52 protein-coding genes (2 of these 52 cut by a window edge) are annotated in these 57,090 nt (G+C 70.1%); 26 read left to right on the top strand and 26 right to left on the bottom strand.

What is annotated here, in order from left to right; all coding sequences use genetic code 11:
* The 5 genes from KUA19_RS06170 to KUA19_RS06150 all read left to right on the top strand — a co-directional run.
* On the top strand, positions 1-330 hold the 3' portion of the coding sequence (locus KUA19_RS06170; RefSeq protein WP_217395112.1) for a DUF3152 domain-containing protein. Its footprint begins 450 nt before the window's first position; only the last 330 of its 780 coding nucleotides appear in the window; its start codon lies off the left edge, out of view; its stop codon occupies positions 328-330.
* 27 nt (positions 331-357) lie between these two features.
* Positions 358-1,911, top strand: a complete 1,554-nt coding sequence (gene guaA, locus KUA19_RS06165; protein ID WP_217395111.1) for a glutamine-hydrolyzing GMP synthase — start codon at positions 358-360, stop codon at positions 1,909-1,911.
* Positions 1,912-2,143: 232 nt separating this feature from the next.
* A complete protein-coding gene (locus KUA19_RS06160) occupies positions 2,144-3,109 on the top strand; it encodes an NUDIX domain-containing protein (protein WP_217395110.1) in 966 nt (321 codons plus the stop codon).
* A gap of 22 nt (positions 3,110-3,131) precedes the next feature.
* Positions 3,132-4,058, top strand: a complete 927-nt coding sequence (locus tag KUA19_RS06155; protein ID WP_217395109.1) for an NUDIX hydrolase — start codon at positions 3,132-3,134, stop codon at positions 4,056-4,058.
* 298 nt (positions 4,059-4,356) lie between these two features.
* Positions 4,357-5,250, top strand: coding sequence for a CDP-alcohol phosphatidyltransferase family protein (locus KUA19_RS06150; protein WP_254548683.1), 894 nt, complete (start codon positions 4,357-4,359; stop codon positions 5,248-5,250).
* A gap of 100 nt (positions 5,251-5,350) precedes the next feature.
* Here the strand turns inward: KUA19_RS06150 and KUA19_RS06145 are convergent, their stop codons facing one another.
* From KUA19_RS06145 to KUA19_RS06135, 3 genes are all read right to left on the bottom strand, one after another.
* Entirely contained in the window at positions 5,351-6,598 is a 1,248-nt protein-coding gene (locus KUA19_RS06145) for a phosphatidylserine decarboxylase (RefSeq protein ID WP_217395107.1), read from the bottom strand.
* A gap of 119 nt (positions 6,599-6,717) precedes the next feature.
* A complete protein-coding gene (locus KUA19_RS06140; protein WP_217395106.1) occupies positions 6,718-6,969 on the bottom strand; it encodes a hypothetical protein in 252 nt (83 codons plus the stop codon).
* Positions 6,966-8,300, bottom strand: a complete 1,335-nt coding sequence (locus KUA19_RS06135; RefSeq protein WP_217395105.1) for a PspC domain-containing protein — start codon at positions 8,298-8,300, stop codon at positions 6,966-6,968. Before KUA19_RS06135 ends, KUA19_RS06140 begins: the two co-directional genes overlap by 4 nt.
* Positions 8,301-8,446: 146 nt before the next feature.
* Between KUA19_RS06135 and KUA19_RS06130 the strand changes: the two genes are divergently transcribed.
* From KUA19_RS06130 to KUA19_RS06100, 7 genes are all read left to right on the top strand, one after another.
* On the top strand, positions 8,447-9,673 hold the full coding sequence (locus tag KUA19_RS06130) for an ATP-binding protein (protein ID WP_217395371.1): 1,227 nt from the start codon (positions 8,447-8,449) through the stop codon (positions 9,671-9,673).
* Between the two features lie 8 nt (positions 9,674-9,681).
* Positions 9,682-10,329 (top strand): response regulator, encoded by a 648-nt coding sequence (locus KUA19_RS06125; RefSeq protein WP_217395104.1) that lies wholly within the window; start codon positions 9,682-9,684, stop codon positions 10,327-10,329.
* 250 nt (positions 10,330-10,579) lie between these two features.
* Positions 10,580-12,208: a peptide ABC transporter substrate-binding protein gene (locus tag KUA19_RS06120; RefSeq protein ID WP_217395103.1), complete on the top strand. Its 1,629-nt coding sequence runs from the start codon at positions 10,580-10,582 to the stop codon at positions 12,206-12,208.
* Between the two features lie 96 nt (positions 12,209-12,304).
* Positions 12,305-13,339 carry an ABC transporter permease gene (locus tag KUA19_RS06115; protein WP_217395102.1) on the top strand — a complete coding sequence of 345 codons (1,035 nt, stop codon included), beginning with the start codon at positions 12,305-12,307 and terminating at the stop codon, positions 13,337-13,339.
* The gene (locus KUA19_RS06110; protein ID WP_254548681.1) at positions 13,332-14,324 is read left to right on the top strand and encodes an ABC transporter permease; all 993 of its coding nucleotides are present in this window, start codon (positions 13,332-13,334) and stop codon (positions 14,322-14,324) included. The genes KUA19_RS06115 and KUA19_RS06110 overlap by 8 nt, the downstream gene beginning before the upstream one ends.
* A gap of 4 nt (positions 14,325-14,328) precedes the next feature.
* Positions 14,329-15,363, top strand: coding sequence for an ABC transporter ATP-binding protein (locus tag KUA19_RS06105; RefSeq protein ID WP_217395101.1), 1,035 nt, complete (start codon positions 14,329-14,331; stop codon positions 15,361-15,363).
* Positions 15,356-16,366: an ABC transporter ATP-binding protein gene (locus KUA19_RS06100; protein WP_217395100.1), complete on the top strand. Its 1,011-nt coding sequence runs from the start codon at positions 15,356-15,358 to the stop codon at positions 16,364-16,366. The genes KUA19_RS06105 and KUA19_RS06100 overlap by 8 nt, the downstream gene beginning before the upstream one ends.
* A 335-nt stretch (positions 16,367-16,701) precedes the next feature.
* On the opposite strand, the gene KUA19_RS06095 is transcribed toward KUA19_RS06100, so the two are convergent.
* Both KUA19_RS06095 and KUA19_RS06090 read right to left on the bottom strand, forming a co-directional pair.
* Entirely contained in the window at positions 16,702-16,986 is a 285-nt protein-coding gene (locus KUA19_RS06095; protein ID WP_217395099.1) for a chorismate mutase, read from the bottom strand.
* Positions 16,987-17,218: 232 nt separating this feature from the next.
* The gene (locus KUA19_RS06090; RefSeq protein WP_217395098.1) at positions 17,219-19,066 is read right to left on the bottom strand and encodes a bifunctional metallophosphatase/5'-nucleotidase; all 1,848 of its coding nucleotides are present in this window, start codon (positions 19,064-19,066) and stop codon (positions 17,219-17,221) included.
* Between the two features lie 159 nt (positions 19,067-19,225).
* On the opposite strand from KUA19_RS06090, the gene pcrA reads away from it, so the two are divergent.
* Positions 19,226-21,610 (top strand): DNA helicase PcrA, encoded by a 2,385-nt coding sequence (gene pcrA, locus KUA19_RS06085; protein WP_217395097.1) that lies wholly within the window; start codon positions 19,226-19,228, stop codon positions 21,608-21,610.
* Positions 21,611-21,701: 91 nt separating this feature from the next.
* Here pcrA and KUA19_RS42455 read toward each other — a convergent pair whose 3' ends face one another.
* Both KUA19_RS42455 and KUA19_RS06075 read right to left on the bottom strand, forming a co-directional pair.
* A complete protein-coding gene (locus tag KUA19_RS42455; protein WP_308167353.1) occupies positions 21,702-22,487 on the bottom strand; it encodes a M23 family metallopeptidase in 786 nt (261 codons plus the stop codon).
* A 291-nt stretch (positions 22,488-22,778) separates the two neighbouring features.
* On the bottom strand, positions 22,779-23,489 hold the full coding sequence (locus KUA19_RS06075) for a M23 family metallopeptidase (RefSeq protein WP_308167352.1): 711 nt from the start codon (positions 23,487-23,489) through the stop codon (positions 22,779-22,781).
* A 324-nt stretch (positions 23,490-23,813) separates the two neighbouring features.
* On the opposite strand from KUA19_RS06075, the gene icmB reads away from it, so the two are divergent.
* The 4 genes from icmB (at position 23,814) to sucD (ending at position 27,443) form a co-directional block, all read left to right on the top strand.
* On the top strand, positions 23,814-24,221 hold the full coding sequence (icmB, locus tag KUA19_RS06070; RefSeq protein WP_217395096.1) for a coenzyme B12-dependent isobutyryl CoA mutase small subunit: 408 nt from the start codon (positions 23,814-23,816) through the stop codon (positions 24,219-24,221).
* 288 nt (positions 24,222-24,509) lie between these two features.
* On the top strand, positions 24,510-25,190 hold the full coding sequence (locus tag KUA19_RS06065) for a hypothetical protein (protein ID WP_217395095.1): 681 nt from the start codon (positions 24,510-24,512) through the stop codon (positions 25,188-25,190).
* Between the two features lie 178 nt (positions 25,191-25,368).
* Positions 25,369-26,547, top strand: a complete 1,179-nt coding sequence (sucC, locus tag KUA19_RS06060) for an ADP-forming succinate--CoA ligase subunit beta (protein WP_217395094.1) — start codon at positions 25,369-25,371, stop codon at positions 26,545-26,547.
* A gap of 8 nt (positions 26,548-26,555) precedes the next feature.
* Positions 26,556-27,443 (top strand): succinate--CoA ligase subunit alpha, encoded by an 888-nt coding sequence (gene sucD, locus KUA19_RS06055; RefSeq protein WP_217395093.1) that lies wholly within the window; start codon positions 26,556-26,558, stop codon positions 27,441-27,443.
* Between the two features lie 61 nt (positions 27,444-27,504).
* On the opposite strand, the gene KUA19_RS42450 is transcribed toward sucD, so the two are convergent.
* On the bottom strand, positions 27,505-27,864 hold the full coding sequence (locus tag KUA19_RS42450; protein ID WP_254548680.1) for a hypothetical protein: 360 nt from the start codon (positions 27,862-27,864) through the stop codon (positions 27,505-27,507).
* An 18-nt stretch (positions 27,865-27,882) separates the two neighbouring features.
* On the bottom strand, positions 27,883-28,218 hold the full coding sequence (locus tag KUA19_RS06045; protein ID WP_308167351.1) for a DUF4190 domain-containing protein: 336 nt from the start codon (positions 28,216-28,218) through the stop codon (positions 27,883-27,885).
* 184 nt (positions 28,219-28,402) lie between these two features.
* Here KUA19_RS06045 and KUA19_RS06035 point away from each other — a divergent pair, with 184 nt between their 5' ends.
* Positions 28,403-30,055, top strand: coding sequence for a cell division protein PerM (locus KUA19_RS06035; RefSeq protein ID WP_217395092.1), 1,653 nt, complete (start codon positions 28,403-28,405; stop codon positions 30,053-30,055).
* Between the two features lie 47 nt (positions 30,056-30,102).
* Here KUA19_RS06035 and KUA19_RS06030 read toward each other — a convergent pair whose 3' ends face one another.
* Together KUA19_RS06030 and KUA19_RS06025 are read right to left on the bottom strand one after the other, a co-directional pair.
* Positions 30,103-30,378: a CD225/dispanin family protein gene (locus KUA19_RS06030; RefSeq protein ID WP_302498565.1), complete on the bottom strand. Its 276-nt coding sequence runs from the start codon at positions 30,376-30,378 to the stop codon at positions 30,103-30,105.
* 132 nt (positions 30,379-30,510) lie between these two features.
* Entirely contained in the window at positions 30,511-31,407 is an 897-nt protein-coding gene (locus tag KUA19_RS06025) for a DUF4190 domain-containing protein (protein WP_217395090.1), read from the bottom strand.
* Between the two features lie 201 nt (positions 31,408-31,608).
* Between KUA19_RS06025 and purN the strand changes: the two genes are divergently transcribed.
* Both purN and purH read left to right on the top strand, forming a co-directional pair.
* Positions 31,609-32,214, top strand: coding sequence for a phosphoribosylglycinamide formyltransferase (gene purN / locus KUA19_RS06020; protein ID WP_217395089.1), 606 nt, complete (start codon positions 31,609-31,611; stop codon positions 32,212-32,214).
* On the top strand, positions 32,211-33,806 hold the full coding sequence (gene purH, locus KUA19_RS06015) for a bifunctional phosphoribosylaminoimidazolecarboxamide formyltransferase/IMP cyclohydrolase (RefSeq protein ID WP_217395088.1): 1,596 nt from the start codon (positions 32,211-32,213) through the stop codon (positions 33,804-33,806). The genes purN and purH overlap by 4 nt, the downstream gene beginning before the upstream one ends.
* 254 nt (positions 33,807-34,060) lie before the next feature.
* Here the strand turns inward: purH and KUA19_RS06010 are convergent, their stop codons facing one another.
* The 5 genes from KUA19_RS06010 to KUA19_RS05990 form a co-directional block, all read right to left on the bottom strand.
* On the bottom strand, positions 34,061-35,104 hold the full coding sequence (locus tag KUA19_RS06010; protein WP_217395087.1) for an ABC transporter ATP-binding protein: 1,044 nt from the start codon (positions 35,102-35,104) through the stop codon (positions 34,061-34,063).
* Complete coding sequence (locus KUA19_RS06005) at positions 35,088-36,116, bottom strand: ABC transporter ATP-binding protein (protein ID WP_217395086.1); 1,029 nt, start codon at positions 36,114-36,116, stop codon at positions 35,088-35,090. The genes KUA19_RS06010 and KUA19_RS06005 overlap by 17 nt, the downstream gene beginning before the upstream one ends.
* A 5-nt stretch (positions 36,117-36,121) precedes the next feature.
* Positions 36,122-37,099 (bottom strand): ABC transporter permease, encoded by a 978-nt coding sequence (locus KUA19_RS06000; RefSeq protein WP_217395085.1) that lies wholly within the window; start codon positions 37,097-37,099, stop codon positions 36,122-36,124.
* A 10-nt stretch (positions 37,100-37,109) separates the two neighbouring features.
* Positions 37,110-38,039 carry an ABC transporter permease gene (locus KUA19_RS05995; RefSeq protein ID WP_217395084.1) on the bottom strand — a complete coding sequence of 310 codons (930 nt, stop codon included), beginning with the start codon at positions 38,037-38,039 and terminating at the stop codon, positions 37,110-37,112.
* Between the two features lie 200 nt (positions 38,040-38,239).
* Positions 38,240-39,868, bottom strand: a complete 1,629-nt coding sequence (locus KUA19_RS05990) for a peptide ABC transporter substrate-binding protein (protein ID WP_217395083.1) — start codon at positions 39,866-39,868, stop codon at positions 38,240-38,242.
* Between the two features lie 626 nt (positions 39,869-40,494).
* On the opposite strand from KUA19_RS05990, the gene KUA19_RS05985 reads away from it, so the two are divergent.
* Entirely contained in the window at positions 40,495-41,358 is an 864-nt protein-coding gene (locus tag KUA19_RS05985; protein WP_217395082.1) for a bifunctional methylenetetrahydrofolate dehydrogenase/methenyltetrahydrofolate cyclohydrolase, read from the top strand.
* 125 nt (positions 41,359-41,483) lie between these two features.
* Complete coding sequence (gene mdh / locus KUA19_RS05980) at positions 41,484-42,434, top strand: malate dehydrogenase (protein WP_217395081.1); 951 nt, start codon at positions 41,484-41,486, stop codon at positions 42,432-42,434.
* A gap of 67 nt (positions 42,435-42,501) precedes the next feature.
* Here the strand turns inward: mdh and KUA19_RS05975 are convergent, their stop codons facing one another.
* Positions 42,502-43,152 (bottom strand): hypothetical protein, encoded by a 651-nt coding sequence (locus KUA19_RS05975; RefSeq protein ID WP_217395080.1) that lies wholly within the window; start codon positions 43,150-43,152, stop codon positions 42,502-42,504.
* Between the two features lie 144 nt (positions 43,153-43,296).
* On the opposite strand from KUA19_RS05975, the gene KUA19_RS05970 reads away from it, so the two are divergent.
* Positions 43,297-43,971, top strand: a complete 675-nt coding sequence (locus tag KUA19_RS05970) for a uracil-DNA glycosylase (RefSeq protein WP_254548678.1) — start codon at positions 43,297-43,299, stop codon at positions 43,969-43,971.
* A gap of 37 nt (positions 43,972-44,008) precedes the next feature.
* Here the strand turns inward: KUA19_RS05970 and KUA19_RS05965 are convergent, their stop codons facing one another.
* A complete protein-coding gene (locus tag KUA19_RS05965; RefSeq protein ID WP_217395078.1) occupies positions 44,009-45,994 on the bottom strand; it encodes an SPFH domain-containing protein in 1,986 nt (661 codons plus the stop codon).
* A 229-nt stretch (positions 45,995-46,223) separates the two neighbouring features.
* On the opposite strand from KUA19_RS05965, the gene KUA19_RS05960 reads away from it, so the two are divergent.
* Positions 46,224-47,441: an NADP-dependent isocitrate dehydrogenase gene (locus tag KUA19_RS05960; protein WP_217395077.1), complete on the top strand. Its 1,218-nt coding sequence runs from the start codon at positions 46,224-46,226 to the stop codon at positions 47,439-47,441.
* A gap of 453 nt (positions 47,442-47,894) precedes the next feature.
* On the opposite strand, the gene KUA19_RS05955 is transcribed toward KUA19_RS05960, so the two are convergent.
* From KUA19_RS05955 to KUA19_RS05930, 6 genes are all read right to left on the bottom strand, one after another.
* Complete coding sequence (locus KUA19_RS05955; protein ID WP_217395076.1) at positions 47,895-49,364, bottom strand: CysS/YqeB C-terminal domain-containing protein; 1,470 nt, start codon at positions 49,362-49,364, stop codon at positions 47,895-47,897.
* Entirely contained in the window at positions 49,361-50,194 is an 834-nt protein-coding gene (locus KUA19_RS05950) for an alpha/beta fold hydrolase (RefSeq protein WP_217395075.1), read from the bottom strand. Before KUA19_RS05950 ends, KUA19_RS05955 begins: the two co-directional genes overlap by 4 nt.
* A gap of 10 nt (positions 50,195-50,204) precedes the next feature.
* Positions 50,205-51,236 carry a galactose-1-phosphate uridylyltransferase gene (gene galT / locus KUA19_RS05945; protein WP_217395074.1) on the bottom strand — a complete coding sequence of 344 codons (1,032 nt, stop codon included), beginning with the start codon at positions 51,234-51,236 and terminating at the stop codon, positions 50,205-50,207.
* Between the two features lie 6 nt (positions 51,237-51,242).
* Complete coding sequence (locus KUA19_RS05940) at positions 51,243-52,001, bottom strand: DeoR/GlpR family DNA-binding transcription regulator (RefSeq protein WP_217395073.1); 759 nt, start codon at positions 51,999-52,001, stop codon at positions 51,243-51,245.
* Positions 52,002-52,083: 82 nt separating this feature from the next.
* Positions 52,084-53,115, bottom strand: coding sequence for a glycosyltransferase family 2 protein (locus tag KUA19_RS05935; protein WP_254548677.1), 1,032 nt, complete (start codon positions 53,113-53,115; stop codon positions 52,084-52,086).
* Complete coding sequence (locus tag KUA19_RS05930; RefSeq protein ID WP_217395072.1) at positions 53,112-54,113, bottom strand: sulfotransferase; 1,002 nt, start codon at positions 54,111-54,113, stop codon at positions 53,112-53,114. The genes KUA19_RS05935 and KUA19_RS05930 overlap by 4 nt, the downstream gene beginning before the upstream one ends.
* Positions 54,114-54,201: 88 nt before the next feature.
* Here KUA19_RS05930 and KUA19_RS05925 point away from each other — a divergent pair, with 88 nt between their 5' ends.
* Both KUA19_RS05925 and KUA19_RS05920 read left to right on the top strand, forming a co-directional pair.
* On the top strand, positions 54,202-55,011 hold the full coding sequence (locus KUA19_RS05925; RefSeq protein ID WP_308167350.1) for a WecB/TagA/CpsF family glycosyltransferase: 810 nt from the start codon (positions 54,202-54,204) through the stop codon (positions 55,009-55,011).
* Between the two features lie 318 nt (positions 55,012-55,329).
* Positions 55,330-55,569, top strand: coding sequence for a DUF397 domain-containing protein (locus KUA19_RS05920; protein ID WP_308167349.1), 240 nt, complete (start codon positions 55,330-55,332; stop codon positions 55,567-55,569).
* A 117-nt stretch (positions 55,570-55,686) separates the two neighbouring features.
* Here the strand turns inward: KUA19_RS05920 and KUA19_RS05915 are convergent, their stop codons facing one another.
* Together KUA19_RS05915 and KUA19_RS05910 are read right to left on the bottom strand one after the other, a co-directional pair.
* Complete coding sequence (locus KUA19_RS05915; RefSeq protein ID WP_217395070.1) at positions 55,687-56,631, bottom strand: glycoside hydrolase family 26 protein; 945 nt, start codon at positions 56,629-56,631, stop codon at positions 55,687-55,689.
* Positions 56,631-57,090, bottom strand: the 3' portion of a protein-coding gene (locus KUA19_RS05910) for a class I SAM-dependent methyltransferase (RefSeq protein WP_217395069.1). The gene runs 293 nt beyond the window's last position; the window shows 460 of its 753 coding nt (coding positions 294-753); its start codon lies off the right edge, out of view — the gene reads right to left on this strand; the stop codon is at positions 56,631-56,633. Before KUA19_RS05910 ends, KUA19_RS05915 begins: the two co-directional genes overlap by 1 nt.

Raw genomic sequence — 57,090 nt, 5'->3', positions numbered from 1 at the left:
TTCTACATCCGGCTGGCCACGCCCGACACGATCGACCGCATGTGCGGCAGCGCCGGGCTGGACACGGCGGGCATCTTCTCCTGCCGCTTCGGCAACAACGTCATGATCAACCTGTACCGCTGGACCAACGGCGCGACCGGGTTCACCGACCTGAACGTGTACCGCAACATGGTGGTCAACCATGAGACCGGTCACTATCTCGGCCATGATCACGTGTTCTGCCCCGGCGCGGGCAGGCCCGCACCCGTGATGCAGCAGCAGACCAAGTCGTTGCAGGGCTGCAAGGCCAATCCCTACCCGTACCCGGACGGGGTCCACTACGTGGGTTGACCTGGGCGCCACGTTAAGGTTGAGGTCATGACTACGCCGCGCCCCGTTCTGGTGGTTGACTTCGGAGCCCAGTACGCCCAGCTCATAGCCCGCCGGGTACGCGAGGCGCACGTCTATTCGGAGATCGTTCCGCATTCGATGTCCGTCGATGAGATGATGCGCCGGAACCCGGCCGCGATCATCCTGTCCGGCGGCCCGGCGAGCGTGTACGTGCCCGGCGCCCCGCAGGTCGACGCGACCCTGTTCGAGGCGGGCGTGCCGGTCTTCGGCATCTGCTACGGCTTCCAGGCGATGGCCGCGGCGCTGGGCGGCACGGTCAGCCACACCGGCCTGCGCGAGTTCGGCGGCACCGTGGTCGACGCCCAGCCGGACGCGGGCGTGCTGTTCGCGGGCCTGCCCGCGCGCCAGGACGTGTGGATGAGCCACGGCGACTGCGTGAGCGTCGCCCCGGCCGGATTCACCGTCACCGCCGGGTCGGCGGGCGCGCCGGTCGCCGCGTTCGAGGACACCTCGCGCGGCTTCGCCGGGGTGCAGTTCCACCCCGAGGTCGCGCACACGCCGTACGGTCAGCGTCTGCTGGAGCGGTTCCTGCACGACGTGGCCGGGATCGAGCCGACCTGGACCATGGGCAACATCATCGACGACCAGGTGGCCGCGATCCGCGCCCAGGTCGGCGACGCCGAGGTGATCTGCGGCCTGTCCGGCGGGGTCGACTCGGCGGTGGCCGCCGCGCTGGTGCACAAGGCGGTCGGCGACCAGCTGACCTGTGTCTTCGTCGACCACGGGCTGCTGCGCGCGGGCGAGGCCGAGCAGGTCGAGCGGGACTACGTGGCCGCCACCGGCATCAAGCTCAAGGTCGTCGACGCGGCTGACCGATTCCTGGGCGCGCTGGCCGGGGTCACCGACCCGGAGACCAAGCGCAAGATCATTGGCCGGGAGTTCATCCGGGTGTTCGAGGCGGCCGCGCGCGAGGTCGCGGCCGGCGGCGACGTGCGCTTCCTGGTGCAGGGCACGCTCTACCCGGACGTGGTCGAGTCCGGCGGCGGCACCGGCACGGCCAACATCAAGAGCCACCACAACGTCGGCGGCCTGCCCGACGACCTCAAGTTCGACCTGGTCGAGCCGCTGCGCACGCTGTTCAAGGACGAGGTGCGGGCGCTGGGCGCCAGCCTCGGCCTGCCCGAGGAGATGGTCTGGCGGCACCCGTTCCCGGGTCCGGGCCTGGCCATCCGCATCATCGGTGAGGTCAACCAGCACAACCTCGACATCCTGCGCGCCGCCGACCTGGTCGCCCGCCAGGAGCTGACCGCGTCAGGCCTGGATCGCGACGTGTGGCAGTTCCCGGTGGTGCTGCTGGCCGACGTGCGCTCGGTCGGCGTGCAGGGCGACGGCCGCACCTACGGCCACCCGGTCGTGCTGCGCCCGGTCTCCAGCGAGGACGCCATGACCGCCGACTGGTCCCGCCTGCCGTACGACCTGATCGCCCGCATCTCCACCCGCATCACCAACGAGGTTCCCGAGGTCAACCGCGTCGTGCTCGACGTGACGAGCAAGCCCCCGGGCACCATCGAGTGGGAATGAGTGAAAGCCGTGACGCCGACGTCGTTCGGCTCACGCGCTGATTGAGCCCCGGCCCCCGGCCGGGGCTCAACTCTTGGTGTGCGGTGTCTCAAGATCGCTGCTGGCGGCCGTTTTGCCGCCCTGAGCTGGGACGTCGAACCACAAAAACGATCAATGGCATTAATGGAACGCGAAGGTACTTATAAATCGGACATCTTGTCGTGATCTTCGCGGCGGGGGAGAATGATTTCTCGTGACCACCGCGCTCGAGGCATTGCGGCGGATCGCCGCATATGCCGTCATCACCAATGAGTCCGACCAGGTGCTTCTGGTTCGGGCATCCGAGCAGTCCGGCACCCCGGGCATCTGGTCCCTCCCCGGAGGGGCGGTGGACCACGGCGAGCACCCCAACGACACTGTTGTCAGGGAGACAGCCGCCGAGACCGGTCTGAGCGTCGCCGTAACCGGACTGCGTGATGTGCTCGCCGACATGCGGGCACTGCCGCACCGAGGCGTGACCATCCACACCGACCGCGTCATCTACGCCGCGCGGGTGCGCGGCGGAGCGCTGCGCGAGCGGATCGACCAGCCCACCGACCTGGTGTCCTGGCTCGACCTGGACGAGTGCGCGAAGCTGCCGCTGCGGCCGTTCACGGCGGCGGCGCTGGGGCTGTCCGCGCTCGCCGCCGACCAGATTCCCGACGAGGTGCCCGACTTCCCGTCGTTCCACGCCGTGCCCGGCGCCGACGGGCTGCACCGCGCGCAGCGCTTCGCGGCGTACGCGGTGGTCACCGACCGTCAGCAGCGCGTGCTGCTGACCCGCATCGCCCCCAACTACCCCGGCGCGGGCCTGTGGCACCTGCCCGGCGGCGGCACCGACTTCGGCGAGCAGCCCGGCACGGCGCTCATCCGCGAGCTGGTCGAGGAGACCGGCCAGCGCGGGCGCCTCGGCGAGCTGCTGGGCGTGGCCAGCCACCGCGACGCGGCGTCGCTGGGCCCGGAGGGCTACCCGATCGACTGGCACGGCGTGCGCGCCTTCTATCGGGTGCGCGTCGACCGGGCCACCCGGCCGAAGGTGTACGACCAGGGCGGCTCCACCGCCGAAGCGCGCTGGGTCACCCCCAACGAGCTGGGTGAACTGGGCCCCGACGACGTCACCGAGGTCACCGCGGAGGCACTGCGGGCTGCCGCGCTGCCCCGCATGCCCCGGCAGGTTTGAGCCGTCGCCTAGCCTGGCGGCCATGGAGAAACGGCGCAGGATCGGGGCGTACGGCATCGCCCGCGACGAGCAGGGCCGGCTGCTGCTGGTCCGCTCGTCGGCCAAGTCGAACCACCCCGGGCGGTGGTTCCTGCCCGGGGGCGGCCTGAACCACGGCGAGGACCCGGCCGCCGGGCTGGCGCGGGAGTTCCTCGAGGAGACCGGCCTGACCGTACGGATCACCGGCCTGCACGGCGTCTCGACCGACCTGGTCGACATGCCGTGGCGCGGCGTGCTGCTGCACCACGACCGGGTCGTCTACGACGTGGCGGTGACCGGCGGCGAGCTGACCGTCGAGACCGACGGCACCAGCGACCTGCCCGCCTGGGTGGAGCCGGCGCGCCTGGCCGAACTGCCGGTGATCCCGTTCGTGGCCCGCACGCTCGGGCTGGCCGAACCCGTCGCCGACACCCCGCCGCCCCCGGCCGTCGACGAGGCGGGCGAGTTGTCCGCGGACGGGCGGATGGTGCGGCAGACGAACCGGGTGATGCGCTTCGGGGCGTACGGCATCGTCACCGACCCGGCCGGTCGGGTGCTGCTGTCGCTGATCTCGCCCGGCTACCCCGGCGCGGGCCGCTGGCACCTGCCCGGCGGCGGCACCGACTTCGGTGAGCAGCCGCACGTCGGTCTGCTGCGCGAGATCTACGAGGAGACCGGTCAGACCGGTGCGGTGACCGAGCTGATCGAGGTGAGCTCGCACCACAACCCGAACGCGATCGGCCCCGAGGGCGTCCCGTTGGACTGGTACGTGGTCCGCGCGATCTTCCGGGTCACCGTCGCGGACCCGACTGTGCCGGTGGTCACCGAGGTGAGCGGCTCGACGTGCGACGCCGGTTGGTTCCACCCCGCCGAGCTGGGCGGTATCCCGCTCACGGACATGGCGACGAGAGAATTGCGTCATATGAGGTGAATTTGCCGGTCGGGTAGACTGGCCAGCGGACCGAGACAGAGCGCCCCCGGGATACTTCGTGGCCTAGGGGCCGATTTGCCCCTTCAGTGACCCAATGGGTGGAGATTTCGACCCGGCGGGTATCGCCAAGGCGCACACGTGTGTGCGATGGTGTAGGCCGCAAAAGCCGGACGGTCCGCTGAGGCGGCGGAAAGGAACCGTACCGGCCATGGAGGGACGACACGTGCCGAGAGCCTTATGGCGTCGGCGTCGCTTGACGGACAGTCCGCGACCAGCGGGCCGGCAATGGACCGGTCGCTTGCGCGCAGGCAGCTCCTTCGCCCGGCAGATGCTGCTGGTGCCGGTGGGTAGGCTGCGCAGGACTGAACACTCCGTTGCGACGAGCCCCAACCTGCCCGGACTGGACCCGGTCGAACTGCGCGCCATCGAGGCCGCAGCCGTCACCGAGACCGCCGAGCCGCCGACCCCGACGACGATCCCACTGCTGCCCGGCGAGCGCACGCTCGACCGGCGCATCAAGTTCGCCCTGGTGCAAGCATGCACGCTGAGCAGCCTGATGCTCGGCATGACCGCGATCTTCCTCGCGATCATGGGAGCCAAGCCGATGTACGGCGCGCTCTGCCTGCTCGCCTGCATCACCTTCGACGGCCTCGACGGGGCCCTGGCCCGCAAGTTCGGCGTGGCCAGCCCGTTCGGCGTCCAGATGGACTCACTGGGCGACATGACCTCGTTCGGCATCGCCGCTCCGGTGGTCATCTACTCCGCGCTCAAGGGCGCGGTGGCCACGCCGGTGCTCATCGCCGCCTGCGCGCTCGTCGCCTGCTGCGCGGCGATTCGCCTGGCCCGCTTCAACGTCTCGCCGAAGGACGGCCGGTTCTTCTGCGGCGTGCCGACCACGATGGCGGCGACCGTGCTGGCGATCACCGTGCTGCTGAAGTCGACGGGTGTGGGCAGCTCGCTGCCCGCCGGCGCGATGGTGTTCGGAGTGGTGCTGCTGGCGCTGGCGATGGTCTCCAGCTTCCCCTACGCCAAGCTCGCGAAGGTGGTCAAGCTGCCGCCGACGCTGTTCATCCTGCCGCTGGTCGGCCTCGTGTGGAACCCGCTGGTCACCTTCGGCCTGCTGGTCCTGGTGTACCGCGCCAGGGGCCGGCGGCTGTGGGCCCGCCAGCGCCGTACCGCCCCCGCGGCCTGAATCCGCCGATAGCAAGACGCGCCGCCCCGGTCCAGTGGACCGGGGCGGCGCTTTTCGTTCGGGGCGGCGCTTTTCGTTCGGGGCGGCGCTTTCGTTCGGGTCAGCGCAGACGGGCGATGACCGTGGCGGCGCCGGTCACCCGGTCACCCGGGGCGACCAAAGCCTCGGCGCGGTCGGCGGGCAGGTACACGTCGGTGCGGGAGCCGAAGCGGATCAGGCCGAACCGCTCGCCCTTGGCCAGCAGCGCGCCGATCGGGGCCCGCTGCACGATCCGACGCGCGATCAGGCCGGTGCGCTGGGCCACCACGACGCGGCTGCGGTCGGGCGTCTCCAGCACCGTGTACGCCGCCACGTTGTGCTCCGCCTCCGGCTTCATCGCCGCCGCGTACCCGCCGTCCTCGACGAAGTAGTCGACGACCTTGCCGGCCACCGGTGCCCGGTTGACGTGCACGTCGAACACGGACAGGAACACCGCGATGCGCAGGAACTCCTCGTCGGCGAAGCGCTCGTCGTAGATGTGCTCCACGCTGAGGACCTTGCCGTCGCTGGCGGCCACGACCGCGGTCGGGTCGGCCGGGATGTCGCGCTCGGGGTCGCGGAAGAACGCGGCCACCGGAACGGCGGCCAGGGCGGGCACCAGCCACGCCTTCGACTTCGGCCGGACGGCCTTGAGCAGGGCGGCGGCGCCGAGCGCGATACCGGCCGCGGCGACGCCGTTGGAGTCGATGTTCATACCGCCGTACAGGGGGACGCTGGAGGGGCGGAAGGCCGGGCTGAGCTTGGCCGCGACGCTCGCGTCGACGTCGGTGAAGCGCAGGCGGTGCACCCGCACCGGCGGCGTGTTGCGCAGCACGAGATCGGAGCCGACGCCCTGGCGGGCGGCGATGCGGTCGAGCTCGTCGTTGGCGCCGCCGGACAGGCCGGGCAGGGCCACCGCGGCGATGATCAGCAGGCCGCCCTCGGCGACGAACTTGCTCAGGCGGTCGACGGTGGTGCGGGCCTCCTCGCCGGAGCCGACCACCGGCTCGGCGACGATGACCAGGTCGGCGGGCTCGGCGGCGCTGAGGTCGGCCACGACCTGCACCCGCTCGGCCAGGAAGCTGCCCAGGGTGGACAGGTGTCCGGCCACGGTGTCGTCGGCGGCGACCACGGTCAGCCGGTCGCCGGGCAGCAGCGCGTCCAGCGCCTCGGCGAGCACCAGCGAGTCGGCGCTCGCACCCACCAGCAGGGCGGTCTTGGGGCCGCCGTGGCGGGCCAGCTCGGCGGTCAGGGTGCGGGCGGCCCGGTCGCCGATGCGGATCTGGCCGAGCGGTCCGAGGGCGGGTCGATCAGGCTGGTACTGGCTCATGGGACGGCTGCTCCTCGTCTTGACCGGGTGGTTCACCGGTCAGCATAGACAAGCTCCCCTCACCGGCCGGTTTCGACCGGTGAGGGGAGCCGCATTTTCGACGCGCCGGCGCTGCGGCCTTAGTCGGTGCCGTCCTCCGCCTTCGCTTCGGAGGGCACCGAGCGGCCGGCAACCGTCGACGCGTCCTGCCTGCGCGGGGTGAGGGCGCCCAGGACGCCCATCACCCCGAGGATGATCAGACCGGCCGCCACGAACCAGCCCAGCGGGGGCAGGTCCACGTGGATCAGGCGGCGAGCCAGGAACGCCCCCGCGACGAACAGGAACAGCAGGCCGAAGAAGAGCGATACCGAGTCGGTACGGTGCGTTTTCACCGGGTCACCTCCGCGTTGCCGGCGTTGACGTCGAGGTCGATGCGCAGGGTGCCGCCGCCGGGGCCGTCGGCCCCGAAGTCGGTCTGGGTGTCCTTGACGCCCGCGCCGTTGATCTCCCGGCCGAAGACGTCGGCGTTGCCCAGGTTGACGTCGGTGTTGACGGTGACGTCGAGCCCGGCCGGGACGATGATGCGCAGATCACCCGCGGTGATCTGGGCCCGGACCCGGGTGTCGCGGCCGACCAGGTCCAGCTGGGTGAGGTCGAGCGTCGCCTGGCCGAAGCGGTGCTCGTACCGGTCGGCCAGGTCGTCCAGGCTGGTCGGCGCCCAGGTGACGTTGCCCGCCTGGCTGCGGACCCGGTCCCAGTCGTCGCCGGCGTTGGCCATCGGCAGGGCCAGGCTGAGCAGGATGCCCAGGAAGATCCAGCCGCGGGCGCGGCCGAGCCATGCCCCGACGACCAGGCCCACGCCCACCACGGCCAGCGCGGTGGCCACGTACACGGTGCCCGGGATGGAGATCCCGGTCATGTCGACCATGGCCAGCAGGCCGAGGGCGATCAGGACCACTCCGAAGATCAGCCGACCCAGCCGCGAGGGCTCCGGCCGGGGCTTGACCGGCAGCGGGGGCGGCGGAGGCGGCGGCGTCGGAGCGTACGGCCCGTGCGGGGCGAACGGCGGGCGGTAACCCGTCGGCTCGCCGGGCAGCACCGCCGTCACCGTCGCCGGTGCGGTCGCCGCCGCGGCGTACTCCGGGGCGGGCTGGTGCGGGGCGGCGTACTGCGGGGGCAGGTAGCTCACCCCCGGGCGGGACGGGCGGCCGCCGTTGCTGCGGCTGACCACCAGGGCGGCCACCACCAGCCCGATCGCCGCGATCACGGCCATCTCGAAGCTGTTGGTGACCCCGCCGAGCACGAACACCGCCACTACGCCGAGCACCAGGGTCACCGTCGACGAGGTGGTCGAGTAGCCCCGGCCGAACAGCGCCTCCAGGGGGGAGGCGGTGTCGCCCTCGGCCGGGGTGAGCAGCCACACCGCGAGGTACACGATGATGCCGATGCCGAAGATCGACAACACGCCGATCAGCACCCGCCACAGCAGCGGGTCGGTCTTGGTGGCCCGTCCCAGCGCCCCGCACACACCCGCGAGGTAGCGGCCGTGCCGGGGTCGGATCAGGTCGTACCCGGCCGCCCAGGAGACGTACGGGGCCGCGCCGGGGCCAGGCGGGGCCTGGTCGGTCGGCGGTGCGGTGGCGGCACCCGCGGGGGGCGGCTGCGTCGCGCCGTCGTCACCGGGGCCGTCACCACGAGGGGGAGTCGCGGTCTCATCGTTCATACGTCGATAGTGAGGCTGAGCTGGCCCGACCCGCCTCAGGACCGGACCCTGAGCGCACCCTGAGAAAGGACGTCACAGTATCTGGGGGTCTCACCCGTGGGCGCTCGCGCGCCCGCCGTGACACGATCGATCACGTGTCGACCTCCGTGCCCGAGACCCCCCGGCTGACCCGTTCCCGCTCCGACCGTCTGGTCGCGGGGGTCGCCGGTGGCATCGCCGCGCACGTCCGCCTGTCGCCGACGCTGGTCCGCATCATCTTCCTGCTCCTGCTGCCCGTCAACGGCCTGGGCGCGCTGCTGTACGCCGTCTTCTGGGCGGTCATGGCAGCGGGCGAGGACACCGGCCCCCGGCGCCCGTCGATCCACCTGGTGCCGTACCTGCTGGCCGGGTTCGCGCTGATGACGGTCAGTGTGCTGATCAACCGGGACGGCGGCATCGGCATGTCCGTCGGCTGGCTGGTGGCGCTGGTCGCGGTGGGCGCGGGCATCATCTGGCACCAGGCCGACCCGGACCGGCGGCAGCGCTGGAGCGACGCCTCCCCGAACGCGCCCTGGCTGGCCGCCCTGTCCGACGGCGACCGGCGCATGTACCTGCTGCGCTTCCTCGGTGGCGGGGTCCTCGTCGCCGTCGGCATGATCGGCGTTATCGTCATCTACTCCCCGAAGACGCTCGGTGCGATCAGCTGGGGCGATCTGTGGATCGCGGTGGCATTCGCGCTGGTGGCGCTGGCGGGCGTGGGTCTGGTCGCGGCGCCGCTGCTGTGGCGGATGCTGACCGCGCTGCGCTCGGAGCGGGAGGGCCGCATCCGCGAGCAGGAGCGGGCCGAACTGGCCGCGATGGTCCACGACCAGGTGCTGCACACGCTCGCGCTGATCCAGCGAAACGCCGCCGACCAAGCCGCCGTCACCCGGCTGGCCCGCGGTCAGGAACGCAGCCTGCGCAACTGGCTCTACCAGCCCACCGGCTCGCCGACCGAGCACTTCGCGGCGGCGTTGCAGCAGGCCGCGGCGGAGGTGGAGGATACCTACGGGATCGTCGTGGAGGCGGTCGTGGTGGGCGACCGCAAGGTCGACGAGCGGGCCGCGGCGCTGGTCGCGGCCGCGCGCGAGGCCCTGGTGAACGCGGCGCGCCACGCCCAGGTCAAGACCGTCTCGCTGTACGCCGAGGTGGAGCCCACGATGCTGAGCGTGTACGTGCGCGACCGGGGCAAGGGCTTCGACCCGACCGCGGTGGAGGAACGGCGCCACGGCGTACGAGGATCGATCATCGGACGGATGGCCCGGCACGGCGGCCAGGCCGAGATCCGCAGCTCGGTCGGCGAGGGCACCGAGGTCAGGTTGAGTGTGGCCGTCACGTCCTTGAAAGAGGAGTAGGGATATATATGAGCGAGCAGCGCTTGCGGGTGTTCCTGGTCGACGACCACGGCATGTTCCGGGCGGGGGTGCGGGCCGAGCTGGGCGCGCACGTCGACGTGGTCGGCGAGGCGGCGACCGTGGCCCAGGCGGTTTCGATGATCGGCTCGACGGTGCCGGACGTGGTGCTGCTGGACGTCCACATGCCCGACGGCGGCGGCCGCGCGGTGCTGGAGGCGGTGCGTAAGACCCAGCCGCAGGTCCGTTTCCTGGCCCTGTCGGTGTCGGACGCGGCCGAGGATGTGATCGGCCTGATCCGGGCCGGGGCAAGGGGTTACGTCACCAAGACGATCTCGCCGGACGACCTGGTGGACGCGATCCGGCGGGTGGCCGACGGGGACGCGGTCTTCTCGCCGCGGCTGGCCGGGTTCGTGCTGGACGCCTTCGCGGCGCGGCCGGACGCGCCGGTGGCCGATCCCGAACTGGACCAGCTGACCAACCGGGAGCGGGAGGTGCTGCGGCTGCTGGCGCGGGGCTACGCCTACAAGGAGATCGCGAAGGAGCTGTTCATCTCGATCAAGACGGTGGAGACCCACGTGTCGAACGTGCTCCGGAAGTTGCAGATGTCCAACCGGTACGAATTGTCGCGTTGGGCAGCAGATCGACGCCTTGTGTAACGCTCTGTATCGCCCAATCTGTGAGATGCCAGTTACCTCCATGTTTCGATTCTCGATCAACACCCGCGCCGACCTGCCCAATCTCCGCTGTTCAGAGCGTTTTCCGTCGATCAAGAAAGTTGCTTGACGCGGTATCGGCGTCGTCCCGTCTCGGTAACGGGTTGGTATCAGGGCCTTCCCGGCGTGCGTCGAGGGGTGCGAAAGTGTGGCCACCTCACACCCCCTCGTGAGCGCCTGAGGAGGCACACGAATGCGCGGGAATTCCCTTAAGGCAGTGGTGGCTACCGCCGCTGTCGCGCTGATTGCCGCTGGTTGTACCAGCACCCCCGATGCCGAGACGCCGAGCGACACCGGCGGCGAACTCCGGATCTTCGCGTCCGAGCCGGCGAGCCTGTTCCCGCCGATGGCCGACGACAACCCGTCGATCGTCATCATCCGCCAGCTGTACAAGGGCCTGGTGGAGTACGACGCCAAGGGCGCGCCGGTCAACGTGATCGCGGACTCGATCACCTCGACGGACAACAAGGTCTGGACGATCAAGCTCAAGTCCGGCTTCAAGTTCACCAACGACGAGGCTGTGACCGCTGACAGCTTCATCGACTCGTGGAACTTCACCGCGTACGGTCCGAACGCCGCGACCAACTCGTACTTCCTGTCCGGCATCGCCGGCTACGACGAGCTGCAGTCGACCGACCCGGACGGTGACGGCCCGAAGACGGCGCCGGAGCCGGCCGCCAAGACCCTCTCGGGTCTGAAGAAGATCGACGACCTGAGCTTCGAGGTCACCCTGAAGAAGGCCTTCTCGGGCTTCCCGGCCCAGGTCGGCTACTCGGGTTACTTCCCGGTCGCCAAGGCGTGCCTCGCGGACGTCAAGGGCTGCACCGAGAAGCCGATCAGCAACGGCCCCTACAAGATCGAGGGCTCCTGGGAGCACAACGTCCAGGTGAAGCTGTCGCGCAACGACGGCTGGACCGCCTCGAAGGGCAAGGCTGACACCCTGACCTTCAAGATCTACGACAAGCAGGACACGGGCTACGCCGACTTCAAGGCCGGCGAGCTGGACATCTTCGAGGCTGTTCCCTCGGCTGAGGTCAAGGCCGCCAAGGCTGCCTACGGTGACCGCTTCTTCCAGAAGCCGAGCAACAACTTCACCTACGTCGGCATCCCGCTGAACGACCCGCGGTTCCAGAACAAGCAGATCCGTCAGGCGCTGTCGCTGGCGATCGACCGTCAGGCGATCATCGACGCGGTGTTCGACGGCCGCTTCTCGGCCGCTCAGGGTGTCGTGAGCCCGAACTTCCTCGGCTACCGTGACGGCGCCTGCCCGAACTGCAAGTACGACCCGGTCAAGGCCAAGCAGATCCTGGACGCGGCGGGCGGCTGGAAGGGTGGCAAGATCACCCTGTGGGCGAACGCCGGTGCGGGCCACGAGAAGTGGATGCAGGCGGTCGGCGACGGCTGGAAGAAGGACCTGGGCATCGACTACGAGCTCAACACCACCCTCCAGTTCCCGGAGTACCTGGCCAAGGGCGACGCGCACAAGTTCGACGGCCCGTTCCGTCTCGGCTGGGGCCCGGACTACCCGTGGTTCGAGACCTACCTGGCGCCGCTGTACGGCACCGGTGGTTCCTCGAACGCCAGCGGCTACACCAACCCGGCCTTCGACGCGCTCGTCGAGCAGGGTAACGGTGCCAAGACGCAGGACGAGGGCGTCAAGTTCTACCAGCAGGCCGAGGACATCATCGTCGACGACCTGCCGGTCATCCCGATGTGGTTCGGCATGACGACGGACGTGTACAGCGAGAACGTCAAGACCTTCGTCTTCAACCCCATCTCGGGCGTCGAGTACGACAAGGTCGTCCTCAACCCCGCCAAGTGATCTCCTGATCGCTTGATCTGATCCACACTCACGCGGGGCGGTGGGGAACCGGACCGGTTCCCCACCGCCCCGATGGCTCCGAGAGGAGGACCAGAGGTGGGACGCTACGTCATTCGACGGTTGCTGCAGTTCATTCCCACGGTCCTAGGAACGTTGTTCCTCCTTCACTACCTGACCTCGGTGGGCATGCAGCTCACCGGTAACCCGGTTCGCGCGCTCTTCGGTGATCGCACCCCATCGCCCGCGACGGTCGAGGCCATCACCCGCAAGCTCAGGCTGGACGACCCCTGCCTGAAGCGGCCCGGAGATCCCTGTTTCGAACTCTTCTTCCAGCGGATCGGCGTACTGCCGTCGAACGGACACTTCAGCGGCTACCTGCAGGGGGACTTCGGTACCAACCTGCGGTTCCGTGAGGTGACCGACATCGTCTCCTCCGCGCTCCCGTACACCCTCAAGATCACCCTGATCGCGTTCCTGGTCGAGGCCATCATCGGCATCCTCGCCGGCGTGCTGGCCGGCATGCGCAGCGGCGGCTTCATGGACTACGTCGTGAAGATCGGCACGGTTCTGGTGATCTCGGTCCCCGTCTTCGTGCTCGGCCTGCTGGTGCAGCTGTTCGTCAGCGTCAAGTTCGGCAACTGGCTACGAACGCAGGAGTGGGTCCCGGAAGTCATATCCCGGGGCGTGTTCGGCGCCGCGTACAAGATCGAGTATCCCTTCGCCAGCTTGCTGATCCCAGGTGTGGTGCTCGGTCTGCTGGGCCTGGCCGCCACCGCGCGTCTGACGCGTACGAGCGTGCAGGAGAACCTGCGGGCCGACTTCGTGCGCACCGCGCGGGCCAAGGGTCTGACCAACAAGCGGGTCATCGGTGTGCACACGCTGCGCAACTCGCTGATCCCGGTCGTCACGAACCTCGGCCTGTCGGTCGCGGTCTACCTGACCGGCGCGATCATCACCGAGGGCATCTTCAACGTGCCCGGCGTCGGCAACCAGATCGGTCGCGCCATCTTCCAGGGCGAATCGATGGTGCTGATCGGCATCACGACCATGCTGGTGTTGGCATACCTCACCATCACGCTGCTGGTGGACCTGCTCTACGCCGTGCTCGATCCGAGGATCCGCTATGAGTGACATGGACAACAGCTCCTTCATCGCGACCACGTCCGCGCCGGTGGTGGCCCAGGCCACGCCGTCCGACCCGGTCCCGGCCAAGGACCTGCGCAACGAGCCCGCGAAGGAGCGCAACGCCAGTCTCTGGTCGGACGCCGTGCGCGAGCTCGTCCGCAACCCGGCATTCATGATCTCCCTGGCATACATCCTGCTGATGGTGTCGATGGCGATCGTGCCCAAGTTGTGGACCAGCAAGGACCCCACGATCTGCGACATCAAGCAGTCGAAGGTCTCGCCCTTCACCGGCGACCACCTGCTCGGCACCAGCGTGAACGGCTGCGACTACTGGTCGCACATCGTCTACGGGGTGCGGCCGTCGCTGCTCATCGCGCTGCTGGCGACCTTCGGCATCACCTTCCTGGGCGTGACCCTGGGCGTGCTGTCGGGTTTCTTCGGCGGCTGGGTCGACGCGATCGTCTCCCGTATCGCGGACATGATCTACTCGCTGCCGTACCTGCTGGGTGCGCTGGTGTTCCTCACGGTCATGCGCAAGAGCGAGCTGATGACCCGCAGCCAGAACAGCCAGGTGATCGTCATCGCGGTCGTGCTGGTCATCCTCGGCTGGGTCGGCGTCACGCGAATCATGCGTGGCAGTGTGCTGGCGGCCAAGAACCTCGACTTCGTCCACGCGGCCAAGGCGCTTGGTGCGACGAACTCGCGGATCATGTTCCGGCACATCCTGCCGAACGCGATCGCTCCGGTGATCGTGGTGGCCACCATCGCGCTGGGCTCGTTCATCGCGGCGGAGGCGACGCTGACCTTCCTCGGCGCCGGTCTGCAGGCGCCGGCCGTCTCCTGGGGCGTCATGATCGCGGGGCACATCCAGTACTTCTTCGAGTACCCGTACCTCGTGCTCGTGCCGTGTGCGTTCCTGGTGGGCACGGTGCTCTCGTTCATCCTGATGGGCGACGCCCTGCGCGACGCTCTCGACCCGAAGCTGAGGTGAGAACATGACTGAGGTTTCGGTCGACTTCAGCCCCGCCCTGCGCGGCACCGACCAGAGCGCGCCGCTGCTGCAGGTGGAGGGCCTCCGGGTGGAGTTCCGCACCCGGGCCGGCGTCGCCAAGGCCATCAACGGCGTGTCGTTCGAGGTCAACTCGGGCGAGACGCTGGCGATCCTGGGCGAGTCGGGTTGCGGCAAGTCCGTGACCGCGCAGGCGATCATGGGCATCCTGGACACTCCGCCCGGCTTCATCACCGGCGGCGAGATCCGGTACCGCGGGGTGGACCTGCTCAAGCGCACCGCCGAGGAGCGCCGGCTGGTCCGGGCCAACAAGATCGCGATGATCTTCCAGGACGCGCTGTCGGCACTGAACCCGGTCTTCACGGTCGGGTTCCAGATGGCGGAGCTGTTCCGCAAGCACCGCGGCATGTCGCGGGCGGACGCCAAGAAGCGCTCCATCGAGCTGCTCGACCTGGTCAAGATTCCGGCGGCTCGGCAGCGGGTGAACGACTTCCCGCACCAGTTCTCGGGCGGTATGCGGCAGCGCGTGATGATCGCGATGGCGCTGGCGCTCGACCCGGAGCTGCTCATCGCCGACGAGCCCACGACCGCACTGGACGTGACCGTCCAGGCGCAGATCATGGGCCTGCTGGCCGAGCTGCAGCGTGAGCGCAACATGGGTCTGATCCTGATCACCCACGACATGGGTGTGGTCGCCGACGTGGCGGACCGCATCAACGTCATGTACGCGGGCCGGATCGTGGAGAAGGCGCCGGTGTTCGACATCTACGCCAAGCCGTCCCACCCGTACACCAAGGCGCTGCTCGAGTCGATCCCCCGGGTCGACCTCAAGGGGCAGCAGCTGAACGTGATCAAGGGCCTGCCGCCGAACCTGACCCGGATCCCGGCCGGTTGCGCGTTCAACCCCCGGTGCCGGTACGCCCAGGACGTCTGCAAGGCCGACCCGGTGCCGCCGCTGCACCAGATCCAGCCTGGCGTCGCCAGCGCCTGCCACTTCTGGAAGGAGGTCCGCGGTGAGTGACGTAGTGCTCGAAACCCGCGACCTGGTCAAGCACTTCCCGTTGACCAGGGGGATCGTCTTCAAGACCAAGATCGGCGCGGTCCGCGCGGTCGATGGGATCAACCTGCAGCTGCACCGTGGCGAGACCCTCGGCGTGGTGGGCGAGTCGGGCTGTGGCAAGTCCACCCTGGCCAAGCTGCTGGTCGGCCTGGAGAAGCCCACCAGCGGATCCATTGTGGTGCGTGGCCAGGACACCTCGAAGCTCGGCGGCGAGGCGATGCGGCGGGCGCGGCGCAACATCCAGCTCGTCATGCAGGACCCGTACACGTCGCTGAACCCGCGTATGACGGTCGGCGACATCGTGGGCGAGCCGTTCGAGATCCACACCGACGTCGCGCCCAAGGGCGACCGTCGGCGCCGGGTCCAGGAACTGCTCGAGCTGGTGGGTCTGAACCCCGAGCACATCAACCGCTACCCGCACCAGTTCTCCGGCGGTCAGCGCCAGCGCATCGGCATCGCCCGCGCGCTCGCGCTCAAGCCGGAGATCATCCTCTGCGACGAGCCGGTCTCCGCGCTCGACATCTCGATCCAGGCCCAGGTCATGAACCTGCTGGACGAACTGCAGAAGGAGATGGGGCTGTCGTACATCTTCATCGCCCATGACCTGTCGGTGGTGCGCCACATCGCCGACCGCGTGGCCGTGATGTACCTCGGCAAGGTGGTTGAGACCGGCTCGGACGTGCAGATCTACGACCAGCCGACCCACCCGTACACGCAGGCACTGCTGTCGGCGGTGCCGGTGCCGGATCCGACGCTGCGCGGGCACCGGGACCAGATCGTGCTGGAGGGCGACGTGCCGTCACCGGCCAACCCGCCCTCGGGCTGCCGCTTCCGCACCCGGTGCTGGAAGGTGCAGGACATCTGCGCCACCCAGGAGCCGCTGCTGCAGATCACGGCGAAGTCGGCGCACCCGAGCGCCTGCCACTTCGCGGAGGTGCGGGACGTGGTCCACGCCACCCAGTGATCCGGGTGGAGTGACTCCCGGTGGCGAACGGTCGGGTTGGTTGAGCCTCCGGCCAGACCGCCCGCCACCGGGTCAACATAGAGCAGGGCACCGCACGCCACGCGAGCGGTGCCCTGTGCTTGCTTTCGCCGAGGCTTGACCTGCCCTGTTCCGGGGCGAGTGTCCGCACGGTCGCCCTTTGATCGACACTGGCCTATCCAGAAGACGGATCGTTCGAATCGGTCTTCCGGGTAGGCCACCGTCGATGCTAAGCCGGGGCCGGTTGCCACGTGGGGCCCAGAACGGGGCCGGACGAGTGGGCCGGCCGTGGTCGTGCGGTGCCTGACGGCCGTCCGTCAGAGCGGGCCGCGGCCCGCGCGCAGCAGGAGCAGGGCGAGCTGGGCGCCGTCCGCGCCGAGTTCGGCGCGGAAGCGGTCCATGATCTCGCGTTCGCGGCTGAGCACCAGCCGCGTGCCGCCCGAGGCGACGCGGGTCCGGCCGACCTGCTGCGAGATCGCGGCCCGTTCCTTCCACAGCGCGATGATCGTGTCGTCGATGGCGTCGATGCGCTCCCGCAGCGACGCGATCTCGGAGGCCGCCTCCGGCGCGCTGGTGCCGGTGTCGTGGGCGATGGCACTCATGAGTACTCCTCGGTGGGATCGTCGCTCGTCGGTGCCCTGGGCAGAAGAAAAGCCCCGGGCTCGTCGAGCCCGGGGCTTTTCGTCAGGTCTGCTGCTCAGTCAGGCGCGACCTACGACTGCCGGGGCTCCGGAGCCATAGGTAAAGTAGAACGCCTGCTTGATCACGTCGCCAAGTATGCCACGGATGTGCGCCGACGCGATCGAGCCGACCATCATGTGAGAGCCGTCCTGCTCAGCCGAGCTTGGTGATGCGGTTGGCCGGTCCCGGCGCGATGGGGCCGGTCCCCAGGTGCGCGACCAGCGCGTCGACGTCGAACCCGGGTGCGGTGACCCGACCGGTGCCCGCGGTCAGCGCGGTGAACCCGTCGCCACCGTTGGCCAGGAAGTCGTTGGTCGTCACCAGGTAGGTGGCCGCCGGGTCGATCGGGGTGCCGTTGAGCGCCAGGTTCGACACCCGCGAGCCGAGCGGCAGCGTGGTGTCGTACGAGTACGTGAAGCCCGCAGACACCTGCAGGAACTTCGTCGTGGTCTGCCCGAGGTAGCCCGTGAACTGCTGCTCCAGCACCTCCTTGAGCTGCGCGCCGGTCAGCGACTGGGTCACCACCAGGTTGTTGAACGGCTGCACCGTGAACGCCTCGCCGTAGGTCACCTGGCCGGGCGCCTCGCCGCCGGGGGAGTTGCTGTAGCTCAGCGCGGCCCGGATGCCGCCCGGGTTCATGAGCGCGAGCTGCGCCCCGGCCGACGAGGTCCAGGCGAGCTGGGCGTCGGCGATGACGTCGCCGAGCGGGCTCTCCCCGCTGGGCTTGGCGTCGCGGGGGATGTCGGCGGAGATGCTGCCGACGACCCGGTTGGCCAGCGGCGCCACCGCGACGCGGTACTTGTCCGCGATCACCTTGGCGGCCGGGTCGACCAGGGCCGGGTTGCGCACGAACACGCCCGGGGCCGAGGTCTGCCAGGTGCCGTCGGCGTTGCGTACGCCGTTCTCGACGATCACGTTGCGCGCCGCGATGGAGCTGAACGTGCGGCTGTGCCGGTCCATGGTCATGGTGATGTCGGTGACCAGGGTGCCGTTGCTGCCCGCGCTGGTGACCACGACCGGCTTGCCGGTCGCGTTCGGCAGCGAGCAGGAGTAGAAGCGGTGCGTGTGCCCGGAGACGACGACGCCGAACTCGTCGCGCAGCCCGGCCACGATCGGGGTGATCGCGCCCGCGAACGCCGCGCAGGTGGAGATGTCGCCGGTCGGGCCCTGCTGGCCGCCCTCGTGGATCAGCAGCACCTGGGCCTTGACACCGAGCAGGCGCAGGATGCCGCCCCACAGGTTGGCGGTCTCGATCTCGTCCTTGAACTCGACCGAGGTGATGCCCGCCGGGTTGACGATGGTCGGCGTCGCCTCCAGGGTCATGCCGACGAAACCGACCGGCACCCCGTCGATGATCTTCACGCTGACCGGGGGCAGGATCGGCAGGTGCGTGTGCTTGTCCACCACGTTGGCGGCCAGGTAGGTGAAGGCGGCCCCGTCGAAGCCGTCGCCGTCGGCGCAGCCGTCGGTGGGGTGGCAGCCGCCGCGCTGGAGGCGCTTGAGCTCGGTCACGCCCTCGTCGAACTCGTGGTTTCCGACCGAGGTGATCTCCAGACCGAGCTCGCTCAGCAGCTCGATCGTGGGCTCGTCGTGGAACGCGGCGCTGACCAGCGGGCTGGCGCCCACCATGTCGCCCGCGCCGACGGTGACCACGTCGCGACCGGCGGCGACGTTCTCGGCCCGCAGCTTCTTGACCCAGGTGGCGAGGTATTCGACGCCGCCGGCCGGGTTGCCGACGACCAGGCCGCCGCTGCCGGTGGGCGGGTCGATGGCGCCGTGGAAGTCGTTGAAGGCGAGCAGGGCGCCGTTGGCGGTACGGGTGGCCGCCGGCGGCTCGGTCAGCGTGAGCGAGACCGGGGTGAGGGGGGTCCACGCGGCAGGCGTGGTGGCAGCGCTGGATCCGCCGGTCGGCGAGATCGCCGCGACGACGGCCACCGCGAGCGCCGGGGCGGCCAGCACCCGCAGCGCGCTCGTCCAGCCTCGATGGCGGGGGTGACTCATAGAGGGGCCTCCGTTGTCGGCGTCGCGCTCCAATGCGCGACGGGGTACGCACATCCTCGGGTAGTAAGGCCGCTCGCGCCACCAGTGAACGGTGACGTTCGGGTGACCGGGCGGTCGGCGCGGGGCGTTGTCAGCCGGGACGCATAGACTCACGAGACGATGCATGCTCTCTTCGACCTCCCCGATGCCACGCCGTCCACACCCGGGCCGCGCAGCGGCCCGCCCGTGTCCGAGCAGGGCGCCCGCGGTGGCGACCCCACCCGGATCGCGAAGCTGCTGGACGGGCTCAACGAACCCCAGCGCGCCGCGGTGGTGCACTCAGGCAGCCCGCTGCTGATCGTCGCCGGGGCGGGCTCGGGCAAGACCCGGGTGCTGACCCAGCGCATCGCGTATCTGCTGGCCGCCCGGGACGTGCACCCGGGCGAGATCCTGGCCATCACCTTCACCAACAAGGCGGCGGGTGAACTGCGCGAGCGCGTCGCGCACCAGGTCGGCAACCGCGCCCGGATGATGTGGGTCTCCACGTTCCACTCGGCCTGCCTGCGCATCCTGCGCGCCGAGCACGAGCACGCCGGACTGAAGTCGTCCTTCTCGATCTACGACGCGGACGACTCGCGGCGGTTGATGCAGCTGGTCTCCCGCGAGCTCGACCTCGACCCGAAGCGCTACCCGCCGCGCAGCCTGGCCGCACAGGTGTCGAACCTGAAGAACGAGCTGATCGACCCGGAGGCGTTCGTGGCCAGCGGCCCGGCGCAGCGGGTGCTCGCCGAGGCGTACACGCTGTATCAGCAGCGGCTCCAGCAGGCGCACGCGCTCGACTTCGACGACATCATCATGCGCACGGTGCACCTGCTGCAGGCCAAGCCCGAGGTGACCGAGAAATACCGGCGCCGCTTCCGGCACGTGCTGGTCGACGAGTACCAGGACACCAACCACGCGCAATACATGCTGGTCAAGGAGCTGGTGGGGGAGACCGGAGAGCTGTGCGTGGTCGGTGACGCCGACCAGTCGATCTACGCCTTCCGGGGCGCGACCATCCGCAACATCCTGGAGTTCGAGCGCGACTACCCGCAGGCCACCACGATCCTGCTGGAGCAGAACTACCGGTCCACGCAGACCATCCTGAGCGCGGCCAACGCGGTGATCGACCGCAACGCCGACCGCAAGCCCAAGCGGCTGTGGAGCGACCAGGGCGCCGGCGAGCAGATCACCGGGTATGTGGCCGACAACGAGCACGCCGAGGCCGACTGGGTGGCCCGCGAGATCGACCGGCTGTGTGACGCCGACGCGGCCCGTCCCGGCGACGTCGCGGTCTTCTACCGCACCAACGCCCAGTCCCGGGTGTTCGAGGACATCTTCATCCGGCTCGGGCTGCCGTACAAGGTCGTCGGCGGGGTGCGCTTCTACGAGCGCAAGGAGGTCCGCGACGCGCTGGCCTACCTGCGCGCGATCGCCAACGAGGACGACACCGTCAGCATGCGGCGGATCATCAACACCCCCAAGCGCGGCCTGGGCGACCGGGCCGAGGCCGTGGTGGAGGCGCTGGCGGCGCGCGAGCGGGTCTCGTTTGGGGCGGCGCTGCGCCGGGCCGCGGACGCGCCGGGCATCGCCACCCGCGCGGTGAACTCGATCAACGACTTCCTGGCGATGCTGGACGAGGCCCGGGACCTGGCCCGCGAGGCGCCGCCGGAGGCGGTGCTGGAGCTGATCCTGTCCCGGTCGGGCCTGCTGGCCGAGCTGGAGGCGAGCCTGGACCCGCAGGACGAGGGCCGGGTGGAGAACCTCCAGGAACTCGTCAGCGTCGCCCGGGAGTACGCCGAGCGCACCGCCGCCGCCGACGAGACCCCGACGCTGGCCGGTTTCCTGGAGCAGGTGGCCCTGGTCGCCGACGCCGACCAGGTGCCCGCCGACGACCCGGATCACCAGGGCGTGGTCACGCTGATGACCCTGCACACCGCCAAGGGGCTGGAGTTCCCGGTGGTGTTCCTGACCGGCCTGGAGGACGGCGTCTTCCCGCACCTGCGCTCGCTCGGCGAGGTCAAGGAGCTGGAAGAAGAGCGGCGCCTGGCGTATGTCGGCATCACCCGGGCCCGCCACCGGCTGTACCTGTCGCGGGCGGTGACCCGCTCGGCGTGGGGGCAGCCGCAGTACAACCCGCCGTCGCGGTTCCTGGAGGAGCTGCCGCCGGAGTTGCTGGACTGGAAGCGCACCGCGGACGCGGTCAGCTCGTGGGGCGGTGACCGGGGCGGCATCGGCGGCCGCGAGCGCAGCCAGGAGCGGGCGGCCAGCACCTTCGTCGGCGGCACCAGCCGCGCGGCGGCGCTGGCCAGCCGGATCGGCGTGGACCCGAGCAAGCTCGCCACCGCCAGTGATCTGGCGTCGGCCCCGGCGCTGTCGGCGGGCGACCGGGTCAACCACCAGCGCTACGGCCTGGGCCGGGTGCTCGCGGTGCAGGGCGTCGGCGCTCGGGCGCAGGCGCAGGTCGACTTCGGCGACCAGGTGCTGTGGCTCGTGGTCCGGCACGCCCCGATCGAGAAGATCTGACCCCGAAACGACGTGTGGCCCGGATCAGCGATCCGGGCCACACGCTTTTGGGGGGATTGGGTGAAGCTGGGGATGGGCGGTCGGTGGGGCGTCAGCAACCGGTGTTGATACCGCGAGCCTTCAGCCACGGGGCGGGGTCGACCTGGTTCCACATGCTGCCCTGGTGCACCTCGAAGTGCAGGTGGGGACCGGTCGAGTCGCCGGTGGAGCCCTCGTAGCCGAGGATGTCGCCGGCCTTGACCTGCTGGCCGACCTGCACCGCTTCGCGGTTCATGTGGGCGTAGTGGGTGTAGTAGCCGTTGCCGTGGTCGACCACGACCGAGATGCCGTAGCCGGTGTAGACCCAGCCCGCCGCGAAGACGGTGCCGGGGCCGACGGCGTGGATGGCGGTGTTCTCCGGCATGGCGAAGTCGACGCCCTTGTGCATGGTGCCCCAGCGGGGGCCGAAGCACGAGCTGACCGGGGAGCCCTGCATCGGGCTGCTCCACATGGCCTTGGCCTTGGGCGCGGCCTTGGGCGCGGCCTTGGGCGCGGCGGCCTTGGCCTTCGCCGGGGCGGCGGCCTGCTTGGCCTTGGCCGGGGCGGCCTGCTTCGCCTTGCTCTTGGCGGGGGTGTTGCTCTTGGTGCTGCGGGTGGACCGGTCGGTCCGCTCGGCGACGGCCTCCCGCTTGGCAGTGGCCTCGGCCGCGACGGTGGTCAGCGACTTGCTCGGGGCGTTGTCGATGTTGGCGGCGACGAAGCCGACCGACGCGACGCCGGCGAGAACCGCGATAGCGGTGACCTCACGGGTGCGTCCCTTCAGCCCGGCGCGGACTCGGTCGCGTACGGCGACCAGCTTCTCGCGGCCGGTCTTGAAGATCTCAGTGCTGCTCTGCACGAGTGGAACCTCCGGTGTGTCTCCGTTGACGAAGAGCCATGTTGCCTGGTCACAGCGGGCAATCCAAGCGCGCTCCGAGCTTGATTCGGATTCCGGAGGCGATATCGGGCTAGAGGTATGTCCGGTTATCGGGCCTGAACCGACCCTGAGTCCCTTAAGGGAGGGGTGACCTCGGTCACCCGAACGGCCCGAATTCGTGACTGCGGGCGGGGGCTCGGTAGCACTGCGTAATCGCGAATCAGACAAAAACGCCCGCATCAGGATTGATGCGGGCGTTTCGCGAGTACGAAGTCAGCCGACCGAGCCGTCGAAGGCCTGTTCAATTTCGAGTTCGAGATCAACACCGTGCTGTTTGAACCACGGAATGGGGTTCACCGCGACGTCGTTGACGTGGATCTCCAGGTGCAGGTGGGAGCCGAAGGAGTGGCCGGTGTTGCCGCCGAGGCCGATGACCTCGCCCGCCTTGACCTTCTGGCCGACCTTGACCAGCAGCTTGCTGGAGTGGCCGTACACCGTCTTGAAGCCGTTGCCGTGGTCGATGATGATGCAGTAGCCGTAGCCGCCGTTCCAGCCGGCCAGGATGACGGTCCCGTCGTGCACCGCCGCGTACGGCGTGCCCTCGGTGAGGGCCAGGTCGACGCCCTTGTGCATCTTGCCCCAGCGCATCGCGAAGCCGGAGGTGATGCGGTAGTTGTGGAAGGGCAGCAACCAGGCGTTCGGGGCCGCGGTGATCGAGGTGCTGAGCGTGCGGTCGTCGCCGCGGCTGGCGCGATCGGCGGCCTCCGCGCGGGCGACGCTCGACTCGGAGACGGCGGTGGTGTCACCGCTCAGGGCGTCGGTCTTCGCGTCGTGGATGCCGGCTCCGGCACCGAAGGCCACGATTCCCGCGCCGACGAACGCGGTGGTGATGACGGCTGCGTACCTGCTGCGGGGCGGCGTGGCCACCCTGCGACGGCCGCGGTAACGGTCGCTCTCGCGTATCAGCTCTGGCCGGTATTGCACCTGTAGCCTCCGTCATCGGTGGCGCCGCCGGAACGCGACGCTCTGTCACCCACTTTTGGATGGCACTGCGGGACAACTTAACCAACCCGTAGGGGTAGGCACAAGCTCCCGTCCGTCATCCCTTAGCTATCAGTGCGACTGTCCGGCCCGAATATCCCGTTTATGTCCTTATTTATCCAAGTTTCCGATGATCACAGAGTGTGATCACTCGCCGGGCAGCGGGTATATACAGGCGTCGCGCTGCGATGTGAGGCGACCGCTGGTGGTGACCACGGGCGGGTGGGTTACCGTTCGTTAAGTCAGTACGGCGAGAGGTGAGCACTGATGGGCACTCGTATTCGCGTGGTCGTGGCCAAGCCCGGCCTCGACGGGCATGACCGCGGCGCGAAGGTGGTGGCCAGGGCCCTGCGCGACGCGGGTATGGAGGTCATCTACACCGGTCTGCACCAGACGGCCGAGCAGATCGTGGAGACCGCGATCCAGGAGGACGCGGACGCGGTCGGCCTGTCCGTGCTGTCCGGCGCGCACATGACGCTGTTCCCCCGGGTGGTCGAGCTGCTGCGCGAGCGCGGCGCCGGCGACATGGTGGTGTTCGGCGGCGGCATCATCCCCGAGGCGGACATCCCCGAGCTGGAGCGGCTGGGCGTGGCCAAGGTGTTCACCCCCGGCGCGACCACCCAGGCGATCGTCGAATGGGTGCGGTCGAACGTCGCGACGTCGCAGCCCGCCTGACCGGCGACCCGACCGCACCGGACACGCGTAAGGCGCCCGCACCGCGGGCGCCTTATATAAGGTCAGCAAATAGGGGAGGAGCCGGACGCACCCCTCACACGCCCGGCTCCTCTATGCACGACGCCCCGCCGCCACCCCTCGACCGACAGGGCATCGGCCGTTTGTGTCATCCCGCCTGGCCTTTCGGTTTCAGCGCTCTGACATCAGACTCAACGAGGGTTTTCACCGGGGGTTACGGGCATTCCCGGGGTCACCGAAACGGGTGACAGGCTGCTACGTTCCCCCTTCATGACCTCCCCCTACGCGGCCGCCCACCCGGGCACGGCCGACTTCCCCACGCTGCACAAGGCGATCCCCGCCGGGCTCCCGTTCGAGGTCCGGCTGACCTCGGGCTGGGGCCACGCACTGCGCCACCGCCGTGCCGAAATCATCATGTTGTACGTATTCGGCCTGCTCTGCCTGGTCGGCGCCATCATCTTCATCACCGGCCCGGACGAGACCGTGCACAGCAACCGGGGCGACATGAACTCGCACCTGATCGGCTGGCTCACCCTGATCATGGCTGGGTTCTTCCTGCTCTCGACGCCGGTCAGCACCTGGTGGCTGATGCGCAAGCCGGTGCTGCTGGCCGCCGACGCCCACGGCGTGTTCGTCCGCCCGAACGGCGACAAGGAGCGGGCGCTGCACCTGCCCTGGGCCACCATCGAGACCGTGGCGGTACGGCGCTGGCGCGGGCCGCAGCTGATCGTCAAGCCGCGTGACCCTCGCATCGAGGACCAGTTCAAGCTCAAGCAGCAGGCGCGCGGCATGGATCAGCGGGCGGGCGTGGCGATCGCGCAGAAGCTGCGCCTGCGCAAGCTCGGCACCAACATCCACGTGCCGGTGGGCGGTGTGGCGAGCAGCCCGCAGGAGCTGCTGATGGCGCTTCAGTACCAGGCCGCGGGCCGCTGCCCGATCGAGCTGGCATAGCCGACGGTCGTCGCCCGGTGTGCAGTTGGGCACACCGGGCCGTCGTGCCGATACCCTGCGCTGAGGGACCGTTAGGCTGCGCGGAAGGCCCATCCAGCGGAGGATGGGCAATGGTCCCTACGCGTCGTGCCGGGTGTCCCGCCGCCGACGCGGTGGGCTGGACAGCGAAGAGGTATCGGTGGACCTGTACGAGTACCAGGGGCGCGATGTCTTCGAAAAGCACGGCCTGCCCGTGCTCGCCGGTGGCGTCGCCGAGACCCCTGAGGAGGCCCGCGCCATCGCCGAGCGGCTCGGCGGCCGTGTGGTGGTCAAGGCGCAGGTGAAGGTCGGCGGCCGCGGCAAGGCCGGTGGCGTGAAGCTGGCCGACGGCGCCGACGAGGCGTACGACCGCGCGAACGACATCCTCGGCATGGACATCAAGGGCCACACGGTCCACAAGGTGATGCTGGCCGAGACCGCCGACATCGTCGAGGAGTACTACTTCTCCTACCTGCTGGACCGGGCGAACCGCACCTTCCTGTGCATCGCCAGCGTGGCCGGCGGTATGGAGATCGAGACCGTCGCCGAGGAGCAGCCGGAGAAGGTCGCGAAGATCGCCATCGACGCCAACCGCGGCGTCGACGAGGCCCTGGCCCGCGAGATCGTCACGGCCGGCCACTTCCCGGCCGAGGTCGCCGACCAGGTCGTCGCGATCGCGATCAAGCTGTGGCAGACGTTCATCGCCGAGGACGCGACGCTGGTCGAGGTCAACCCGCTGGCGAAGGTGGGCGACGGCCGGGTGCTGTGCCTGGACGCCAAGGTGACCCTGGACGAGAACGCCGGGTTCCGCCACGCCGACCACGAGGCGCTGGAGGACAAGGCCGCGGTCGACCCGCTGGAGCAGGCCGCCAAGGCCAAGGACCTCAACTACGTCAAGCTCGACGGCGAGGTCGGCATCATCGGCAACGGCGCGGGCCTGGTCATGTCCACCCTGGACGTGGTCGCGTACGCCGGTGAGGAGTTCGGTGGGGTCAAGCCCGCGAACTTCCTCGACATCGGCGGCGGCGCGTCGGCCGAGGTGATGGCGAACGGTCTGGAGATCGTGCTGTCCGACCCGGCCGTGAAGAGCGTGTTCGTCAACGTCTTCGGTGGCATCACCGCCTGTGACGCGGTCGCCAACGGCATCATCCAGGCGCTGGCCATGCTCGAGGGCCGCGGCGAGCAGGTCACCAAGCCGCTGGTCGTGCGGCTGGACGGCAACAACGCCGAGGCCGGTCGCGCCATCCTCGACGGCGCCGGCAACCCGCTCGTCGAGCGGGTGGACACCATGGACGGCGCCGCCAAGCGCGCCGCCGAGCTCGCTGCGGCTGGGAAGTGATTTAGACAATGGCTATCTGGCTCACCAAGGACTCCAAGGTCATCGTCCAGGGCGTGACCGGCTCTGAGGGCTCCAAGCACACCCGTCGCATGCTGGCGGCCGGCACGAACATCGTCGGCGGCGTGAACCCGCGCAAGGCGGGCACCACCGTCGAGTTCGACGGCCACGAGGTGCCGGTGTTCGGGACCGTCGCCGAGGCGATGGACAAGACCGGTGCCGACGTCACCGTCATCTTCGTACCCCCGGCTTTCACCAAGCAGGCGGTCGTCGAGGCGATCGACGCGGGCATCGGCCTGGCCGTCGTGATCACCGAGGGCGTGCCGGTGCACGACACCGCCGCGTTCTGGGCGCACGCCGTGGCGACCGGCAACAAGACCCGGATCATCGGGCCGAACTGCCCCGGCATCGCTTCGCCGGGCGCCAGCAACGCGGGCATCATCCCGGCCGACATCAGCGGCTCGGGCCGCATCGGCCTGGTCTCGAAGTCGGGCACGCTGACCTACCAGCTCATGTACGAGCTGCGTGACATCGGCTTCTCCACCGCCGTGGGCATCGGCGGCGACCCGATCATCGGCACCACCCACATCGACGCGCTCGCGGCCTTCCAGGACGACCCGGAGACCGAGGCCATCGTCATGATCGGTGAGATCGGCGGCGACGCCGAGGAGCGCGCGGCCGAGTTCATCAAGGCCAACGTGACCAAGCCGGTGGTCGGCTACATCGCGGGCTTCACCGCCCCGCCCGGCAAGACCATGGGTCACGCCGGTGCGATCATCTCCGGCTCGTCCGGCACCGCCGACGCGAAGAAGGCGGCGCTGGAGGCGGCCGGGGTCAAGGTCGGCAAGACGCCGTCGGAGACCGCGCGCCTGATGCGTGAGGTCATGCAGGGCCGCTGAGCCCGAGCAGACGCCGAAGGGCGCCACCCCGCGGGGGTGGCGCCCTTTTCGCGTACGCCGGTCAGTAGCCGCCGTCGAAGCGGTGCCCGCCCATCGCGCCGCCGAAGGCGAGCGCGGCGCACCACGCCAGCACTCCCAGCAGGGTCAGGATGGTGAACGCGATGCCCAGCCAGAAGGCGACCTTGCCGAGGGTCTGGTCCTGACCGTGTTCCCGGGCCTCCTTCATGGACAGCCAGCCGAACAGGATGCCCACCGGCGCGCAGCAGGCGACGGCCGTCACGATGCCGATGATGCCGAACAGTTGCGTGTTGTCCTTGCCCGCCGGCGGCGGCGCCACTCCGTACGGCGACGGCACCGGTGGCGGTGGTGGTGGTGGCAACTGTGGCACCGGCTCGTGCGGTGGCAACGGTTCGTTCGTCATCGCTTCCCCCGATCCGGACTACTTGTTCTGCCCGTTGTTGAACACGCCGTAGCGGAACACCCAGACGTCCTTGCAGAGGGCGAGCACACCCAGCACGATCGCGATCCAGCCCAGCGCGGTCGAGGTGCCGGTCCGCTTGGCCTCGCGCAGCGACAGCCAGCCGAAGATGATGCCGAGCACGCCGGTGCAGCAGATGGCCGTGACGATGCCGATGATGCCGAATATCTTCGCCTTGTCCTGGCCGCCACCGGGGGTCACCGGGCCCGGCGGCAGGTTCGGCGGCGGCGGTGGTGGCGGCACCGGCGGTGGCGGTGGTGGCGGCGGCACGCTCGGCGGCGGCGGTGTGTAGGTCACGGTGCCTCCCTCGGTAGGGACCTGATCGCAGCGTAACCCTCCTAACTCGCATATCGGGTCGAAATGGCCACGGGGTAGGGATCGTGGTCATCACGCCTCGTTTGTGGTTAGGTATCGCCTGATGGCGGAACATGATGGGCCCCTCGACGAGTCGCCGTCCGGGCGGCCGGACGAGCCTGGGCGCGTGCCGACACAGCTGCGTCCCGCGGTGCCGGGCGGCCGCGTTCCGGACGGCGACAGCGCGTCCGGCGCGGTGAACGGGAGCTCCCCCCGCGGAGTCGACGCTCCGCGAGCCGACGCCCCCGCGACCGAGCACGACGGGCCGGTGACCGGTGCGGCACCGCGAGCCGCCACGCCCGAAGCCGCGACCGGCCAAGACACGCCGGGGACCGGTGCGGCACCGCGCGACGGCGAGCCCGAAGCCGAGGCGGCCGCCGCCGAGGAGGCGGCGGTGCTGCTGGAGTCCGCCCGCCCCGACGACCCACTACCCGCGCGGGATCCCGAGCACGACGTCACCACCCACGACACGGTGCTGCTCACGCCGGGGCACCTGGCCACCCGCGAGACGGTGCTGCTGCCGCCGCGCGACGACCTGGCCTACCGGGAGACCGTGCTGCTCTCGCGCGGGCGGCCGACGGGTTCGCTGCGGCCCCGAGGTGCCCCGCTGCCGATCGCCGCGCTGGTCAACACGGTCTGGGCCGCGCTGCAGACACTCCTGCCGCTGCTCCTGCTGACCGTGGGCGCCCGGTCCGTGGAGGGGCCGGTCGAGCTGGGCCTGTCCGCCCGGGTGGCGCTGTCCGGCTGGCTGCTGGGGCACGGGGTGCCGCTGACGGGCCCGCTCAACGAGCATCTGGCCACCCTGGACCTGCCACCGCTGCTGCTGACCGCGGTGGCGCTGTGGCGGCTCAGCCGCGCCGGTGTGCACACCGTACGCGCGCTGGGCGCGCAGGGCAGCGGGTCGATCCGGCACGCCGCCCTGGCCGCGGGCGCCGTCGGCGTCGTGTACTGCGGGCTCGGGGTGGGTGCCGCGGCGCTCGTGGACGGGCCGGGCATCCTGGTGACGCCCTGGCGCGCGGCGATCAGCTTCGCCGTGCTGGGCCTGGCCGCGGCCGGACTGGGCGCGGCCCGCAGCGGCGGAGTGGTGCGGCGGCTGGCCCGGCTGACCCCGCTGCTGCTGCGCGACGGGATCCGGGTCGGGGTGGTGGCGACGCTGCTCATCATGGGCGTCGGCGCCGGTGCGGTCGGTCTGGCCGTGGCCGTGAACGGGGCCGAGGCCTCGCATCGGCTCGCCGAGTTCCCGGGCGGCGTGCTCGGGCAGGTCGGGGCGGTTCTGCTGTGCCTGGCCTACGGGCCGAACCTGTCCGTCTGGGCGGCGTCGTACCTGCTGGGCCCCGGCTTCGAGGCGGGCACGCTGCCCCGGACCGGGCTGCCGGTGTTCGCCGGAGTCCCGCAGGCGCCGCTGCGCGGGGTCGGCTGGCTGCTGACGGTCCTGCCGCTGCTCGGCGGCGCGCTGGCGGTGGTGCTGCTGGCGCACCGAAGGCTGCGTCCCCGGCGTACCCGTCAGGGCGATGTGGTGAAGCCGCGGCCGAACTGGCCGCGCATGGCCGGGTCGGCGGCGGTCGGTGGCGTGGTGGCCGGGCTGCTTTGCGCGGCGGTCGGCTACGCCTCGGGCGGAGTGCTGCGCACCACGACCGGGTCACTGCGCTTCGGTCCCGCGATCTGGCCGATGGCGGGGATGGCGGCGCTGGTGGTCACCCTCGGGGGCCTGCTGGCGGTGGCGGGGGTCTGGGCGTTCGCGGCCAGACCGGGCGCGAAGCGGACCGAATCCGTCGTCTGACCGTGTCGGTCGCTTCCGGACAGACGGCGCGCGTCCGTCGGGTTGGCTCACTTCAGGACGTGGACGCCCAACACGGTGACGAGCACGGCGCAGCAGACGCAGCCGATCGTCCACAGCGCCAATCCGACGATCACACCCGGTCGTGACCACTTCCGGGATGTCGCCAGGGCGGCCTGCGCCCCGGCGTAGTCACCCTCACGCAGCAGCGGGTTGACCCTGTTGGCGCTGATGAGCGCCATGATGCCGAGCGGTGGGCAGAGCAGGACGGCGATGATCGACATCGCTCTGTTGTTGTCGACCTGTGGCTGCGAGCCGTGACTCAACGCGGACTCCGGGGGTGTCGTCGCGGCGGCTGGCGCGGGAGCCGATGCCGACCGAGCGGAGTCTAGTTGGCGCGGGTGCCGGACGTGACCGGTGGGACGGCCCGGTCCGGGCCGTCCCACCGGTCACCTCGTTCAGCGGTACTGGTTGAGGATCCTGTTGTTCCAATGGGTGGTCAGTCCGCAGATGGCGCCGATGATGGCGATCACACCCAGCGCTATCGCAACCCAGCCCAGCCAGCTCATCGACGCCTGGCCCTTCTTCACCCGGGACAGGTGCAGGTAGCCGAGGATGACGGCCGGGATGCCGCCGATGAACGGCAGTCCGTTCAGCCAGGGACAGCAGCAGCAACCGGTGCTGAGGACGCCGCAGACCAGGCCGATCCAGCCGAGCAGGTTGTTCTGGGCGCCGCCCGCGCGCTGGTAGACGGTGCCCTGGCCCGGACCCAGCGGCGGCGGCGGCGGTCCGTAGCCGATCGGCGGTGGTGGTGGCGGCGTGGTTGGCTCGCCGTAGGTGGTGCCGGGGCTGCGGTAGGGCTCGGTGCCCGGGGGTGGCGGCGGCACGGCCGGTGGCCCCGGCGGCTCGTAGGCAGGCGGCTCGCTCGCGTACGGATTCGAGCCGGTCGGCTCCGGCCAGCCCGAACCGGTGGCACCGGGCTCGGCGGGGTCCGAGATTGTCGGCGGGGACGGCACGGGCGGGATCGGCGGCTCGGGCACCGGCGGGACCGGCGGCGGTGGCGGGGTCGGCGGTCCGGGCGGCGGCGGTGCCGTGGGGTCGTTCAGCGTCGGCGGCGGCTGGTACGGCTCCGGCGGCGGCGGGCTGTACGGGCTCTCGGTGGCGTCGTGCAGCGGTGGCCAGCTCGGCGGCTCGGGCGTGCCCTCCGGCGTCTCGGTTCCCTCGGGAGGCGGTGGCACCGGCTCGCCCGGCGGGGGCGGCACGTCCGGTGAGCCGGGCTGGTCGCTCCGGGCCGGCGGCTCGTACGGGCGGTGCGGCTCGTCCGGCGTCTCCGGCGGCGTCGGCGGTTGCGTCAAGGTCGGCTCCTCGCGTTCGGCAGCACGCGCCGGTTCGGCACCGCGGTGGTGTCGCAGTGGCTCGGTGCCGGGACAGACGCGTCCTGGAATGCAGTTCTGTCCTCAATATCCGCTTTATCAGTCGGTTAGTCGGGCAAAACGCCGTAAATCATCGCCATACCCGCCGTGAGCGGACCGTCGCCAGCCCGATAGGGTGCTGCTGTGACCGCTCGCCTCGTCGTCCTGGTCTCCGGCTCCGGTACGAATCTGCAAGCCCTGCTCGACGCCTGCGCCGACCCCACGTACGGCGCGACCGTCGTGGCCGTCGGCGCCGACCGGCACGGCATCGCCGGCCTGACCCGCGCCCAGGCCGCGGGAGTGCCCTCCTACGTCGTCCGCGTCCCCGACTTCGCTACCCGCGACGATTGGGACGAAACCTTCACCGCGCTCACCGCCGAGCACCGGCCCGACCTCGTGATCGGGGCGGGGTTCCTCAAACTGGTGGGCAAGGCGTTCCTGGAGCGGTTCGAGGGGCGCTACATCAACACCCACAACGCGCTGCTCCCGTCGTTCCCCGGCATCCACGGCCCCCGTGACGCCCTGGCGTACGGCGTGAAGGTCGCCGGGGCGACCCTCCACTTCGTGGACGGCGGAATGGACACCGGGGCGATCATCGCCCAGGTCGCGGTGCCGGTGCTCGACGACGACACCGAGGACACCCTCTCCGAGCGCATCAAAGACGCCGAGCGCGCGCAGCTGGTCGACTACGTCGGCCGGATGGCCCGTGACGGTTGGACCATCAACGGCAGAAAGGTGATCGTCGGATGAGCGAGCAGCCCACTGGCGGCGAGCGCAAGCCCATTCGCAGGGCGCTGATCAGCGTGTACGACAAGACCGGCCTCGAGTCGCTGGCAGCGGTGCTGCGCCGGCACGGCGTCGAGATCGTGTCGACCGGCTCGACCGCGCAGCGCATCGAGACGATGGGCGCGCCGGTGACCCGGGTCGAGGAGCTGACCGGCTTCCCCGAGTGCCTGGACGGGCGGGTCAAGACCCTGCACCCGAAGGTGCACGCCGGGCTGCTGGCCGACCTGCGCCTGGACAGCCACCGCGACCAGCTCGCCGAGCTCGGGGTCGAGCCCTTCGACCTGCTCATCTCCAACCTGTACCCGTTCTCGCAGACGGTCTCCTCGGGCGCCTCGCTGGAGGAGTGCGTCGAGCAGATCGACATCGGCGGCCCGGCGATGGTCCGCGCGGCGGCCAAGAACCACGCCAACGTCGCGGTGGTCACCTCCCCGAACGAGTACGGCCTGATCGCGGCCGCGCTGGAGAAGGGCGGCTTCACCCTCGGCGAGCGCCGCGCGCTGGCCGCGCGGGCCTTCGCCGACATCGCCGACTACGACGTGGCCGTGGCCAACTGGTGCGCTCAGGAGTTGGTCGAGCTGGACTCGCTGGCCCCCGGCGCGCAGTGCTGGCCCGAGTACGCGGGCCTGGGCGTGTGGCGCAAGGAGGTGCTGCGCTACGGCGAGAACCCGCACCAGGCGGCGGCGCTCTACATCGACCCGGCCTCGGCGGCCGGTCTGGCGCGCGCGGAGCAGCTCGGCGGCAAGGAGATGTCGTACAACAACTACGTCGACACCGACGCCGCGTGGCGCGCGGTGCACGACTTCGACGGCGTGCACGCGGTCGCGGTGATCAAGCACGCCAACCCGTGCGGCATCGCGGTCAGCACCGTGTCGGCCGCCGACGCGCACGCCAAGGCGCACGCCTGCGACCCGGTCTCGGCCTTCGGCGGCGTCATCGCCGTCAACAGCGACGTCACCGTCGAGCTGGCCCGGCAGATCGCGGAGATCTTCACCGAGGTCGTGGTGGCCCCCTCGTACGCCGAGGGCGCGGTGGAGGTCCTGGCCGCGCGCAAGAACCTGCGCATCCTGGTCGCCCCGGCGTACCGGCCGGGCCCCACCGAGATGCGGCAGATCTCCGGCGGCATCCTGGTGCAGACCCGCGACAGCTTCAACTCCGACGGCGACAGCGTGGAGAACTGGACCCTGGTCGCGGGCGAGCCCGCGGCTGAGGAGGTGCTCAACGACCTCGAGTTCGCCTGGGGCGCGGTGCGCGCGGTCAAGTCCAACGCGATCCTGCTGGCCAAGGACGGTGCCAGCGTCGGCGTGGGCATGGGCCAGGTCAACCGGGTGGACTCGTGCAAGCTCGCGGTGTCCCGGGCGGGTGACCGCGCCAAGGGCTCGGTGGCCGCGTCGGACGCGTTCTTCCCCTTCGCCGACGGGTTGCAGGTGCTGCTGGACGCGGGTGTCACCGCGGTCGTCGAGCCGGGCGGCTCCGTCCGCGACCAGGAGGTCATCGAGGCGGCCAAGGCCGCCGGGATCACCCTCTACTTCACCGGCTCCCGCCACTTCGCTCACTGACACTGTCGCCCGGCGGCACTTTGCTCTGCACCCACGGGCTTGCTCTGCACCCACGGGCTTGCTCTGCACCCACGGGCTTGCTCTGCACCCACGGGCTTGCTCTGCACCCACGGGCTTGCTCTGCACCCACCCGCTTGCTCTGCACCCACGGGCGCAACGGCAGGCGGGTGGGATGCGAAAAGATCGGCGCCCCCGCTCAGGACCCCACCTCACAGAGGTTCCGAGCGAGGGCGCCGATCCGCTTTCGGCAGCCGTCAGGCGACCGGGTTGCGCAGCTCCGCGAAGTGGCAGGCGCTGGGGTGCGGGTCGACCGCGCGGCGGATGAGCAGCGGCTCCTCCACCGTGCAGCGCTCCTGCGCCTTCCAGCACCGGGTGCGGAAGCGGCAGCCCGACGGCGGGTTGGCCGGCGACGGCACGTCACCGGTGAGCCGGATGACGTCGCGGTGGGCGCGGGCATCCGGGTCCGGCACCGGCACCGCCGACAGCAGCGCCTGGGTGTACGGGTGCGTCGGCCGCTCGTAGATCTCCGCGTCCGTGCCGATCTCCACCATCTTGCCCAGGTACATCACGCCGACCCGGTCGGAGATGTGCCGCACCACGGACAGGTCGTGCGCGATGAAGATGTAGGACAGGTTCAGCTCGCGCTGCAGACCCTCCAGCAGGTTGATGACCTGCGCCTGGATCGACACGTCCAGCGCCGACACCGGCTCGTCGCAGACGATGATCTCCGGCTTGAGCGCGAGCGCGCGGGCGATGCCGATGCGCTGGCGCTGACCGCCGGAGAACTGGTGCGGGTACCGGTTGACGTGCTCGGGGTTGAGGCCCACGAGCTCCAGCAGCTCCTGCACGCGGCGCTGGCGGTCGCCCTTGGGGGCGACGTCGCTGTGGATCTCGTACGGCTCGCCGATGATGTCGCCCACGGTCATCCGCGGGTTCAGCGAGGTGTACGGGTCCTGCATCACCATCTGCACGTTGCGGCGCAGTCGGCGCAGCTCGCCGCCGCCCATCTTGAAGATGTCCCTGCCGTTGAGCAGCGCCCGGCCGCCCGTTGGCGTCTCCAGCCGCATCAGCAGCTTGGCCAGCGTCGACTTGCCGCAGCCGGACTCGCCGACGATGCCGAGCGTCTCGCCGCGGTGCAGCTCGAAGCTGACCCCGTCGACCGCCTTGACCGCGCCGATCTTCTTCTTGAAGAGGATGCCGCGCGTGATCGGGAAGTGCTTGACCAGGTTCTCGACCCGCAGGATCGGCTCACCGACCGGGCGCGCCGCCCGGGTGATGTTCTCAGCGGAGTGTGCCATCGAGCATCTCCTTAGCGAAGTGGCAGGCGCTGGTACGGCCGTTGCCGAGGTTCAGCGAGGCGGGCACGTCGGTCCGGCACAGGTCCTTGGCGTACTTGCACCGGGGGTGGAACGCGCAGCCGGTCGGCGGGCGCAGCAGGTTCGGCGGCAGGCCCTTGATCGTGGCGAGCTCGGTGCCCTTGGAGTCCAGCCGCGGGATGGAGTCGAGCAGGCCCTCGGTGTACGGGTGCGCCGGGTTCTTGTAGAGCTCGTGCACGTTGGCGTGCTCGACGATCCGGCCGGCGTACATGACCGCGATCCGGTCGGCGACGTCGGCGACCACGCCCAGGTCGTGCGTGATCAGGATCATGCCCATGTTGAGGTCGCGACGCAGGTCGGCGAGCAGGTCCATGATCTGGGCCTGCACGGTGACGTCCAGCGCCGTGGTGGGCTCGTCGGCGATGAGCACCTTCGGGTCCATCGCCAGCGACATAGCGATCATGACGCGCTGCCGCATACCGCCGGAGAACTGGTGCGGGTAGTCCTTGATCCGGGCCTTGGCGGCCGGGATCTTCACCAGGTCCATCAGCTCGACCGCGCGGGCCAGGGCGTCACGCTTCGACATGCCCGCGCGGGTGCGCAGGGTCTCCGAGATCTGCCAGCCGACCGGGAACACCGGGTTCAGGGCCGAGAGCGCGTCCTGGAAGATCATCGAGATCTCCTTGCCGCGCACCTGACGACGCTTCTCCTCCGACATGGTGAGCAGGTTCTGCCCCCTGTAGAGGATCTCGCCGCTGGGGATCTTCGCGGGCGGCATGTCCAGGATGCCCATGATCGCCTGCGCGGTCACCGACTTGCCCGAGCCCGACTCGCCCAGCACCGCCAGCGTCTCACCGGGGTTGAGGTGGTACGACACCCCGTTGATGACCCGGGCGACGCCGTCGCGGGTGTGGAACTCGACGAAGAGGTTCTTCACCTCCAGCAGAGCGTGGCCGGTGGGGGCGCCGCTCGGCTGCACCTGAATGTCAGTCATGTGGATCACCGCAGCTTCGGGTCGAACGCTTCGCGGATCTTGTCGCCCAGGATGATGAAGGCGAGAACCGTCAGCGCGAGGAAGGTGGACGGGACGATCAGCGGGATCGGGTTGGTGCGGACCTTGCCGATACCCGACGCCTGAGAGATCTGCAGGCCCCAGGACTGGGCTGGCGGTTCGAGGCCGACGCCGAGGAACGACAGCGACGCCTCGGCCGCGATGAACGAGCCCAGCGCGATCGTGACCACCACGAGGAAGGGCGCCAGCGCGTTCGGCAGGATGTGCCGCCACATGATGCGGCCGTTGCCTGCCCCCAGCATCCGGGCCGCCTGGACGTAGTCCTGCTGCTTGGCCGAGATGACCGAGGAGCGCACCACCCGAGAGGCCGTGGTCCAGCCCAGGCCGCCGAGCACCAGGACGAACGCGATGATGCGGGCGGTGTTGCCGCCGCCGGCGTTGTCCACGCGCTTCATGATCACCAGGCCGGCCAGGATCAGCGGCAGGCCCAGCACGATGTCGGTGAGGCGGGACAGGACAGCGTCGATCCAGCCGCCGAAGAAGCCGGACGTGAGACCGGCCAGCACGGCCAGCACGCCTGCGAACAGCGCGGCGCAGAAGCCGATCAGCAGCGAGTTGCGCGCGCCGTAGATCGCCCGGGTGTAGACGTCGCAACCCTGGTAGTCGTAGCCGAAGATGGCCGGGCCGCTGGGGCCGGCGTTCTGGTTGGACAGCTGGCAGGCCGTACCCGGGTCGCCGCTGGTGAACAGCTGCGGGAACACCGCCATCACCAGCGCCACCAGCGTGATGAGCATGGCCAGCCAGAACAGCGGGCGGCGGCTCAGGTCGTGCCACGCGTCGGCCGTCGCGCTGCGGGCGCGCTTGACCTCGAGGGTGTGCGGCTGCCCGGGGGCGTTGGGCTCGCCGGCCGGGCCGGGGGTGGCTGTGTGCAACTCGGAGGCTGTCACGTTCTCGAATTCACTCATTGTCTTCCGCCTACTCGTACCGGATCCGCGGATCGAGCACCGCGTACAGCAGGTCCACGATCAGGTTGGCGACAAGGAACACCACGACGAGCACGCTCACGGTGCCGATGACCACGGGGGCATCGCCCAGGGTGAGGTTCTTGTACAGCAGGTTGCCGATGCCGGTGATGTTGAAGACGCTCTCGGTGATGATCGCGCCGCCCATCAGCGAGCCCAGTTCGACACCGAGGAAGGTCACGATCGGGATCAGTGAGTTGCGCAGCACGTGTACGCCGATGACGCGGCGAGCGGGGATGCCCTTCGACCGCGCGGTGCGCACGAAGTCGGCGCGCAGATTCTCGCTGACCGAGGCGCGCGTCAGCCGCATCGCCGTGGCCAGCGACAGTGCACCCAGGATGATGCCGGGCAGGAGCAGCTCGTACCACGTGGCCGGGTTGTTGGCGGTGGCCGGGAAGATCGGCCACTTGATGCCGAACAGCAGCTGGCCGATCGGGGCGAGCACCACGGTCGGGATGCCGATGATGACCAGCGTGAGGACGAGGGTGCTGTTGTCGAAGACGCCGCCGCGCCGGATGCCGGCGAGCACACCTGCCAGCACGCCGAAGATCATGGCGAACAGCAGGGCGATCGTGGCGAGCATGGCCGTGGTGGGCAGGCGCTCCAGGATCATCTCGCTGACAGGGCGGCCGGTCAGCGAGGTGCCGAGGTCGCCGTGGAGCAGGTCGGAGAGGTAGTGCCAGTAGCGCTGGAGAAACGGGTCGTTGAAGTGGTACTGCTTCTCCAGCTGGGCGCGCTGGATCGCGGAGACGGGGCGCTCACCGGCGAGGTTCTGGATCGGGTCGCCTTCGCCGCCCGCGAACATCAGGGTGAAGACGATGAAGGTGGTCCCGATGAAGACCAGGATCATCTGTAGCAGGCGCCGCACTATGTAGCGGAACATCGTCGTTCTTCTCTCACCGGGCAGCACAATTCGGTACGAATAGTCGCATTGTTCGTACCACGGGGCTGCGGTCGACGTGGTGGTAGTGCACAAACCCGGTCTCGCGGGTAACCGCGGGCGACTGGGCGGGGTTCAGTCAGGCGCGGAGGGTGGTGCCGATCCGCCGGACCGGCACCACCCTCCAAGGTCGATCGCCTACGTCAGCCGACGTACTGGATCTTGTTCAGGTCGACCCGGCTGAACAGGTCGAGCGAAACATCCTTGACCTTGGTCGAGTGACCGAAGCTGTTCTGGCCGAAGCGCAGCGGCAGCACCGGCAGGTCCTGCGCGAGCAGGTCCTCAGCGGCCTGGTACTTCTTGATCGCCTCGTCCTGGGTCGCCGCGGCCGAGCCCTCCTTCAGCAGGTTGTCGAAGGTGGGGTTGCTGTAGCCGTAGTAGTTCGACGAACCGTTGGTCGAGTACAGCGGGCCGAGGTAGTTCTCCATGGACGGGTAGTCCATGGACCAGCCCATGCGGAACATGCCGATGTCCTTCTTCGCCTTGGCCTTGGTGAGCAGGTCGGCGAACTTCGGCTCCGGGGTGCCGACGCAGTCGACGCCCAGGTTGGTCTTCAGCTGGTTGCAGGTCGCGTCGACCCACGCCTGGTGACCACCGTCAGCGTTGTACGTGATGTTCAGCGACTTGGGGCCGCCGGCAGCCGTGTACATCTGCTTGGCCTCGGTCGGGTTGAACTCACACGCCGCACCGCAGGTCTTGTCGCGGTAGCCCGCGACGACCGGGGAGACGAACGAGTAGGCAGCCCGCTGCGAGCCCTGGAACACCTTGTTGACGATCTCCTCGCGGTCGATCGCCATCGAGATGGCCTTGCGGACCTCGGCCTTGCTGAAGCGCGGGTCGAAGGTCGGGAACGCCAGCACCTGCAGGGTCGAGGCCGGGCTGGTCTGGTAGCGGTCGCCCAGGTCGCCCTGGACGGTCGGCAGGCTGTCGGTCGGGATCTGCTTGATCACGTCCAGGTTGTTGGCCTGCAGGTCCGCGTACTCGGCGGCGTCGTTCTGGTAGATCTTGAAGTTCGCGCCACCGATGGTCGGCTTGGTGCCGGCGAAGGCGTCGTACTTCTCGACCTCGATGCCCGAGTCGTGGTTCCAGTTACCCTTGATCTTGAAGGGACCGTTGCCGACCGGAGCCTGCTCGAAGTCCTTCTTCAGCACCAGCGGGCTGGCGGTGTCGCTCTCCCACGCGGCCTTCGGCAGCGGGTAGAACGCGGTGTAGCCCAGCAGCGACTTGAACTCGCTGAACGGCGCGTTCAGGGTCACCGTGAAGGTCTTGTCGTCGACCTTCTTCAGGCCCGACAGGGTGGTCGCGGTGGGGGTGGTCTTCGCGTCGGCCGGGTTGAGCGCCGCGTAGCCCTCGACCTTGTCGAAGAAGTAGTTGTTGTCCTGGGCGTTCGGGGCGTAGGCGCCGTAGTTCCAGGCGTTGATGTAGCTGTCGGCGGTGACCGGCTCGCCGTTGTGGAACGTCCAGCCGTCCTTCAGCTTGATCGTCCAGGTCTTGTTGTCGGTCGTGCTGATCTCCTGCGCGGCGACCTCGTACGGCTTGTTGGCCTCGTCGAAGTCCACCAGGGGGGCGAACAGCGCCGCCAGCACCTGGGAGCCACTGGTCTCCGAGGTGTTGGTCGGGATCAGGTGCTTCGGTTCGGCGATTCCGACCGACACGACACCGTTGGGGTTGGTGCTACCCGTGTCGCTGCCACCGCTCTTGCCACAGGCCGACAGGCCCAGAGTGACAGCGAGCGGGAGAGCGGCCCAGGCCGCGAGCCTACGGACCTGCATTGAGCCTCCTCATCTCCTACGTCCCACGTGCATCGACGGCAGGCTGACCTGCCGTTGTCACGCAGTGCAACGTCCGGCAAAGGTAGGACGAAGGCTGGCCCGCCACCAAACTCGCGGGTTGCAGATTCGCAACAGTCTACGAGTGGACCACTTGCGGATCTGCCAGCTGATTTGGTATTAGGAGACAGCCCGCCATATGTACCGTTATGGGGATTATGCCTGATCCTCGGCGTGACGGGCGCGACTGTCGGTGGTCACATCGTGGACACGATCACCGCCCGATTTGCCCCCAAAAGTCGTCCCAGATGATGGAAGATCCTGCCACCAAGGCCACAGGGTGATCTATCACACTGTTACCTACGGTTATATGACCAGGTCAACAGGCATTTAATAGATCAACTTGAGCGCCGGTTTTCGGCGTACCCCTGCCCGATCCTCACCTTTGCCCACGTTGCCGTGAGCCTTCGTCCCGCTGTCTTTCGACGTCGGCCTATCGAGTCGACGTCCCGGAGGAAGGACTCGATGAGATAGGCCAACGTGTATGGAAGGGCGTGGCGGGGTGGTGCCGACGGCGGGTGGGCATGTCCCGGTTCGGAGGAATGTGGCGAGGTGGCAGGATCGGCGGTATGACGGCGACGATCCTCAACGGCACCGAGACCGCGGCGGCGATCAAAGCCGACCTGCGCGAGCGGGTCGCGCAGCTGGCGGCCCGCGGCGTGGTGCCCGGCCTGGGCACCGTGCTGGTCGGCGACGATCCGGGCTCGCACTGGTACGTCAACGGCAAGCACCGCGACTGCGCCGAGGTCGGCATCGCCTCGCTGCGTCGTGACCTGCCCGCCGACGCCACCCAGTCCGATGTCGAGCGCGCCGTCGCCGAACTCAACGCCGACCCGGCGTGCACCGGCTACATCGTCCAGTTGCCGCTGCCGAAGGGCCTGGACGAGCAGCGGGTGCTGGAGCTGATCGATCCGGACAAGGACGCCGACGGGCTGCACCCGATCAACCTTGGCCGCCTGGTCCTCGGCGTGCCCGCACCGCTGCCGTGCACGCCGCGCGGCATCATCGAGCTGCTGCGCCGATACCACGTGCCGATCGCCGGGGCCGAGGTCGTCGTGATCGGTCGCGGCGTGACCGTGGGCCGCCCGATGGGCCTGCTGCTGACCCGGCGCACCGAGAACGCCACCGCGACGCTGTGCCACACCGGCACCAAGGACCTGGCCGGGCACGTACGCCGGGCCGACGTCGTCATCGCGGCGGCCGGGGTGCCCGGCATCGTCACCGCGGACATGGTCAAACCCGGGGCGGCCGTGCTCGACGTCGGCGTGTCGCGGGTGGAGGGCGCCGACGGCAAGAAGCACATCGTCGGTGACGTCCACCCGGACGTGGCCGGGGTGGCCGGGTTCATGTCGCCCAACCCCGGCGGCGTCGGCCCGATGACCAGGGCGATGCTGCTCACCAACGTGGTCGAGCGGGCCGAGGCGGCGCGCTAGCCCACACCCGCCGCACCCAGCGGGCCTCGCATAGACGGCTCGGGCTATGGTGCGGAATCGTTACACCTTCGTCACAGGACCGCGCTGGTCACCACCAGACGTCCGCCAGCAGGGAGTATGTGCCAATGGGCAAGAAGGTCACCGTCGTCGGCGCCGGTTTCTACGGCTCGACCACCGCGCAGCGGCTCGCCGAGTACGACGTCTTCGAGACGGTCGTGCTGACCGACATCATCGAGGGCAAGCCGGAGGGCCTGGCCCTGGACCTCAACCAGTCGCGGTCCATCGAGGGCTTCGAGACCAAGGTGATCGGTGCCACCACCGGCGTCGACGGCTCGGGCTACGAGGCGATCGCCGGGTCGGACATCGTCGTGATCACCGCGGGCCTGCCGCGCAAGCCGGGCATGAGCCGCATGGACCTGCTCGAGGTCAACGCGAAGATCGTGCGCGGCGTGGCCGAGCAGGTCGCCAAGCACGCGCCGAACGCCGTCGTCATCGTGGTGTCCAACCCGCTGGACGAGATGACCGCGCTGGCCCAGCTCGCCACCCAGTTCCCCAAGAACCGGGTCATCGGCCAGGCCGGCATGCTCGACACCGCGCGCTTCACCCACTTCGTCGCCGAGGAGCTGGGCGTCCCGGTGGGCTCGGTCAAGACGCTGACCCTGGGTTCGCACGGCGACACCATGGTGCCGGTCCCGTCGCGCTGCACCGTCGACGGCAAGCCGCTGTCCGACCTGCTGCCCGCCGAGAAGATCGAGGAGCTGGTCACCCGTACCCGCAACGGTGGTGCCGAGGTCGTGGCGCTGCTCAAGACCGGTTCGGCGTACTACGCGCCGTCGGCGGCCGCCGCCCGCATGGCCAAGGCCGTGGCCGAGGACTCCGGCGAGGTCATGCCGGTCTGCGCCTGGGTCGACGGTGAGTACGGCATCTCCGGCGTGTACCTCGGCGTCGAGGCCGCGATCGGCGCCACCGGCGCCAAGAACATCGTGCTGACCGACCTCAGCGAGTCGGAGCTCGCCGGGCTGAAGGAGGCTGCCGAGGCCGTCCGCGCCAAGCAGGCCGACGTAGCCGGTCTCTGACGCTCACGCGTCGTGACGAAGGGCACCTTCGCCGGTCGAGTCGGACGGCGGAAGGTGCCCTTCCCGGTTACTTGAACTGGTCGGGGAACTGCGCGACGATGCCGTTCCCGAAGTAGCCGACCATGTTCTGCACGTCCTGGTAATAGGCTTCGTTGCCGGCGAAGCTCTGTGCGTAGTCGCCGCCGGCGAAGCTGGTGACGGCGGCGGTGAGCAGCGTCAGGTTCCGGTCGAGCAGCTGGCGTGTCTGCTCGTACGGGAAGTGTTCGGGATTTGCCGCGCTGAGGACCTTCGCCAGCTCGGCATGGCTCTGCTGCCATCGGCCGGTGGCGTCGGCGAGCTTGGCCCGGTCGCCGGCGCCGGCGGCGGGCACCAGGTCGGCGGCGATGGCGACCTGGTTCGACAGGATGCTGGTGATCTTGTCGCCGGTGTCCGTGCCGTAGTACTTGGCGAAGACGTCGCCGATGTCCTTCTGGTTCTTCAGCAGGCTGGCGGCCGCGGCCGCCGCGGCCCCGGGATGCGCGCTGCCCAGGATCGCGGCGACGTAGTACTCCCTCGTGGACCGGGCGCTGTCGGACCACTGCGTGCCCAGGGCCGTCCACAGGTCGGCTTTGGCCTGGTCGCCCGAGGGACTCCTCGCTGCCGCACCGGCTGTTCCGAGTAGTCCGACGGCCAGGGCGAGCCAGACGGCTCCCAGCAGACTTCTGACGATTGCTCTCACGACGTGCCTCCCCGCGAGTGATCCGCACTTCACGGCGTATCTCCGTACCCGTACCCGTCGCCGGGCAAACCGGGGCGCGCGTCGGCCAGCCGCGGCGGCCCGCCGGAGAGGCGTCTGTCGGTAGTGGGCACTATGGTGTGGCGCATGGCATTGGACCTGCTTGACATGCTGCCGGCCGAGTGGCGCGACGTGATGAAGCCGCATCTGGACCTCGACGCCACCGCGAAGCTCTCCGCCTTCGTCGAGGCCGAGTACGCGGCCGGCCCCGTCTTCCCGCCCGCCGAGGACCTGTTCACCGCGTTCCGGCTGACCTCCCCGGCGCACACCCGGGTGCTGATCCTGGGGCAGGACCCCTATTTCAAGCCCGGCCAGGCGCACGGGTTGAGCTTCAGCGTTCGCCCCGGCGTGCCGGTGCCGCCGAGCCTGCGCAACGTATACAAGGAGCTCAAGGACGACCTGGGCGTGAACCCGCCGGCCAACGGCGACCTGACCGGCTGGGCCGCGCAGGGCGTGCTGATGCTGAACGCGGTCATGACGGTGCGCTCGGGCACCCCGAACAGCCACGCCAACCAGGGCTGGGAGCAGTTCACCGACGCCGCGATCAAGGCCGTCAACGACTCGCCGTACCGGGTGGTGTTCGTGCTCTGGGGGTCGTACGCGCGCAAGAAGGCGTCGCTGGTGCGCAACCCGCAGCACGTGGTGCTGGAGGCCGGTCACCCGAGCCCGATGAACCAGAAGGGTTTCCTGGGCAGCAAGCCGTTTTCGCAGATCAAGACCGCCCTGGCCGAGGCCGGGCGGGGCGAGATCACCTGGGCCTGACGAGGCGGGGCGGCCTGGTGGCCGCCCCGCCCCGCGTTCACTCCGGCTCGGACCGCTGGAGTGGGATCTTGCCGTCGTGCAGGGCGCGCATCAGCGTGGCGGCCAGGCCGTCGAGGCTGGAGCCGCCGGTGACCAGTACCTCCGGCATGATGTTGATCTTTCCTTCGGCGATGGCGTTGGCCAGCGCGACCAGAGCGGTCGGCAGCTCGCCGATGGCCTCGCGCTGCGCCTGGAAACCGGCCGCGCGGGCCAGCCCGAGCGCCTCTGTCGCCTTCGCCTCGGCCAGACCGACGGCCTGGGCGCGATCGGCCTCGGCCTGGCCGGTGAGCCGCACGTACGCCGCCTGACCACCCGCCTCGGCCTCGCGGGCCTTCGCCTTGTTGCCGCTGATCTCGACCGAGACCGCCGCCGCGGCGAGTTCGGCCTGCATGTCGGCGGTGCCGCGCGCCTTCTCCATCTGCACCCGCACCGTCTCGGCCCGCTGCTGCTCCTCGTACGTCGCCCGCTGCTGGTTGGCGATCTCGCGGTGCGTCAGCACCTCGACCAGCTCCGGCGGGAACACCACGTCCTGGATGTAGACGCCCCGGGTCTCCACGTCGTACCCGGCCAGGTACTGCGTGATCGCCGCGTAGGCGGCCTGCTGCACCTCGTGCCGGGTCTCGATGAACTTGATCGCCTCCAGGGCCTGCAGCGTGTTGCGGAAGTGGTTGCCCACCGCCGACTGCAGCACCTCGTTCACCAGGTTCAGCATCGTGCCGACCATCGAGATGACCCGGGGCGCGCGGCCGTCGGAGACGTGGATCTGCACCTGCAGGTCGATGCGGAACACGAAGCCCTCACGGCTCTTGCCGATGATCGGCTCCAGCCGTGCGTCCAGGTCGTGCGCGGTCGACATGTGGTGCGCCCAGTTCAGGGTCAGGATGAACGTCGGCACCAGCTCGGCGGCGTAGATGCGCGGGTTGATCGCGTACTTGCCGGTGCGCAGCGGCTCCTGCCAGATGCCGCGGTGGCCGGGGCGCACGATGCTGCCGAACTTGAAGTCGGTGCCGGAGGTGTCCAGGGTCGGCAGGCCGACGAAGCCCTTGATGACCGCGACCTGGCCCTGGTTGACCACCAGCATCGGCACCATCTCGACCAGCACCAGGAACGGGTTGAGCAGGTACGCGCCGTACAGCAGCGGGTCGTGCTGCAGGCCGATCCGTCCGCCCGCGTCCAGGAACGCCTGGAAGTCCTGGTAGTTGTTGTGCACCTCGTTCTTCGAGCCCAGCAGCACGTCCATGATCTCGGCGTCGCTGGTGTCGGGGTTCTCCTCCATCGTGGCGATGTCGTGGAACCCACCCAGGCGGCTGGCCAGGTCACCCGAGGGCAGCGGCTCGCCTTCGAGCACGGTGACCAGGCCGATCATGTCCTTGTCGCCGTGCGGCGAGATCACCACGACCTTCAGCCGCTCGGCGGTGAGGCCGAACGCGGCCGGGGTCAGCTTGCGGCTCGCGGCCAGGGCCTGGAACTCCGGCGACACCGGTACGCCGAAGACCGAGCGGGCGGTGATGATCAGGAACGCGACCGGGTGGATCGGCACCAGCGTGCCGGGCGGCAGCACCGGCCGCTGCACGCCCTTCTCGCCGTCGTTGGCGACGAATCCGCGCAGGTCGGAGAAGTTGCCGAACTCCGGCTTGAAGCGGGCGCTCTTGGCGCCGATCGGCAGCGGGGCGCCGACCTGGGCGATCACCACGCCGATCTCTCCGGCGGGCACCTGCACCCAGGGGAACTTGGTGACCGTGTAGATCGGCCACAGCTTGAAGCGCTGGCCGGGCATGAGCAGGTCGGCCTGGTAGCCGGCCTCTCCGGCGAACGCGACGGGGTTGTCGTCGGACAGCTTGCGGCCGACGCGCTTGGTGACCAGACCGACCTCGGTCGGACCGATCTTGTGGGTGGACTTCATCAGGACGATGACGAGCAGTAGCAGGCCGGCGATGACCAGAACGGTGAGCGCCGGCAGGAATGGCAGCGGGTCGCTGTCCATGTCCTCATCTCCTCGGATGAGAGTTGGGCTCGTGTCGGTCGCCGAGCGTAGACCCGGTCGGCAAGACGCCGGATAGGGCACGCCGTGCCGTCGGGGCGGCATCGGTGAGAGCTGGGGCACCCTGGGGGTTGCGGCAGGTGGGTACGGCAGTACGCTCGTACTGCTAAATCGTGCGACCGCCGCCCGGCGCTTCCGCCGGACGCCCGAAGGTAAGAGGAGCGCCTGCGAGATGGCGAAGATCAAGGTAAACAACCCCGTCGTCGAGCTTGACGGCGACGAGATGACCCGGATCATCTGGAAGCAGATCCGCGAGCAGCTGATCCTGCCCTACCTCGACGTGGAGCTGGAGTACTACGACCTCGGCATGGAGCACCGCGACGCCACCGACGACCAGGTGACGATCGACGCGGCGAACGCGATCAAGCGGCACGGCGTGGGCGTCAAGTGCGCCACCATCACCCCGGACGAGGCCCGGGTCGCCGAGTTCGGCCTGAAGAAGATGTGGAAGTCGCCCAACGGCACCATCCGCAACATCCTCGGCGGCGTCATCTTCCGCGAGCCGATCATCATGAGCAACGTGCCGCGGCTCGTGCCGGGCTGGACCAAGCCGATCGTCGTCGGCCGTCACGCCCACGGTGACCAGTACAAGGCCACCGACTTCGTGGTGCCCGGCCCCGGCAAGGTGACCGTCACCTACACCCCGGCCGACGGCACCGAGCCGATGGAGTTCACCATCGCCGACTTCCCCGGCGGCGGCGTCGCGATGGGCATGTACAACTACGACGACTCGATCCGCGACTTCGCGCGCGCGTCGTTCAGCTACGGCCTGCTGCGCAACTACCCGGTCTACCTGTCGACCAAGAACACGATCCTCAAGGCGTACGACGGCCGGTTCAAGGACATCTTCGCCGAGATCTTCGAGACCGAGTTCAAGGCGGAGTTCGAGGCCAAGGGCCTGACCTACGAGCACCGGCTGATCGACGACATGGTCGCCGCCGCGCTGAAGTGGGAGGGCGGCTACGTCTGGGCGTGCAAGAACTACGACGGTGACGTGCAGTCCGACATCGTGGCGCAGGGCTTCGGCTCGCTGGGCCTGATGACGTCGGTGCTGATGACGCCCGACGGCCGCACCGTCGAGGCCGAGGCCGCGCACGGCACGGTCACCCGGCACTACCGCCAGTGGCAGAAGGGCGAGAAGACGTCGACCAACCCGATCGCGTCGATCTTCGCCTGGACCCGTGGCCTGGCCCACCGCGGCAAGCTGGACGGCACTCCGGAGGTGACCCGCTTCGCCGACACGCTGGAGCAGGTCATCATCGAGACCGTCGAGGGCGGCGCGATGACCAAGGACCTCTCGCTGCTGATCTCGCGGGACGCGCCGTGGCAGACCACCGAGGAGTTCATGAACACCCTGGACACGGCGCTGGCCCGCAAGCTCGGCGCCTGATCACCCGTTTCCTGCCCGATCCGACATCGTTGGACAGGGCATAAAACGGAATAATCCCGCCTGAAAGTCCCTTCCCAGAGACCAGACCCGCGCCCGTGCGGGTCTGGTCTTTTTCTGTGCCCGGTCGCCCGCTCGCCCCCGCGCCCGCGCCCCCGCGTCCTCGGGCGCGCGCCGCCTCGGTGATCGTGCAGTTTCGGGGAAAGTGCAGGAATCTTGGCCGCCTTTCGTGCAGTTTCCCGGAAACTGCAGCCACGCCACCCGCGCTCACACCCGCACCCGCACCCGCGCTCGCACACGCACCCACGCTCGCACCCGCACCGCACACGCACCCGCGCTCGCACCCACGCTCGCACACGCACCCACGCTCGCACCCGCACCGCACACGCACCCGCGCTCGCACCGCCGCCCGCACCGAGCGGCGGGGCGTGGCGTGGGGGTGGCGTGGGGTGGGGGTCAGGAGGGTGGGAGCCAGACCGGGCCGTCGGGGGTGTCGCGGACCTCGATGCGGGCTGCGGCCAGCGCGTCGCGGACCTGGTCGGCGGCGGGCCAGTCGCGACGCTCGCGGGCGGACTGCCGTACCACCAGCAGGGCCTCGACCAGCGGAGTGAGCAGCGGTGTCGGATCAGCCGTGCCCGCCAGCTCGCCCAGCCGCACCACCATGCCCCGCAACAGCCCACGCGCATGATCACCGTCGTTGGAGACGTTGGTGTCGGCCGTCCAGTCGGTGATCACCTGCTCCAGGTCGAGCGCGGCCGCCACGCAGCCGTCGATGTCGCGGGCGTTCAGCGCCGTGGTGAACCGCTGCTCGACCTCGTCGGCCGCCTCACGCAGGCTGGTCGCCACCCTGGTCCCGCCGCCGACCACGCCGTCGCCGCCGCTGCCGCCGAGTGCGTCGCCGTGGCCACGGCCGTCGCCATTGCCGCGCGCAAGGCTCTGACCTGCCGTCTTTGCGTCCTCACCGGCCATCGCGGTGCGGTCACCTGCGCCCCAGCGGCCGTCTGCGGGCAGCACGTGGCTGTCGCCCACCGTCACGCTGTCCGCCGAGGTCCCGGCGCCGTCGCCGCGATGCCCGTCCGGCCCTCCGGCCGTCGCGTGGACTGCGGCGTCAAGAAGGGGCCCTTCTACTACGGAAACCGATAAGAAGGGGCCCTTCCTTTCGTCGGGGAAGGGGAGGGGGAGGGTGGTGTTGGGCGGGTAGGTGGTGCTTTGGCCGTGGCGGCGCAGGGTGAGGCGGCCGTTGCCGGTGACGGTCGCGGTGCGCTGGTCGAGGTCGCAGATCAGGGCGGTGTGCTCGTCGACGCCGACGATGAGGTGGTCGTCGGGCAGCTCGCGTTCCAGCAGGCGTAGGCGGGGCTCGCCGAGGTAGCAGTAGCGGGTGTCGTGGTGGCCGCCCTCGGCGTTGTCGTAGTGCGGGATGACAACCGCGGGCACCCCCGTGAGCTGCTCAAACAGGTTCAGTCCGGGCAGCCAGTGCGGGTCGGCGCCGGCTTTGTAGATCTCGTACACGGGGATGGTGTGCGAGCCGAGGGTCAGTGCGGCGGCGCTGGCGAAGACGAGGACGTCGGCGCGGGGCAGCACGGTGGGCAGGTCGGTGTCGCGCCACTGGCGTAGGGCGTACGAGGGCGAGCCCGGCCCGGCGAAGATCCAGCTCGCGCCGCGCAGGGCGGTCAGGGCGCGTTCCCGGTCCAGCCCCGGCCCCGGCGCGCGGCGCCAGCTCACGACCTCGACGGCCTGCCCCACGCTCTGCGCGAAGTAGCCGACCGCGCGGGCGCTGATCTCGTCGGCGTTGAGCTGGAACCCGTACGGCGTGTCCAGCAGCACCGCTCGCCCGCCGGTCGGCATGGCCGCGAACAGGCTGCGGTGTGGCTTGATCATCGTGGGGGTGGTCTCGCCGGAACCCATCACCACCAGCAGGCGGGTCATGCCACCGCCTCTGCGCCGGGGACCAGGGTGAGCAGGTCGGCGGCGACCCGGTCCGGGTGCTGGGCGTGCAGGTCGTGGTCGGCGCCGGGATACCAGCTGATGCGCGCTTGCGGCATGGCCGCGGCTGCCGCGCGGACCTGTTCGGACCGCTCGTCGTCGGGCCCGCGCGCGGGCAGCAGCAGGGCGGGGACGGTGACCAGCGGCAGGTCGGCGCCGGCGGGTTCGTCCCACAGCGAGCGCAGAATCAGCAGGTGGCGCGGGATGGTCAGGCGCCGCCACATGGTGCCGTCGGGCTCGACGCGCATGTTGGCCAGCGTGGCCGCCTTGGCGGTGGCCGACCAGTCCGGGTGACTGGACTCCAGCCAGCCGCGCATGTCGGTGGCGGGTCGGCCGTCGATGTCGCCGGGGCGTAGCGCGGCCTCGCAGGCGGTCCAGTCGGGGAAGTTGGCGCGCAGGTCGATCCAGCCGCCGTCGACCAGGCCGATCGCGCCCGGCAGCTCCGGGTGCTTGGCGGCCAGGCGCACCACCACGTTGCCGCCCCAGGACTGCCCGGCCACGATCGGCCGGGACAGCCCGAGCGCCGCGATGATCGCGGCCAGGTCGTCGGCGGCGGTGCCGGTGTCGTAGCCGTGTTCGGGGGCGTCTGACTCGCCGTGCCCGCGCAGGTCCACCGACCAGCTCGGATGCCCGGCCGCGGCGAGGTGGTCGGCCACCTCGTCCCACAGGTGGGCGTTGGAGGACAGCCCGTGGACCAGCAGAAACGGCTCTCGCGAGCCGTCGCGGTGGCGCAGCCGCAGCCGTATGCCAGGTTCGACCTCGACGTCGTTCACATGTACGAATCTAGAGGGTGACGGCCCTCAGCGCAGCAGCCGCCTGCTCGGGCGCGATGTCATTCACCCAGGCGCCCATCGACGACTCCGACCCGGCCAGGTACTTCAGCTTCCCCGGCGCGCGGCGGCTGCTGAAGATGCGCAGGTGCAGGTAGCCCAGCTCGCGGTCGGTGCTGACGGGCGCCTGGTGCCAGCCCGCGACGTAGGGCATGGGCAGGTCGAACAGGCCGTCCAGGCGGCGGGCCACCTCCGACCACAGGGGCGCGCACGCGTCCAGTTCGGTCTCGGTGAGCGCGGCGAGGTCGGGCACGTGCCGGTGCGGGGCGAGGTGGATCTCGTACGGCCAGCGTGCCGCGTACGGGACGAAGGCGGTCCAGAACTCGTTGGCGGCCACCACCCGCTCGCCGGACGCCCGCTCGGCGGCGAGCAGGTCGGCGTAGAGGTTGGTGCCGGTGCCCAGGTCCCGGTGGCGGCGGGCGGCGTCGAGGTAACGCCGGGTCACCGGGGTGACGTACGGGTAGCCGTAGATCTGGCCGTGCGGGTGGTGCAGCGTCACGCCGATCTCGACGCCCCGGTTCTCGAAGCAGAACACCTGCTCGACCCCGCCCAGGGCGGACAGCTCGGCGGTGCGGTCGGCCAGCACGCTCAGCACCGTGCGTACCCGGGACACGGGCAGGTCCCGGAAGGACGCGTCGTGGTCGGGGGAGAAGCAGACGACCTCGCAGCGGCCCGACTCGCCCGAGAACGACGGGAACCGGTTCTCGAACACCACCACGTCGTAGTCGTCGGCGGGCACCTCGGTCTGGAACTCGGCGGTCGACGGGCACAGCGGGCACTCGGCGGTCGACGGCAGCAGCGGCCGCCCCTGCCGGTGCGCGGCGACCGCGACCCACTCGTCGGTCAGCGCGTCGAAGCGTAGCTGGGCCGGGGGCGGTGGCGGGGGCAGTTCGCGCTGGTCGACGGTGGCGCGGACCGCGTCGTCACGCTCGTCGAAGTAGATGAGTTCACGGCCGTCGGCCATGGTTACGGAGGTTCGCTTCATGGTCTCTCACTGGTTGGTCAGTTCGACGGCGCACAGCTCCCGTACCCCCTCGGGGGGTTCGGTGTCGGTGATGAGCAGGTGCACCGCGGGCAGTGACACGATCGAGGCGATGCCGAGGGTGTCCCACTTGGTGTGGTCGGCCACCACGATCAGGCGGCGGGTGGCGCGGACCAGCGCCCGGTTGGTCTCGGCCTCGAGCAGGTTCGGCGTGGTCAGCCCGGCCTCGACGCTCATCCCGTGCACACCGAGGAACAGCTGGTCGACGTGCAGGTCGTGCAGGGCGGCGATGGCGATCGGACCCACCAGGGCATCGGAGGGGGTACGGGTGCCGCCGGTGAGCACCACCGTCTGGTCCGGACGGCCGGAGCGGTAGAACACGTCGGCGACCGGGATCGAGTTGGTGACCACGGTCAGCCCCGGCACGTCGACCAGCCGCTGGGCGATGCGCACCGTGGTGGTGCCCGCCGACAGCGCGATGGCACTGCCCGGCTGCACATGCGCGGCGGCGGCCTCGGCCAGCGCGGCCTTCTCCGCGCGCTGGCGTTCGGCCTTGGCGGCGAAGCCGGGCTCGTCGGCGACGCCCGACGGGGGCGCGGTCGCCCCGCCGTGCACCTTGATCACCAGGCCGCGTTCGGCCAGGACTTCGAGGTCACGGCGGATGGTCATGTCGGAGACGCCGAGCTCGGCGACGAGATCGGCCACGCGCACGCCACCGGCCCGGCGGACCTGCGCGAGGATCGCCTGCTGACGCTGCGGCGCGAGCACCGGGCCTCCCGAATTCACCAACTTCCAACAAGGTTCAACACCGTATCGTACGTCAGTGCACACGGGCAATGGTGAGTAGCGCTCAGATGCCGTGCCCCCGGCGGTGCAGCGCGGACAGCACGGTCTCCACCTTCACGGCACCGGTGATGGCGGCCAGAGCGATCGCGGCGCGCGGCTCGCGCCAGTTGTTGCGTACCGTCTCGCGGGTCCAGCGCCAGGCCTGCTTGCGGTCGCCCGCCGCCGCCGACCAGCAGGCCAGCTGCCCGTAGACCCGGGCGGCCCCCGGGCGGCAGCCGGAGATCTCCGGGTGGCGGGCCATCATCCAGCGCAGCGACGAGATCTTGGTCGTGTACTCGTACGCGTAGAAGCTGCTGCGTCCCCACAGCACCCGCACCAGCGGCTCGTCCACGTGCACGATCGGGTGCCGCCGGGCGGCCCGCAGCAGTAGGTCCCAGTCCTCGTTCTGGCTGCCCGGGGCGTCCTCGGCCACCGGGCCGATCACCCCGTCCTCCAGCAGCGCCTCGCGCAGCGCCAGGAAGCCCGAGGAGTGCAGCATCGACATCCGCGAGCGCGACAGCTGCTCGACGGTGACCGCGGCCGTCCCAGCCAGCCGCGGGTGCACCTGCTGCTCGAACTCGACCTCGACGGCGCACGTCGCGAACTCCGCGCCCGGCGTACGCACCAGCGCGTCGACCTGGCGGCGCAGCTTCGACGGGTGCCATACGTCGTCGTCGTCGCAGAACGCGACCAGCTCGGTGTCCAGCGCCATGATGCCGGTGTTGCGCGCCCCGGCCAGGCCGGGCTGGCGCCAGTTGGCCAGCACCATCACCGGCCGGTCGTCGGCGTCGGCCAACCGCCAGTCGGGCTCGGCCTGGTCGAACACCACGATGACGCGCAGCGGGCCGGGGTAGTCCTGTGCCCGCACCGCGGCCAGGGTGCGGCGCAGCAGCTCGGGGCGGTCGCGGGTCGGGACGACCACGCCGACCGCGGGCCAGTCACGCGGCATGTCGGCCGGCATGGCGGCCTGCTGCGGCACCGGCGCCCAGCCGGGGGCGGCGCCCGGGGCGGTCGGCCGGGTGTCGCGGTACCGTCCCGCGTTGACCTTCATCTTCATCGTCCCGCTCCTGTGCTGGTGTAATCGGAGATGCCGCGTCGGGCCGGGGGGATCGGCTGCGTGCTGCCCAGGGGGTAGCCGTACGCCTTGAGCAGCGGGGCGCAGACCGCGCCGACCAGGGCCCGCTGCCGGGGGAGCAGGCTGTCCCGCCAGGCGTCGTCGCGGCGCAGCTCGACCCGGCCGGTGGTGAACCGCATCGGGTTGCCCGCCGCGCTGTGCGCGCTGGTGAGCTCGACCGAGTGGGGGTCGAGGAAGCTCAGGTCCATCACCGACGGATCGAGCCCCGCGAACGCGGCCACCCGCCGTACGCTGCCGACCGGGTCGGCCAGGAAGTCCTCGTACCGCAGCCGCCGCACCGCGACCCCGCGTCGGCGCAGCAGGCCGAACGCGGCGTTGTGCGCGTTCCACAGCATCGCGCTGCGCGCCGGGGCGTAGCGGGTCATCTCGTCGCCGCCGTCAGCCTCGGGTCGCGCCACCTTCTTGGTCCACGAGTACGCCACCCCGCGCGCGTCCCGGACCACGTGCAGCACCCGCAGGTCGACCTCTTCGCAGTGGCGCAGGCAGTGGGCGAGCGCGCTGTGCTTGGACGAGTCGATCACGACGTTCGCGCCGGAGACCCGAGCCGCGGCGGCGTAGATCTTCGCGTAGTAGCCCGCGTACTCGGCGACCAGCGTGGTGAACTCCTTGGCGAACCGGCTCGACCCGGCCAGGCGCGGGATGTGCCGGGTGCGTTCGACCAGGTCGCGCAGGGCCAGGATGCGGTGTACGTCGACGCGGTGCCAGCCGCCGAAGGCCGAGATGCCGACGCGCTGCCAGAAGTCGCAGGCCGAGAAGTGCTGCCCGCAGCCGCAGCGCTCGTCGTCACGCAGGTCGCGCTGCCACAGGTGGACCACCTCGCCCAGCGCGCAGACCCCGGGCAGTTCGCCGAGCACCCGCTCGATCAGCGTCGTGCCACTGCGGCCGAGTCCACCTAGGAACAGCACCCTGGTCGTCGTCATACGTCCCCCACTGGCCGCGTCGCTGGGTCGCGACGCGCTCACGGCGTATAACGAGGCAACTACGGAGTAGGTCTGTATTGTCCATTTCGTGGCATTTACGGGGACTGTCTATGGCCGCCGGGTGCACCTCGCCGGGACCTGGTTCGACGCCGTGACCGAGGAAGCCGTCGCCGACCGCGTACTGGCTGCTCTCGAGCGCGGTGAAGGCGGCCGCATCATCACACCGAACGTCGACATCATGCGCCTGGCCACCGGTCGTGGCCTGCGCGCCGCCGAGGTGCGCGGCTTCCTCGACGACGCCAACATCATCGTCGCCGACGGCATGCCGCTGGTCTGGGCCAGCAGACTCGGCCGCAGCCCGCTACCCGAACGGGTGACCGGCTCCGGTCTGATCTGGAGCCTGTCGGCCGCCCTCGGCCGGGCCAACCGCTCCATCTACCTGCTGGGCGGGTCGCCGCCCCGGTCCGACGGCGGGATGGACGGGGCGGTCAAGGCCGCCTCGGTGCTGGCGTCGGCCTGCCCGGGGCTGCGGATCGCGGGACAGGTGGCGCCGCCGTTCGGATTCGACCTCGATCCGGACACGTGCGCGCGGGTGTATACCGACGTCATCGAGGCCAAGCCGGACCTGGTGTTCGTGGGGCTCGGGTTTCCGAAGCAGGAGCGGGTCATCTCGGATCTGCGGGCGGAGCTGCCGTTCACCTGGTTCCTGGGGTGTGGGGCGGCGGTCGGGTTCGTGGCGGGGGAGCTGCACCGGGCGCCGGGGTGGATGCAGCGCAGTGGGCTGGAGTGGGCGCATCGGCTGGCCCAGGAGCCGGGGCGGCTGGCGGGGCGGTATCTGGTCCGCGACATGCCGTACGCCATGCGCCTGCTCGCCGGAGCGGCCCTGCGCCGCCGGTAGCCCGTCTATGGTTCGGTGAACCTCACCATGGCCGGCGGTCGTCGAGCTGCGCCGCCTGGTGGACGGCAGGTATCAGCTGGTCACGCGTGCCGTCTCAGGGCAGACGTTCGAGATCCGCGAACCGTTCGCCGCCTCGTTCGACCCGGCGGTGCTGCTGGTGCCCCGAGCGTGACGGTCGGCGGCTGACGCCCAGGCGATCTCCGCGGCACAGTATGTGCTGAACCTGTTGCGGGAGACTTCGGTCATCGCGGCTGACCCGATCGGCTGATTTGCGGGTCATAGCGTGCCTTCGTCCCTTGCGCGACCTATCCTGCGATGGTGAACAACGTCGATGCCAGCTGGGCCGAGTCTGGTCGCAGCGATGCAGGTGGCGGGCAGTGTGTCGAGGTCCTGTTCGGGGCCGATACTGTTGCCATACGCGATTCCGGTGACCCGGACGGCCCGATGCTGGCCTTCTCCCGCGGTTCCTGGCAGTCCTTTCTCGACGCGATCAAACTGGGCGACCTGGATCATCCCGTGGCCATGACCGGCAGTCGCCCCGCCTCCGCGTTGCGCTGACCGCACCCGCTCACTCGATCCTGCCAACCCGCGCCATCGTCGCGCGGGCCTTCCGCGTGCAGTCGATCAGGAAGCTGTGCCGTCGACACGCCGTCGAACCGTGCCATAGGTTCATGATCAACGGGAGAGGGACTGGCGGAGGGCGGTTAGGGGGAGGGGGTCGTGGCGGAGGGAGAACTGGCCGGTGGGTTGGCGGTCGTCGGGGTCGGACTCGAAGTAGAGGGTGGCGCGGATCTGGGGGTTTGCCGCGAAGACGGCTGCTGCCTCGGTCAGCCAGGTGGCGCGTTGGGTGGGGGTCCAGGCGCGGGAGACGCCGTACTCGCCGATCATGATGGGTTTGGGGTGGGGGGCGGCCCAGCGGAGGAACGGTTTCAGCAGGTCGGCCATGGGGGTGAGGGTGGTGCCGGCGTAGGCGTCCACGCAGGTCCAGTCGACCTGGTCGTCACCGGGGTAGTAGGCGGGGGCGCGGCCGGAGGCGAAGCCCTCGACCGTCGGGCACCAGACCCAGGCGGCGTTGGTGGCGCCCTCGGCGGCGAACAGCTCGCGGGTGCGGCGCCAGGCGGCGATGAACTCCTGCGGCGAGCCGACCTCGACCACGAGGTTGGGGCGGTCCATCTCCCAGCGCAGGCGCAGGAGCACAGGGGCGCCGAGGTCGCGCACCTGGCGGGCGCGTTCGCGGATGACCTCGTCGTGCTGCCCGGTCAGCACCTGCGCGCTTTCGGCGCCGGTCCAGCTCAGCATCAGGGTGGCCCCGGCGTCGCGGAACTGCCGGTCCGAGACGGTGCCGATCTCCTCGTGCAGCCGCCGGTACGTGTTGACGATGTCCAGCCGCCGGTTGAGCCGCTGCTCGAAGTCGCGAACGGCCGCGAAGCGGCCGGCCTGGGTAAGACTCTCAGGGCGCACCCAGGCGCCCACCAGCGCGCCGCCGCGCGGCACCGGCACGGGTCCGGCGGCGAGGTCGGCGTCCGTCGCGATGCGCTGCGGGACCGGTGTGGTGGTGCCGCAGGTGGCGAGGGTCAACGCGGCCGCTATCGCGGCGGCGGCGCGCAGCAGGCGGAGCATCAGCCGTGGGTCCGGGTGCGGCGGGCGACGTAGAGCACGTTCACCGCCCAGCGACCGCCCCAGCCGGTGCGGGCGCACACGTCGTCGAGGACGCGGGCCAGGCCGCGCAGCCACGGGCGGCCGTACCAGCCCTGGGTGAACAGGGCGAAGCCGCGCTGCTCGACCACGGTGAAGCCGTGCCGGTCCAGCAGCTCGGCGACCTCGGTGTGGTCGAGTTCGGCGAACCAGGGGTCGCCCGCGTGCCGGTGGTGGCGCAGGTGCCGCAGCGAGTGCCGGTTGCCGTGGTTCTCCACCACCAGCAGGCCCGCGTCGTAGTTGGGCAGCACCTTCGCCGAGAACGCGATGGCCCGTTCGCGCACCTCGGGCTCCACATTGAGCAGCAGCCGGAAGATGGTCACCAGGGCCGGTGCCTCGGTGGGCTCCGGGTCGGGCACCTCGCCCGCGGCCTCGACCAGGTGC

The sequence above is a fragment of the Catellatospora tritici genome (assembly GCF_019083965.1).
Taxonomy (GTDB): domain Bacteria; phylum Actinomycetota; class Actinomycetes; order Mycobacteriales; family Micromonosporaceae; genus Catellatospora; species Catellatospora tritici.
This window is presented reverse-complemented; position numbering and strand designations above follow the sequence as displayed.

Excerpts from the sequence above, each read along its gene's own strand:
- guaA (WP_217395111.1), top strand. The coding sequence starts at position 358 with ATGACTACGCCGCGCCCCGTTCTGGTGGTTGACTTCGGAGCCCAGTAC.
- KUA19_RS06155 (WP_217395109.1), top strand. The coding sequence starts at position 3,132 with ATGGAGAAACGGCGCAGGATCGGGGCGTACGGCATCGCCCGCGACGAG.
- KUA19_RS06145 (WP_217395107.1), bottom strand. The coding sequence starts at position 6,598 with ATGAGCCAGTACCAGCCTGATCGACCCGCCCTCGGACCGCTCGGCCAG.
- KUA19_RS06135 (WP_217395105.1), bottom strand. The coding sequence starts at position 8,300 with ATGAACGATGAGACCGCGACTCCCCCTCGTGGTGACGGCCCCGGTGAC.
- KUA19_RS06125 (WP_217395104.1), top strand. The coding sequence starts at position 9,682 with ATGAGCGAGCAGCGCTTGCGGGTGTTCCTGGTCGACGACCACGGCATG.
- KUA19_RS06120 (WP_217395103.1), top strand. The coding sequence starts at position 10,580 with ATGCGCGGGAATTCCCTTAAGGCAGTGGTGGCTACCGCCGCTGTCGCG.
- KUA19_RS06110 (WP_254548681.1), top strand. The coding sequence starts at position 13,332 with ATGAGTGACATGGACAACAGCTCCTTCATCGCGACCACGTCCGCGCCG.
- KUA19_RS06105 (WP_217395101.1), top strand. The coding sequence starts at position 14,329 with ATGACTGAGGTTTCGGTCGACTTCAGCCCCGCCCTGCGCGGCACCGAC.
- KUA19_RS06095 (WP_217395099.1), bottom strand. The coding sequence starts at position 16,986 with ATGAGTGCCATCGCCCACGACACCGGCACCAGCGCGCCGGAGGCGGCC.
- KUA19_RS06090 (WP_217395098.1), bottom strand. The coding sequence starts at position 19,066 with ATGAGTCACCCCCGCCATCGAGGCTGGACGAGCGCGCTGCGGGTGCTG.
- pcrA (WP_217395097.1), top strand. The coding sequence starts at position 19,226 with ATGCATGCTCTCTTCGACCTCCCCGATGCCACGCCGTCCACACCCGGG.
- icmB (WP_217395096.1), top strand. The coding sequence starts at position 23,814 with ATGGGCACTCGTATTCGCGTGGTCGTGGCCAAGCCCGGCCTCGACGGG.
- KUA19_RS06065 (WP_217395095.1), top strand. The coding sequence starts at position 24,510 with ATGACCTCCCCCTACGCGGCCGCCCACCCGGGCACGGCCGACTTCCCC.
- sucD (WP_217395093.1), top strand. The coding sequence starts at position 26,556 with ATGGCTATCTGGCTCACCAAGGACTCCAAGGTCATCGTCCAGGGCGTG.
- KUA19_RS42450 (WP_254548680.1), bottom strand. The coding sequence starts at position 27,864 with ATGACGAACGAACCGTTGCCACCGCACGAGCCGGTGCCACAGTTGCCA.
- purH (WP_217395088.1), top strand. The coding sequence starts at position 32,211 with ATGAGCGAGCAGCCCACTGGCGGCGAGCGCAAGCCCATTCGCAGGGCG.
- KUA19_RS06010 (WP_217395087.1), bottom strand. The coding sequence starts at position 35,104 with ATGGCACACTCCGCTGAGAACATCACCCGGGCGGCGCGCCCGGTCGGT.
- KUA19_RS06005 (WP_217395086.1), bottom strand. The coding sequence starts at position 36,116 with ATGACTGACATTCAGGTGCAGCCGAGCGGCGCCCCCACCGGCCACGCT.
- KUA19_RS06000 (WP_217395085.1), bottom strand. The coding sequence starts at position 37,099 with ATGAGTGAATTCGAGAACGTGACAGCCTCCGAGTTGCACACAGCCACC.
- KUA19_RS05995 (WP_217395084.1), bottom strand. The coding sequence starts at position 38,039 with ATGTTCCGCTACATAGTGCGGCGCCTGCTACAGATGATCCTGGTCTTC.
- KUA19_RS05990 (WP_217395083.1), bottom strand. The coding sequence starts at position 39,868 with ATGCAGGTCCGTAGGCTCGCGGCCTGGGCCGCTCTCCCGCTCGCTGTC.
- KUA19_RS05985 (WP_217395082.1), top strand. The coding sequence starts at position 40,495 with ATGACGGCGACGATCCTCAACGGCACCGAGACCGCGGCGGCGATCAAA.
- mdh (WP_217395081.1), top strand. The coding sequence starts at position 41,484 with ATGGGCAAGAAGGTCACCGTCGTCGGCGCCGGTTTCTACGGCTCGACC.
- KUA19_RS05970 (WP_254548678.1), top strand. The coding sequence starts at position 43,297 with ATGGCATTGGACCTGCTTGACATGCTGCCGGCCGAGTGGCGCGACGTG.
- KUA19_RS05965 (WP_217395078.1), bottom strand. The coding sequence starts at position 45,994 with ATGGACAGCGACCCGCTGCCATTCCTGCCGGCGCTCACCGTTCTGGTC.
- KUA19_RS05960 (WP_217395077.1), top strand. The coding sequence starts at position 46,224 with ATGGCGAAGATCAAGGTAAACAACCCCGTCGTCGAGCTTGACGGCGAC.
- KUA19_RS05955 (WP_217395076.1), bottom strand. The coding sequence starts at position 49,364 with ATGACCCGCCTGCTGGTGGTGATGGGTTCCGGCGAGACCACCCCCACG.
- galT (WP_217395074.1), bottom strand. The coding sequence starts at position 51,236 with ATGAAGCGAACCTCCGTAACCATGGCCGACGGCCGTGAACTCATCTAC.
- KUA19_RS05935 (WP_254548677.1), bottom strand. The coding sequence starts at position 53,115 with ATGAAGATGAAGGTCAACGCGGGACGGTACCGCGACACCCGGCCGACC.
- KUA19_RS05930 (WP_217395072.1), bottom strand. The coding sequence starts at position 54,113 with ATGACGACGACCAGGGTGCTGTTCCTAGGTGGACTCGGCCGCAGTGGC.
- KUA19_RS05915 (WP_217395070.1), bottom strand. The coding sequence starts at position 56,631 with ATGCTCCGCCTGCTGCGCGCCGCCGCCGCGATAGCGGCCGCGTTGACC.